Origin of the sequence: Streptomyces sp. NPDC028635 (assembly GCF_040637635.1) — a bacterium.
In the GTDB taxonomy this organism is placed as follows: Bacteria; Actinomycetota; Actinomycetes; order Streptomycetales; family Streptomycetaceae; genus Streptomyces.
The window spans coordinates 1-40,569 of the sequence record NZ_JBEZWX010000052.1 but is presented as its reverse complement, the minus strand read 5'-3'; the positions used below and the strand labels follow the sequence as shown (position 1 = coordinate 40,569).

Annotated in this window: 34 protein-coding genes and 1 pseudogene; 24 read left to right on the top strand and 11 right to left on the bottom strand. The window is 73.2% G+C overall.

The window, feature by feature from the left end:
- Positions 1–209: 209 nt before the first annotated feature.
- Positions 210–2,477 (top strand): catalase, encoded by a 2,268-nt coding sequence (locus AB0E88_RS32815; protein ID WP_361638207.1) that lies wholly within the window; start codon positions 210–212, stop codon positions 2,475–2,477.
- A gap of 326 nt (positions 2,478–2,803) precedes the next feature.
- Here AB0E88_RS32815 and AB0E88_RS32810 read toward each other — a convergent pair whose 3' ends face one another.
- The gene (locus AB0E88_RS32810) at positions 2,804–3,217 is read right to left on the bottom strand and encodes an SRPBCC family protein (RefSeq protein ID WP_361638205.1); all 414 of its coding nucleotides are present in this window, start codon (positions 3,215–3,217) and stop codon (positions 2,804–2,806) included.
- Positions 3,218–3,360: 143 nt separating this feature from the next.
- On the opposite strand from AB0E88_RS32810, the gene AB0E88_RS32805 reads away from it, so the two are divergent.
- A complete protein-coding gene (locus AB0E88_RS32805; RefSeq protein WP_361638204.1) occupies positions 3,361–4,737 on the top strand; it encodes a diacylglycerol kinase family protein in 1,377 nt (458 codons plus the stop codon).
- Positions 4,738–4,744: 7 nt separating this feature from the next.
- On the opposite strand, the gene AB0E88_RS32800 is transcribed toward AB0E88_RS32805, so the two are convergent.
- Together AB0E88_RS32800 and AB0E88_RS32795 are read right to left on the bottom strand one after the other, a co-directional pair.
- Positions 4,745–4,918 carry a hypothetical protein gene (locus AB0E88_RS32800; protein ID WP_361638202.1) on the bottom strand — a complete coding sequence of 58 codons (174 nt, stop codon included), beginning with the start codon at positions 4,916–4,918 and terminating at the stop codon, positions 4,745–4,747.
- Between the two features lie 191 nt (positions 4,919–5,109).
- Entirely contained in the window at positions 5,110–5,376 is a 267-nt protein-coding gene (locus AB0E88_RS32795) for a hypothetical protein (protein ID WP_361638201.1), read from the bottom strand.
- Between the two features lie 375 nt (positions 5,377–5,751).
- Here AB0E88_RS32795 and AB0E88_RS32790 point away from each other — a divergent pair, with 375 nt between their 5' ends.
- Genes AB0E88_RS32790 through AB0E88_RS32770 form a run of 5 tightly spaced genes read left to right on the top strand, consistent with a single transcriptional unit; the run spans position 5,752 to position 9,606 of the window.
- Positions 5,752–5,931, top strand: coding sequence for a hypothetical protein (locus AB0E88_RS32790; RefSeq protein ID WP_361638199.1), 180 nt, complete (start codon positions 5,752–5,754; stop codon positions 5,929–5,931).
- A gap of 21 nt (positions 5,932–5,952) precedes the next feature.
- Positions 5,953–6,645, top strand: coding sequence for a hypothetical protein (locus tag AB0E88_RS32785; RefSeq protein WP_361638197.1), 693 nt, complete (start codon positions 5,953–5,955; stop codon positions 6,643–6,645).
- Positions 6,642–7,592, top strand: coding sequence for a hypothetical protein (locus AB0E88_RS32780; RefSeq protein WP_361638196.1), 951 nt, complete (start codon positions 6,642–6,644; stop codon positions 7,590–7,592). Before AB0E88_RS32785 ends, AB0E88_RS32780 begins: the two co-directional genes overlap by 4 nt.
- A complete protein-coding gene (locus AB0E88_RS32775; protein WP_361638194.1) occupies positions 7,589–8,506 on the top strand; it encodes a hypothetical protein in 918 nt (305 codons plus the stop codon). The genes AB0E88_RS32780 and AB0E88_RS32775 overlap by 4 nt, the downstream gene beginning before the upstream one ends.
- A complete protein-coding gene (locus AB0E88_RS32770; protein WP_361638192.1) occupies positions 8,503–9,606 on the top strand; it encodes a serine hydrolase domain-containing protein in 1,104 nt (367 codons plus the stop codon). The genes AB0E88_RS32775 and AB0E88_RS32770 overlap by 4 nt, the downstream gene beginning before the upstream one ends.
- A gap of 55 nt (positions 9,607–9,661) precedes the next feature.
- On the opposite strand, the gene AB0E88_RS32765 is transcribed toward AB0E88_RS32770, so the two are convergent.
- Entirely contained in the window at positions 9,662–11,035 is a 1,374-nt protein-coding gene (locus tag AB0E88_RS32765) for an alpha-lytic protease prodomain-containing protein (protein ID WP_361638190.1), read from the bottom strand.
- Positions 11,036–11,188: 153 nt separating this feature from the next.
- Positions 11,189–11,437 (bottom strand): annotated as a pseudogene (locus AB0E88_RS32760) (radical SAM protein); the annotation flags it as partial.
- A 265-nt stretch (positions 11,438–11,702) separates the two neighbouring features.
- Here AB0E88_RS32760 and AB0E88_RS32755 point away from each other — a divergent pair.
- Entirely contained in the window at positions 11,703–12,344 is a 642-nt protein-coding gene (locus AB0E88_RS32755; protein WP_361638188.1) for a class I SAM-dependent methyltransferase, read from the top strand.
- On the opposite strand, the gene AB0E88_RS32750 is transcribed toward AB0E88_RS32755, so the two are convergent.
- On the bottom strand, positions 12,274–13,563 hold the full coding sequence (locus AB0E88_RS32750; protein WP_361638187.1) for an amidohydrolase: 1,290 nt from the start codon (positions 13,561–13,563) through the stop codon (positions 12,274–12,276). The two genes, AB0E88_RS32755 and AB0E88_RS32750, sit on opposite strands and share 71 nt — an antisense overlap.
- A 175-nt stretch (positions 13,564–13,738) precedes the next feature.
- Here AB0E88_RS32750 and AB0E88_RS32745 point away from each other — a divergent pair, with 175 nt between their 5' ends.
- The 5 genes from AB0E88_RS32745 to AB0E88_RS32725 all read left to right on the top strand — a co-directional run bounded on the left by AB0E88_RS32745 (position 13,739) and on the right by AB0E88_RS32725 (position 17,932).
- A complete protein-coding gene (locus AB0E88_RS32745; RefSeq protein ID WP_361638185.1) occupies positions 13,739–15,202 on the top strand; it encodes an ornithine decarboxylase in 1,464 nt (487 codons plus the stop codon).
- A gap of 102 nt (positions 15,203–15,304) precedes the next feature.
- Positions 15,305–15,979: a hypothetical protein gene (locus AB0E88_RS32740; protein ID WP_361638183.1), complete on the top strand. Its 675-nt coding sequence runs from the start codon at positions 15,305–15,307 to the stop codon at positions 15,977–15,979.
- Positions 15,976–16,221 carry a BON domain-containing protein gene (locus tag AB0E88_RS32735; RefSeq protein ID WP_361638182.1) on the top strand — a complete coding sequence of 82 codons (246 nt, stop codon included), beginning with the start codon at positions 15,976–15,978 and terminating at the stop codon, positions 16,219–16,221. Before AB0E88_RS32740 ends, AB0E88_RS32735 begins: the two co-directional genes overlap by 4 nt.
- Positions 16,218–16,982 carry a metallophosphoesterase gene (locus AB0E88_RS32730; RefSeq protein ID WP_361638180.1) on the top strand — a complete coding sequence of 255 codons (765 nt, stop codon included), beginning with the start codon at positions 16,218–16,220 and terminating at the stop codon, positions 16,980–16,982. Before AB0E88_RS32735 ends, AB0E88_RS32730 begins: the two co-directional genes overlap by 4 nt.
- A gap of 14 nt (positions 16,983–16,996) precedes the next feature.
- Complete coding sequence (locus AB0E88_RS32725; RefSeq protein ID WP_361638178.1) at positions 16,997–17,932, top strand: hypothetical protein; 936 nt, start codon at positions 16,997–16,999, stop codon at positions 17,930–17,932.
- 227 nt (positions 17,933–18,159) lie between these two features.
- On the opposite strand, the gene AB0E88_RS32720 is transcribed toward AB0E88_RS32725, so the two are convergent.
- Positions 18,160–18,936, bottom strand: coding sequence for a chitosanase (locus AB0E88_RS32720; RefSeq protein WP_361638176.1), 777 nt, complete (start codon positions 18,934–18,936; stop codon positions 18,160–18,162).
- A gap of 288 nt (positions 18,937–19,224) precedes the next feature.
- Entirely contained in the window at positions 19,225–19,950 is a 726-nt protein-coding gene (locus AB0E88_RS32715) for an anti-sigma factor antagonist (RefSeq protein WP_361638175.1), read from the bottom strand.
- Between the two features lie 130 nt (positions 19,951–20,080).
- Here AB0E88_RS32715 and AB0E88_RS32710 point away from each other — a divergent pair, with 130 nt between their 5' ends.
- The 4 genes from AB0E88_RS32710 (at position 20,081) to AB0E88_RS32695 (ending at position 23,118) form a co-directional block, all read left to right on the top strand.
- Entirely contained in the window at positions 20,081–20,395 is a 315-nt protein-coding gene (locus AB0E88_RS32710; protein WP_361638173.1) for a helix-turn-helix domain-containing protein, read from the top strand.
- Positions 20,396–20,576: 181 nt separating this feature from the next.
- On the top strand, positions 20,577–21,635 hold the full coding sequence (locus tag AB0E88_RS32705) for an ABC transporter permease (RefSeq protein ID WP_361638171.1): 1,059 nt from the start codon (positions 20,577–20,579) through the stop codon (positions 21,633–21,635).
- A 103-nt stretch (positions 21,636–21,738) separates the two neighbouring features.
- A complete protein-coding gene (locus AB0E88_RS32700) occupies positions 21,739–22,269 on the top strand; it encodes a DoxX family protein (RefSeq protein ID WP_361638169.1) in 531 nt (176 codons plus the stop codon).
- A 162-nt stretch (positions 22,270–22,431) separates the two neighbouring features.
- Positions 22,432–23,118, top strand: a complete 687-nt coding sequence (locus AB0E88_RS32695) for an alpha/beta fold hydrolase (protein ID WP_361638167.1) — start codon at positions 22,432–22,434, stop codon at positions 23,116–23,118.
- 217 nt (positions 23,119–23,335) lie between these two features.
- Here the strand turns inward: AB0E88_RS32695 and yicI are convergent, their stop codons facing one another.
- On the bottom strand, positions 23,336–25,606 hold the full coding sequence (yicI, locus tag AB0E88_RS32690; RefSeq protein ID WP_361638165.1) for an alpha-xylosidase: 2,271 nt from the start codon (positions 25,604–25,606) through the stop codon (positions 23,336–23,338).
- 236 nt (positions 25,607–25,842) lie between these two features.
- Here yicI and AB0E88_RS32685 point away from each other — a divergent pair, with 236 nt between their 5' ends.
- From AB0E88_RS32685 to AB0E88_RS32670, 4 genes are read left to right on the top strand one after another with little or no spacing between them, the layout of a single operon-like run.
- Positions 25,843–27,060, top strand: a complete 1,218-nt coding sequence (locus AB0E88_RS32685) for a sugar ABC transporter substrate-binding protein (protein WP_361638163.1) — start codon at positions 25,843–25,845, stop codon at positions 27,058–27,060.
- 12 nt (positions 27,061–27,072) lie between these two features.
- A complete protein-coding gene (locus AB0E88_RS32680) occupies positions 27,073–28,020 on the top strand; it encodes a sugar ABC transporter permease (RefSeq protein WP_361638161.1) in 948 nt (315 codons plus the stop codon).
- A 7-nt stretch (positions 28,021–28,027) separates the two neighbouring features.
- Positions 28,028–28,864: a carbohydrate ABC transporter permease gene (locus tag AB0E88_RS32675; protein WP_361638159.1), complete on the top strand. Its 837-nt coding sequence runs from the start codon at positions 28,028–28,030 to the stop codon at positions 28,862–28,864.
- Positions 28,865–28,881: 17 nt separating this feature from the next.
- Positions 28,882–30,264, top strand: coding sequence for a GH1 family beta-glucosidase (locus tag AB0E88_RS32670; RefSeq protein ID WP_361638157.1), 1,383 nt, complete (start codon positions 28,882–28,884; stop codon positions 30,262–30,264).
- A gap of 30 nt (positions 30,265–30,294) precedes the next feature.
- Here the strand turns inward: AB0E88_RS32670 and AB0E88_RS32665 are convergent, their stop codons facing one another.
- Together AB0E88_RS32665 and proP are read right to left on the bottom strand one after the other, a co-directional pair.
- Positions 30,295–31,140, bottom strand: a complete 846-nt coding sequence (locus tag AB0E88_RS32665) for a DUF72 domain-containing protein (protein ID WP_361638155.1) — start codon at positions 31,138–31,140, stop codon at positions 30,295–30,297.
- A 187-nt stretch (positions 31,141–31,327) separates the two neighbouring features.
- Positions 31,328–32,824: a glycine betaine/L-proline transporter ProP gene (gene proP / locus AB0E88_RS32660; RefSeq protein ID WP_361638153.1), complete on the bottom strand. Its 1,497-nt coding sequence runs from the start codon at positions 32,822–32,824 to the stop codon at positions 31,328–31,330.
- Between the two features lie 302 nt (positions 32,825–33,126).
- Here proP and AB0E88_RS32655 point away from each other — a divergent pair, with 302 nt between their 5' ends.
- The 3 genes from AB0E88_RS32655 to AB0E88_RS32645 all read left to right on the top strand — a co-directional run bounded on the left by AB0E88_RS32655 (position 33,127) and on the right by AB0E88_RS32645 (position 40,428).
- Positions 33,127–35,598 carry a SpoIIE family protein phosphatase gene (locus AB0E88_RS32655; protein ID WP_361638151.1) on the top strand — a complete coding sequence of 824 codons (2,472 nt, stop codon included), beginning with the start codon at positions 33,127–33,129 and terminating at the stop codon, positions 35,596–35,598.
- Positions 35,599–36,126: 528 nt separating this feature from the next.
- Entirely contained in the window at positions 36,127–38,928 is a 2,802-nt protein-coding gene (locus tag AB0E88_RS32650) for a SpoIIE family protein phosphatase (protein WP_361638149.1), read from the top strand.
- Between the two features lie 135 nt (positions 38,929–39,063).
- Complete coding sequence (locus AB0E88_RS32645; RefSeq protein ID WP_361638147.1) at positions 39,064–40,428, top strand: FAD-dependent oxidoreductase; 1,365 nt, start codon at positions 39,064–39,066, stop codon at positions 40,426–40,428.
- The last annotated feature ends 141 nt before the right edge of the window (positions 40,429–40,569 follow it).

Sequence of the window (40,569 nt, the reverse complement as noted above, 5' to 3'; positions counted from 1 at the left end):
ACCGGTCCGGCGGCGGAGCCCGGCTCCGCCGCCGGACCGTGCGCGCCGTGCGCCCGGGCGGCCGCGCACCGGCCCCGCGCCGGAGGCGCCATGCGCCCCGGCGCCGCAGGTTCGCCATCGCGCCCGCGGTGTGCGCGCGGCGGACGGTCATCCACCCGCAGGGCAGCCCGGCCACGCCGCGCGGCTCGGCCGGAGACAAGGGATCACACATGAGCGATAGCAACCCGTTGAAGAAGGCGGCCGAGAAGGTCCTCGGCGGTGACACGGGCCCCGCCGACGGCATCCCCGGCCGCCCCGGGCCCGAGCCGCCGTCCGTCGAGGAGCCCACCGAGGCGCGCGAGCCGCTGCCGCCGAAGCCGGACCAGACCGGCCCCGACACCTACTCGCCCACCGGCGTTCCCACCGGCACCGACCAGGCGGCGATGGCCCAGCAGGGCGCTTATCTGACCACGGCGCAGGGCGCCCGGCTGTACGACACGGACCACTCGCTGAAGGCCGGGCCGCGTGGTCCGGTGCTGCTGCAGGACCACCATCTGCGCGAGAAGGTGATGCACTTCGACCACGAGCGCATCCCGGAGCGGGTGGTGCACGCGCGGGGCGCGGCGGCGCACGGCATCTTCCGCGGCTACGGCACCGCCACGCCGGTGACCAAGGCGGCCTTCCTCGCCAAGGACGCCGAGACGCCGGTGTTCGTGCGCTTCTCCACCGTCCTGGGTTCGCGCGGCTCGTCGGACACGGTGCGCGACACCCGGGGCTTCGCGACGAAGTTCTACACCAGCGAGGGCGTCTTCGACCTCGTCGGCAACAACATCCCCGTCTTCTTCATCCAGGACGCGATCAAGTTCCCGGACGTCGTCCACGCCGCCAAGCCGCACCCGGACCGGGAGATCCCGCAGGCGCAGAGCGCGCACGACACCTTCTGGGACTTCGTCACCCTGCACACCGAGGCCACCCACCACACCCTGTGGAACATGTCCGACCGGGGCATCCCGCGGTCGTACCGGACGATGGAGGGCTTCGGCGTCCACACCTTCCGGCTGGTGAACGCCGACGGCGGGACGACCCTGGTGAAGTTCCACTGGAAGCCGAAGCTGGGCGTGCACTCCCTGGTCTGGGAGGAGGCGCAGATCGCCAACGGCGTCGACCCCGACTTCCACCGGCGCGACCTGGCCGACGCGATCGAGGCGGGCGCCTACCCGGAGTGGGAGCTGGGCATCCAGACCTTCCCGGACACCCCCGAGCAGACCTTCGAGGGCATCGACCTGCTCGACCCGACCAACCTCGTGCCGGAGGAGCTGGCCCCGGTGCAGCCGATCGGGCTGCTCACCCTCAACCGCAACCCGTCGAACTTCTTCGCCGAGACCGAGCAGGTCGCCTTCCACCCCGGCCATCTCGTGCCGGGCATCGACATCACCGACGACCCGCTGCTCTCCGGCCGCCTGTTCTCCTACCTCGACACCCAGATCACCCGGCTGGGCGGCCCCAACTTCCCGCAGGTGCCGATCAACCGTCCGCACGCGCCGGTCAACGACATGCTGCGGGACGGCATGCACCAGACCGCCGTGCACCGCGGCGCGGCACCGTACCGGCCCAACTCCGTGGACGGCGGCTGCCCGTTCACCGCCGGCGCGGACATGGGCGCCTACGTCGAGACACCGGTGCGGGTGCCGGAGGCGACGAAGGTGCGCGAGGCGCCGCAGTCGTTCGACGACCACTTCAGCCAGCCGCGGCGGTTCTGGCTGAGCATGAGCCCGGTGGAGCGCGAGCACATCATCGGCGCGTACACCTTCGAGCTGGGCAAGTGCTACGAGCAGTCCGTCAAGGAACGGGCGTTGCAGGTACTGGCCAACATCGACCCCGAGCTGTGCGCGGGCGTCGCCGCCGGTCTCGGGCTGCCCGAGCCCAAGCCGACCGTGCCGCTCGCCGACGTCGAGCCGAGCCCTGCGCTGTCCCAGGTCGGGCAGACCTGGCCGACGGACGGCCGCATCGTCGGGATCGTCACCGGCCGCGACGGCGACCTGGCCGGGGTGCGCGCCGTGCGTGAGGCGGTGCTCGAGGGCGGCATGGTCCCGCTGGTCGTCGCGCCGACGGGCGGTGTCCTCGGTGACGGCGAGGGCCCGGTGACGGTGCAGCGCAGCTACGCGACGGCCCGCTCGGTGGAGTTCGACGCCATCCTGGTGGCCGGGGCGCCGGGTGTGGGCGCCGACGCCTACGGCGCCCGGGACGCCAAGGGAGCCCCGGCGGCCGTACCGCAGGGCTCCTGCGACCCGCGGGTGGCGCTGCTGCTGTCGGAGGCGTTCCGGCACGGCAAGGCCATCGCCGTGTGGGACGGTGCGGAAGGGGTGCTGCAGTCGGCCGGTGTGCCCGCCGACGCCCCCGGCGTGGTCCGCGCCGACAGCGCCACGGCGGCGCTCGGCGAGGTCACCCGTCTGCTGGGCACCCACCGGGTCTGGGAACGGTTCACGGGCGAGGCCTGAGCCGGGCCGGGTGGCCGGCCGCACCGGTCGGGGCGGCTCAGGCCGTCCCGACCGGTGCGGCGCTCACCCATACATGACGGACCCGGACAGGGGCCGCGTGCGGCACACCCGCGCCGCACGCGGCCCCTGCGCGTCCGGGTCTTATCGCGGCCCGCGGCCCGGCAGTCCCCCGCCGGTCCGGGCGTTCCCCGCACGCCCGGGGGCTTCCCCGCTCGTCGGACCGTCCGAACGAAACGGCAGGACGCCGGACGGCAGGACGCCGGACGCCGAGCGGCGCGGGCCCCGTCTCACCGGTCCCGCGCCGCTCGGCGGTCAGGGCTGCGCCGTCAGCCGGCCGCGTTGTCCTCCCGCAGCCTGACCTGCTGTTCCAGCCGCTCCAGGCTGGCGTCGAGGGCCTCCCGCACCCGCTGCTCGCCGGGGTCGTGCTCCTCGTCGAAGAACGACAGGTGCACGGTCACCTCGCTGGCACCGCTGCCCATCCCGGCGACCTGGAGCCAGCCGGCGTAATCGCCCTGGTCGCGCGTGCCCCACTCGAGACGCATCTGCTCGGGCCGTGGCTTGAGCAGGGCGGCCGTGTCGTGGTCGCCGCGGTCTTCATGCACGGTGACGGCCGGCAGGTCATCGGCCCGCACATGCAGGGCCTGCGGCAGCCAGGCGTCCAGCTGGTCCACCTGAGCGGCCTGGTCGAAGACGTGCTCGGGCTGCGCCGGCATCGTGCGCGAACGCTCGTACTCGCTCATCGCTTGCACCGTTCCTGGGGTCGGGAGATACGCCTCGTACCGCGTGCCCCTCCTGGCGTGGTCCAAGCGGTCCGATGCGCGGGGCGCCCTGACGGTCCGACCCGCGTGGGCCCCGTGCTCCGCGCGGCCTACGATGAGCGCTGGTGAGGGAGGAGGCGGGCGGCGTGGACTTCGGCGGACATGTCCCCTGGGGACAGCGGTGGGCCGCGCGGGCGTCGCTGGCGGCGGCCGCGGCCGCCGTACTGCTGCCCGTCCTGGTCGGCGGTGTCACGGGGCTGCTGCTCATGCTCGCCGGCACGGCCGGGCTCGGTGTGACGGCCGCCGCCCTGTGGTGGGCGCTGTCCCGGCGGGGCCCGGTCCGGGTGGCGGCGACGGTGCTGGCCGTGGCCACGCCGGCGGCCGTGGTGGCGCTGTTCGCGGTGACGTTCCTGTGGGCGCTCCTCGTCTCCCCGGCGCTGTGGGGCGTGGCCGTGTGGTGCGGCCGGTACGCCCTGCGCAGCGCCGGTGAGCACACCCCGCGAATGCGCGAACGGACCGTTCCGTCGCCCCGGAAGCCGTTCCTGATCATGAACCCGCGTTCCGGTGACGGCAAGGTGGAGCGCTTCGGCCTGAAGGAGAAGGCGGAGGCGCTCGGCGCCGAGGTGGTCCTGCTGGACCCGGCGGAGGAGCAGGACGTCACGGCGCTGGCGCAGGCGGCCGTCCGGCGCGGCGCGGACCTGCTGGGCGCGGCGGGCGGCGACGGAACGCAGGCGCTGGTGGCGGCGGTGGCCGCCGAACACGGCCTGCCGTTCCTGGTGATCAGCGCGGGCACCCGCAACCACTTCGCCATGGATCTCGGGCTGGACCGGGAGGATCCGGCCGCCGGTCTGGACGCTCTCGTCGACGGGGTGGAGCTGCGGGTGGACCTGGGCTTCGCGAGCGGGCACCCGTTCGTGAACAACGCCTCGTTCGGCGCCTACGCCGCGGTCATCCAGAACCCGGCGTACCGGGGCGACAAGGTGGGCACCGCACTGGACATGCTGCCCGATCTGCTGACCCGGCAGGACGGTCCGCGGCTGACGGCCCGGCTGCGAGGGGCCCCGGCCGAGGCCGCGGCGCTGCACGATCCGCACGCGGTGCTGGTGAGCAACAACCCCTATCGCAGGGGGGATCCGCTGGGGCTCGGCCGACGGGACCGGCTGGACACGGGGACGCTGGGCGTGCTGGGCGTGCGGGTGGACAGCGCGGTGGAGGCGGCGGCTCTGCTGCTGGATCCGCAGCCCGCCGGGCTCACCATCGCGGCGGCGCGTGAGGTGGTCGTGGACGCGGACCAGTCGGTCATCGAGGTCGGTATCGACGGTGAGGCGCATGTGCTGACCACCCCGGTGCACTGCCGCATCGCCCGCCGTGTGCTGCGGGTGCGGGTGCCCCGGCAGCGCCCCGGGGTGCCCGAGCCGCCGCCCCGGATGAACTGGCGGCGGGTGCGCAAGCTCGCCGCGTCGGTGGGCCGCACGGCCGTGCCGCGACGGATGCGGGGCTGACGCCGCGTCAGTGCTCGGGCGCCGCCGGGCCGTTGTGCTGCCTGCGGGCGTTGTTGTAGATCCGCATCAGGTGTTTCGCGACGGCACAGGCGGCTCCGTCGGCGTGACACTGACGGCACGTGCGCATGTGCTGCTGGTAGGTCGCGCGGGCTTCTTCGAGGGCCGCATTCTCAGAGGGCATGACAAATCTCCGGATGAGGGCGCGTGCTTCAGACAGCGCCGGAATTGACTGTACGGTGCACCCGGAGACAAGGTGATCATGTTACTGGCGGTATTGAAAAGTCGGCTCCGCACCGCCCTCGCAGACACGGACAGTAGTCGCCGGCCGGTCGGCGGACAGGGTCGGAGGGTGACGTCCCGGCGGAGGCCGGATCAGGGCACGTCGCCCTGCCAGTCGTAACGGCTCGGGTCCGCCGCGCGGGGCGCGTACACCGCTCGGCCCCCGGGGCCGTGGCGGCCTATCTCGGTCGGCAGCGCCACACCGCCGCCCTCGGGGCGCCGCGCCGCCTCGGTGACGTCCAGCAGCAGTCCGTCCAGCGGGCCGCCCACCAGTTCGGCGTAGACGCGGCCAGGGCGGGGCGCGGCGTCCTCGTGGTCGGCGCCGTACACACGGCCTCGCATGAACTCCGTCTCGTCCATGGGCACAGCGTCGCATCCACCACTGACAACGGCGCGCACACGCCCCGCGTCGGGGCACGGCCTGCCCGGCGACCTGCTCCACGGCGTCCCGGTCCGCGCCCGCCATCAAGGCCGTACTGCCGGGCGGACAGGACGGTGGCGCCAGGACACGGCCCGCCAGGGGCAGTTGCCGCCCGGACCGGGGTCGACCGGTCACGAGGGCCCGAGAGAAGCACGGCGGCCGGGACGGGAAACGGCGAAGCGCCCCGCGACACCGCTGTGGCCACATGTTGAAGAAGTGACGAAAAGGTATTTATGGGATTTTCTGCATCATCGGCCCAAAACGGGTGAACCAGGAAGGTGGGTATCCGCTCAACCGCACAGGGAGATGGTCATATGCCTTCCACCGACCGCATGATCGACGAACTCGTCGACGTCGAGCTCGAGGAAGTCCTGGACCCCGCCGAGCCCGACGGTGTCTACCGCGACAGCAGGGAGTGCGCCGCGCTCGCGCTGCAGGCCGGCACCACCAGCCTCCTGCTGTCCCCGCCGACCCCCCGCCCGAAGAAGGGCTGACGGATCGAACGGGAGCATCGCATGGAGCAGTCAGGTACTTCGACCCTTCTCCAGGGCGTGGTGCAGGACCTCGCTTCCGGCGTGGCCTCCGCCCTCCGCGGCGGCGGCCACGCCCCCCTGCCCGGCGAGGCCCTGAACGACCGGGCCGACGGCGTCACGCTCGCCGCGGTGCGGGTGCTGGGAGCCGATCTGCTCCTGCCGTACGTCCTGTCGGGCACGGCGCCCCCCGCGCACGAACTGGCCACCGTGCACACGGCGGCCCAGGCGTTCGCCCCCCGCCCCGACGCCGCCCCGGCGGTGGCGTGGAGCCACTGGGGCATGATGCGTGCCCTGCGCCGCGTCGACCCCGCCTTCGGCGGCCCTGCCCCCGCCGAGCCCGGGACCGACTGGCTGAGCCGGGAGCCCTGGCAGGGGCTGACCCACCGGCTCGCCGTCCTGGCCCCACTCGCCGTGCCGGGTGAGGACAGCGCGGTGTCCCGCGGAGCACAGGAACGGGTCGTCGACCTCAGCCGGGGCTTCGTCCGCGCCGTACGCCGCCGCGACTGGCGGCAGGCCGCCGGAGCCGGACGCTGGCTGGCCCTGCTCGAGGGCGTCCCCGAGACCCTCGGACTGGACGCCGGGCTGGACTTCGTGGAACTGATGGCGGACGGCGACGCGTGTGTGGCCCTGCAGGTCGGCGCCGCACGCCTGATGCTCACCGGGGTGGCCGCGTGACCGCGGCCCGCGTACGGGAGGTCACCGAGGCGGCGTTCACCTGGGTGTCCGCCGAACGCCACCGGTTCGTGCTCGGCGACGGCACCCTCGACGACCCGCAGGTGGTGAACACCACCTGGAAGCCGCTCGGCGAACTCGCCCAGGTCTGCTCCACCACGCTGGCCCGCACCGCGCCCACGGACCCGCTGCACGCCCTCGCCACCGACCTGCTGGAGTACGCGTGGAAGCAGACCGGGCAGGGCGACCTGCTCGTCCGTCAGCAGCGCCGCGAGCCCTTCGCCACGTACCCCTTGGAGGTGTACGCCGCGTTCGCGTCGGCGGGCCTGCGCCACGACGGTTTCGCCGCGCTGGCCGCCCAGGTGGCCGGCACCCGCGGCCGCCGGCTCGTCGAGCAGTGGCCGGTACGCCGGTTGGGCGTGCTGCTCGCCGAACGGCACTGCGGTCGCCGGCCCGACGGCGAGGTGGCGGAGGTGCTGCGCCGCACGTGGCTCGGCGGTCTGCCAGAGCCGTGGACGTTCGAACGCCTCTCCGGCTACACGCTGACCCACGTCGTCTACCACCTCACCGACTGGGGCCGCGGCGGGCCCGGCCTCCCGCCGGACCTGGCCGGCTATCTGGAGCTGTGGCTGCCGGCCTGGCTCGACACCTGTCTCGACGCGGGCATGTGGGACCTGTCCTGCGAACTGCTGGCCGTGGCCGCGAGCCTGCCGTCCACGTCGGGCCCCGCCGGGCAGGAGGACGCCTGGACGGCGCTCGCCGCCGCGCGGCACCCGACGGGCGCCGTCCCCGAGGAGGCCGGCGGCGCGGCGGCCCCCGACGACGTCCCGGACTTCCTCGGCCACTACCACTCCACCCTCATGGCGGCCTTCGCGGGCGTGCTGGCCCTCGGCCGCCTCGACGGGGACACCACCCGGGTCCCCCAGGGCCGACAAGGAGCACCCGCATGACCGGCGCGCGCCTGATGCACACCGTCGGGGTCCGTGCCCTCGAATGGCTGTGGGCCCACCGTGACGGCTTCCGCCTGGAGACCGACGTGGATCCGGAGGTGGGCTTCCTCGAACGGTTCAAACCCCTCGGTGAACTCGCCCTCGTGTGCACCGTCCTCTTCCGCGAGGGGGTGGCCGGCTCACGCCAGAGGGAACTGGCCCGCAGCCTGCTCGACCACGTGTGGCGCGACACCCTCGATGGCGGCCGCATGCTGGACCGCGGACAGCGCACCGAGCCGTTCTCGCCGATCCCGTTCGAGGTGTACCTGCCCTTCCGGGAACTCGGCTACAGCCGGCCGGAGATCGAGCGGACCACCGCGCTCAACCACCGGCTGGAGAGCTGGTCCGCCTTCGAGACGACCCCCACCCGCAGGCTCGGTCTGTCCGCCTTCCAGCGCCGCTTCGGCCTGACCCCGCGCACGGCGGAGGCCGAGGCCTACCGCGCCACCTGGCTGGCCCGCCGCCCCGAGCCGTGGACGGTCGAGGGCCACACCGCCTACGACATCACACACGCGGTGTTCCACCTCACCGACTGGGGCGAGCACCCCGAGGGCCTGCCCGCCGACGCCGCCGACTACCTGGCCCTGTGGCTTCCGGTGTGGCTCGACGACTGGCTGGACCTGCAACGCTGGGACCTGCTCGGCGAGTTGCTCGTCGTCGACGCCTGCCTGCCCCGGCCCACCCTCGACGGCCGGGCCTGGGAGGGCTTCGCCGCCGCACAGCAACCGGACGGAGCCATGCCCGCCGTGCGCACCATGCCGGAGGGCGAGCGGGACGAGGTGTTCGACATGGTCTACCACCCCACCCTGGTCGCCGCGTTCGCCTCCACACTGGCCCTGTCCCGGGCCCTTTCCGAACTGGCCCCGGCGTCATGAACGGCGAACACCGCACGCGGTGGCCGGACGTGGCCGCCCTCGACGAGACCCGGACCGGCGCGGCTCCCCTGGTGTCCGGCGACGAGGAGCGCCTGCGCGAACGGCTCGCGGCCGCCGTCGACGCCGCCGACGCGCCCGACGCCGTGTTCGCTCTCTCCCGGCACGGGCACCGGATCGTGCACAGCGGCGGCCACCGCACCGCCGCCACCGGCCGTGAAGAGCTGCGCTACGAGATCGGCTCCGCCTCGAAGACGTTCACGGGACTGCTCCTGGCCGAGCTGATCCGGAGCGGCACGCTCACCGGCGGCGAGCCGGCCTCCGCCTTCCTGGCGCCCGGCCGGGCGACGCACACCGACGGCATCACCCTCACGCACCTGATCACACACACCTCGGGACTGCCCGCCCTGCCACGCGACTTCCTGCCGCGTGCACTGCCCGCATGGCGCACCCGGCCCTACGCGCGCTATCCGGCGGAGCGGGTCGTCGAGGCGTTCCTGCGCGCCCGCCCCCGGCACCGGGCCGGCAGCCGCTGGCACTACTCCAACTTCGGTGTCGCCGTGCTCGGCCACGCCCTCGCCGCGGCCACCGGGACGTCCTGGGAGGACCTGGTCACCGCACGGGTGCTGGACCCGCTCGCCCTGCACGCCACCGCCCTGCGGGCCGGCTCCCCGGACACCGACGCCGTGGGGTACACCAAGGACGGCCGGACGCTCGTCGCGGCCTTCGACCCCGGCGGGTTCCAGGCCGCCGGCGCCGTCCGGGCCGCCCCGCACGACCTGCTCACCTTCCTGGAGGCCCACCTCGAACCGGCCGGCTCCGCGCTGAGCGACGCGCTGGCGGCCGTCCGGGTGCCGGTGCTGCGCCGGGGTCTTGGCCACCGGCACACGCACACCCTCACCTGGTTCCGGCATCCGACGGACGGCGGGCCGATGTACTTCCACAGCGGCGCCACCCTGGGCCAACAGGCGTTCCTCGGGTTCCGGCCGGACACCGGCACCGCGCTGGCGGCGGTGTGCACCCGCCGGTTCCGCTCCGGCGACCCGTTCGTGGCGACGGCGTACGCCCTGCTCGCGGGCGACGAGGCCGAAGGCGAGCTGTGAGCGCGGAGAGCGGCACCCCGGGCGCACCCGGGGTGCCGGACCGGTCAGGTGTCGCTCACACGCGCTGCCACAGCGCCGGGGTGTTCTCCGGCGCCCAGGCACCCTGGGCCTGGTGGGACTGCAGGCACTGGTAGCGCACCGTCCCGAACGTGACGGTCGCGCCGGTCTCGTAGACCCGGCCCGTGGCCCACGCGTCGGCGGCGGTGTCCTGCGGGAGGGGGGCGTTGTTCTGGGCCGTGGCGGTGACCAGGGTCAGCCCGAAGTCGCTCAGCGTCGGGTTGATGGGCTGGAAGAACGTCGTGCCGCCGCTGGTGCAGTCGCCCGAGCCGCCGGAGGTCGTGCCCTGGGCCTGCGCGCCGGCCATGTACGGGCCGCCGGAGTCACCGGGCTCGGCGCAGACCGATGTCTGCGTCAGGCCGTTGACCGTGCCCTCCTCGTAGGTGACGGTGGCGTTCTGCTCCTGGATCGTGCCGCAGTGCCAGCCGGTGGTGGAACCGGAGCGGCACACGGACGCCCCCACCATCGCCTCGACGGAGCCCGCCACGTTCACCGTCGCCCCGCCTTCGCCGCGCACGGTCGGGGTGACGTTCCAGCCGCTGGTGACCCCGACCCAGGACATGTCCTTGCCGGGGAACGTGGACGCCTGGAAGGTGCCCTGAGCGGTGCCGTTGGGGTCGGTGGTCGTGTCGCCGGGCTTGCCGCAGTGGCCCGCCGAGGCGAAGCCGTTCTGCTCGCCCTTGGTCACGGAGAAGCCGATGGAACAACGGAACTCGTTGTTGATGTGGTAGGCGTCGCCGCCGACGAGGTCGGCCAGCAGGCGGGGCCGTTCCTTCGCGACCCGCACGGTCACCTGCTGGGCGGGCACACCGGCGGCCTTGACCAGGGCGTTGCCGGCCTGCCGGCTGGTCGCCCGGACGACGACGCGGTTGGTGCGCACATCGACGTACCGCACCGGCGTGGTCACGGCCTTCGCGCGCAGCGCCGCCTTGTCCAGCTTGTCCTTCACCGCCCGCAGGTCGCTCAGCGACACCTTGACGACGACGGCCTTCGCGCCCTGGGCGCGGATGGCGGTGGCGTCGGAGGCGCGCGTGGTGGCGACCGTCAGCTGGGACGCGGTGGCGCCCTTGACCCAGGCACCGGCGAAGCGCGCTCCGAGGGTGTTGCGCAGCCGGCCCGCGCGGGCGCCGGCCTCGGCCTCGTTCACCAGCCGGGCGGTGGCCTGAGCCGAGGTCAGTTTCAGGTCACGCTGGAGCGCCTGCAGCATCGCCGCCGAGGGCCGGTCCGCCCCGAGCGTCTGCGCCGCGGACGGGACGGGACCGGGGGCGGGCGGCGGGGTGGCGGACGCGGCGGGGTGGACCGCGGCCAGAGCGAGGGCGCCGGCCGCCACGAGGGCGGCGCGGCCGGTGCGCGCGGTGTGTCTGCCGACCATACGAAGGGCCTCCTTGGGCTGGGACGAGGGAAGAGACGTGGGACGTCGTGGAGCCATAGGCTTTGCCGCGTCGTCCGCGCCTCATGACGCCGGCGGAGGTGTTTCCCGCGATGGGGGACGCAAGAGCGGGCAAGTGCAGTAGGCGGGAGCGGCCTAGCGCGGCGTGGCGGTCCGCGCCGGCGGGTGCTGCGCCGGGACGCGTTCGAGCACCCCGCCCGCGAACACGTCGTACAGGGGCAGCGTCTCCAGGTGGACGTAACCGATGTGGCAGTCGCACACGGCGAGCGGGCAGGGGCGGGGGCGCAGGGCGGCACGATAGGAGCCGTCGTAGAGGTTGCCCAGCTCGTCACGGACGAAGTGGCAGCGGCGCACGGTGCCGTCCCCGTCGACCGACAGCACTGACAACGCGGACCGCCGGGCCGAGGGGACGGGGCGGAGGCAAAGGGTCACAGGCGTAGACGGCGCACGCCGAGCGGTGGAGGCGGAAGTGGGGAGGGCAAAGGTCTGCGTCCGCCGGGCGCCCACGCGTAGGGTCCGGCAGGGGTGGGCAGATCCGGTGCGCGCCCGGCAGATCCGGCAGACACAGGCAGGCATCGTCAGCTCGAGCAGGCACCGGCGGACACGGGCGGGCTCGGGCGGACACGAGCAGGCACAGACAGGAGGCACCGTGAGCGATTCCGAGGAACGGTCACCGGCGGCGGTGGTGTTCGACGCGCTGGGCGCGGACTACGAGAAGGCGTTCGCCGCCTCGCCGGCCCATCTGGCGTCCCTGGACTGGCTGCTCGGGCGCCTGGCGCCGGGCAGCCGCGTGCTGGACGTGGGCAGCGGCACCGGCCGGCCCACCGCGGCCACGCTGGCCGGTGCGGGCCATGACGTGCTGGGCGTCGACGTCTCCCCCGTCATGGTGTCCCTCGCCGCCCGGCAGGTCCCGGACGCGCGTTTCCGCCGCGCCGACATCCGGGAACTTCCGCTCGAGGACGCCTCGTTCGACGCGGTGTGCGTGTACTTCTCGCTGCTGCAGATGTCCCGGCAGGAGCAGACCGGGGTCGTCGGCAGGCTGGCGCGGGCACTGCGCACCGGCGGCAGCATGGTGCTCGCCACGGTCCCGGCGGACGTGGAGGACGTGCCGATCGACTTCATGGGGCAGCCGGTGCGCGCGACCAGTTTCGGCGCCGAGGACTTCGCCGCGCTCGCCCGTTCGGCGGGGCTGACCGTCCTGGCCCGCCATGCCCGGGAGTTCACCCCGGCGCACGCCTCGGCGGCGCCGGAGCCGCATCTGTTCCTGTACTGCTCGAAGGCGGAGGGCTGACCCCCGCCCCGTCGTACGCCCGGCGTGCGGGCGGCCCGCTTCCGTCTCCCTCCCGGTGCCGTGCCCACGCGCGGGCCCGCAGGTCGGCGTCGAAGAGGACGTCCGCCGCCGTGCACGCGAGGGCCTGTGCGGCGGCGGTCAGCACCGCCCGGGCCCGGGGCGAGGCGGCCGCCCGGGCGAACTCGGGCGTGTGGTCGGATCCGTCGGCGTCCATGATGGCGACAAAGGGGTGGATGGCGGGGACGCGCGCGCTGACGTTGCCGATGTCCGACGACCCCAGCTGAACGCCGGGCACGGGCGGCGTCAGCGTGATGCCGGCCCGTGAGACGTGGGCGGCGAACCGCTCCGAGAGCACCTCGCTGTCCTGGAAGTGGTCGTAGCGGACCGTGACCCGCTCCATCTCCGCCCGGGTTCCCGTGGCCCGCGCGACACCCTCGGCGCACGCGCGGACCTGGTCGGTCAGCGCGTCCAGTTCGGCCGTGGTGGCGGCGCGCAGACCGAAGCGGCCCTCGGCGTACTCGGGGACGATGTTGGTGGCGGTGCCGCCGTGCGTGACGATGCCCTGCACGTGGGAGGCGGGCGGCAGGCGCCGCCCGAGCGCGTGCACCACGTTGAACAGCTCGATCAGCGCGGCCAGCGCGTCGATCCCCTCGGTCGGGTTGCCCGTCGGATGCGCCGCGCGCCCGTGGAAGCCGATGCGGTACTGCACCTGCGCGGTCAGCGGCGCGCGCACCCAGTCGTACACCCCCGGATGGAACATCAGCGCGGCGTCCACCTCGTCGAACACCCCGGCCTCCACCTCCAGGACCTTGCCCCCGCCGCCCTCCTCGGCCGGGGTGCCGACGGCGAGCACGCCGCCGTGCGCCCCGCCGAGCACCGTGTGCAGGGCGAGCGCGGCGCCCAGGCCGGCGGCGGCGATCAGGTTGTGCCCGCAGGCGTGGCCGAGGCCGGGCAGCGCGTCGTACTCCAGGAGCAGGGCCACCGTCGGCCTGCCGTGGCCCGAGCGGGCGGTGAAGGCGGTGGGCATGGCCGCCACCTCGCGTCGCACGCTGAGCCCGGCGCGCTCCAGTTCGCCGGTGAGCAGGCCGGCGGCCCGGTGTTCGGCGAAGGCGTACTCGGGATCCGCGTGCAGGCGCAGGGCGACGTCCCACAGAGCGTCGGCCCGGGCGGCCACGTCGGCGCGCAGGGTGTCGTGGACGCCGTCCGGTGTCACAGTCACACGTCCTTTCGGGGGCCGGTGTCGTGGCGGGACGGGTTCCAGGGTGCGCGGCGCTGACACCCTCGGAGTTTCACTCGCCGTGGCGGTGCAACACGGTGGGTACGGCCGCTTCAGGCGGCCGCTCGGCGCGGCCGTCCCGGCCCGCGGCCGGTGACCCGTGCGACCGGGAGGAACCATGGACCACTCGCGTGCCCCTGTTCTGGAGGCGTTGCAGGAGTTCAGGCGCCGTGGCGACATCGCCTACGGCCCGCCGGGTCACAAACAGGGCCGGGGCGCGGATCCGCGGGTCGTGGACGTCGTCGGGATGGACGTCTTCCGCTCCGACGTGCTCAGCCTCAACGGCCTGGACGACCGCCGCCAGTCGCAGGGCGTGATCAGCCAGGCGCAGGAGCTCATGGCGGACGCGGTCGGCGCGACGGAGGCCTTCTTCTCCACCTGCGGCAGCTCGCTGTCGGTCAAGACCGCGATGCTCGCCGCGGCCGGCCCCGGGGAGAAGCTGCTGATCTCCCGCAACGCCCACAAGTCCGTGGTGGCGGCCGTCGTCGTCAACGGGGTCGAGCCGATCTGGGTGCACCCGAAGTTCGACGAGGAGCGGCACCTGGCGCATCCGCCGGAGCCGGACGACGTACGCAGGAAGCTGCGCGAGCATCCGGACGCCAAGGGGATGCTGCTGATCACGCCGACCGACTGGGGCTCCTGCGCGGACATCGCGGGTGTGGCCCGGGTGTGTCACGAGTTCGACGTGCCGCTCATCGTGGACGAGGCGTGGGGCGCGCATCTGCCCTTCCATCCCGGGCTGCCGGCCTGGGGCATGGACGCCGACGCCGACCTGGTCGTCACCAGCGTGCACAAGATGGGCGGGGCCATCGAGCAGAGTTCCGTCTTCCATCTGCAGTACGACCGTGTCTCCAGCGAGGCGCTCAAGCAGCGGGAGGACCTGCTGGGCACGACCAGTGCCTCGACGCTGGTGTTCGCGACCCTGGACGGCTGGCGGCGCCAGATGGTGGAGCAGGGGCACGGGCTGCTGGAGGCGGCCCTGCAGCGGGCGCGGCGGATCCGGGAGGCGGCCGGCGAGCTGCCGGGGCTGCGGGTCATGGGCCAGGAGATCGTCGAGGAGGGGCTGGCCGCCGAATTCGATCCGCTCAAGATCGTGATCGATGTGCGTGAGCTGGGCATCAGCGGCATGCAGGCCAACGAGTGGCTGCGCGCGAACCGGCACGTGGACGTGGGCGGCTCCGACACCTGCCGGATCAGCGCCTCGATCACCCACGCCGACGACGACACCACCGAGCGGGTCCTGCTGGACGCGTTGCGGGCGCTGGTCGAGAAGGCCGACACCATCGAGCGGCAGCCGGCGGTGCGGCTGCCGGAGCCGTCCGCCCTGGAGCTGGAGCAGGCCATGCTGCCCCGTGAGGCGTTCTTCGCGCCGGTCGAGCACGTGCCCGCGGAGCGGGCCGCGGGACGGATCAGCGCCGAGACGATCAGCCCGTACCCGCCGGGCGTCCCGGCGATCGCACCCGGTGAGGTCATCACCGACGCGGTGCTGGACTACCTGCGCAGCGGCGTCGAGCACGGCATGCTCATCCCGGACGCCGCCGACTCCACGGTGCGGACGCTGAGGGTGGTGGCCCGGCCGTGATCCGTGTCGGGGCCGGTGCCCCGGGTACTTGGACATCCGCTACGGGGTGCGACGAGCGGGGTGCGCGGCCGGCCCCGTCCCGTCGCGCCGGAGGGAGTGGTGATGACGCAGCACGGTGACGACCCGGCCCCGGCGCGGCGCGCGTCGAGCGCCGGCCTGCGGCTCGCGACGGTGCTGCCGCCGGAGGTCACGGGGACGCAGGACCTGCCACGCGACCGTACCCAGGCCATCCTGGAGGCGACCAAGCAGGTGGGCGCGCTGCTGAAGCAGCAGGGCCACCGGTTCGCGCTGGCCGGCAGCGTCGCCGCGTACGCGCACGGCGCCGGCACCAGTCTCCAGCACGACGCGGACTTCTGCGTCCGTGCCGAGGACGCCGACACGGTCGCGGACACGCTGCGTGAGGGCGGCCTCGAGGTGCTCGTCCCACCGGAGGACTGGCTGCTGAAGACCGAGTGCTTCGGCCAGTCGATCGACATCATCTTCGAACTGGCGCACCGCCCCGTGACGACCGAGATGCTCGACCGGGCCGAGGAGATCCCGGTGGAGTCGGTCGTCATGCCGGTGCTGTCGGCGACCGACCTCGTCGCGAGCCTGGTCTCGGCGTTCTCCGAGCACTACTGCGACTTCGGCGCGGTCCTGCCCGTCGCCCGTGCCCTGCGCGAGAAGGTCGACTGGGAGCAGGTGCGGCGCGAGTGCGGTGAGGAGCCGATGCCCGCGGCGTTCCTCTTCCTCCTCGAACGCCTGAACGTGATCGCCCCGCAAAAGGAGCTTCCATGAGCACCATGGACTACCGCGTCGCCCATCTGCGCGAGCGCCTCGCCGAAGGCACGCTGGCCGAGCTGGGCGTGCAGGTCGTCGTCCACGGCGAGTCGGTCCTGGTGACGGGCACCGTGCCGTCCGCGCACTGCCGTGACGAGGTCGCGCGACTCGTGTCCGAGGCGCTGGACGGCCTGACGGTCCACTGTGACCTCGTCGTCGCCGAGGCGTCGTCCCCCGACCAGGCGGAGGAGCTGGCATGATCCGCATCGCAGCCGTCGGAGACATCCACATGGGCCCCGACAGCCAGGGCGTGCTGCGGCCCGCGTTCGAGACCCTGCCCGACTGCGCTGACGTACTGTTGCTGGCCGGTGACCTGACCCGGCACGGCACGCCGGAGGAGGCCCGCGTGGTGGCGCGGGAGATCGCCGGCCTGGGCGTCCCGGTGGTCGCCGTGCTCGGCAACCACGACCACCACGACGAACGGCCCGAGGAGGTCACGGCGATCCTCAAGGACGGCGGCGCGCACGTCCTGGAGGGCGAGGAGACCGTGGTGGACTGCCCCGCGGGCCGCATCGGAGTCGCCGGCACGAAGGGGTTCGGCGGCGGGTTCGCCGGGCGCAACGCCGGGGAGTTCGGGGAACCGCTGATGAAGGAGTTCGTGCGCTACTCGCGTCGCTGCGCCGACGGTCTTCGGGCGGCGCTGGAGCGGCTCGCCGGACAGGACTGCGCGGCGCGGATCGCGCTCACCCACTTCTCCCCGGTGCCGGACACGCTCGCCGGCGAACCGCTGGAGATCTACCCCTTCCTCGGCAGCTACCTGCTGGCCGAGGCCATCGACGAGGCGGGGGCCGACCTGGCGGTGCACGGGCACGCGCACGCGGGCACCGAGCACGGGATGACGAGCGGCGGGGTGCGGGTGCGCAACGTCGCCCAGCCCGTGATCGGGCGGGCGTTCCACGTCTACCACCTGTCGGCCCAGGACCGGGTACCGGCCGCCGCGGGGGCGGAGCCCGCGCGCTGAGCCGGGGTGAACCGGTGGACCTGGACACCGTCGCCGACGAGCTGTACGGGCTGCGGCCGGAGGAGTTCACCGCCGCCCGCAACACCCGCGCGGCGGCGGCCCGTACGGCCGGAGACAGGACGCTGGCCGGGGAGATCGCCCGGCTGCGCCGCCCGAGCCTGTCGGCGTGGGCCGCCAATCTGCTGGTGCGCGAGCGGCCCGACGCCGTCGCACCTCTGCTGGAGCTCGGTGAGGGGCTGCGGCAGGCGCACCGCGAGCTGGACGGCGGGCAGTTGCGTGAGCTGACCCGCCGACAGCGCTCGCTGGTCGGTGCGCTGGCCCGGCAGGCCCGGCAGCTCACCGCCGATGCCGGGCACCCGATCGGGGACGACGCCCAGCGCGAGGTGGAGGCCACCCTGCACGCGGTGCTCGCCGACCCGGAAGCGGCGCGCGAGTGGGCCGCCGGACACCTGGTCAAGCCGCTGGAGCAGCCGGTCGGGTTCCCCACCGCGGGACCGGATGCGGTGCGCCGGGCGGCCACGGCCCGGCCCCCGGCGGGGGCCGCGTCCGGCGCCACGGCTGAGCCCACGGCGGGGACGAAGGGCAAACGGACGTCCGCGACCGCCCGCCAGGACAGGGCGCGGGAGACTGAACGGCGTCGTCGGCTGGAGCGGGCACGCAAGGAGGCCGACGCCGCGCAGCGGGAACTGGGCACGGCGGAAAAGGAGGCGGCGGCCGTCGCCGCGGAGGCCGACGCCGCCGCGCGCCGCGCGGAGGAACTGCGCGAGCATGTCAGCGAGTTGCGTGAGCGCCTGCGGCAGGCCGAGGAGGAGCAGCGCGAGGCGCACACCGAGGAACGCGAGACCCGTGAGCGGGCTCGGTCCGCGGACCGCCGCCTCAGGGACCTGCGCCGCGAGGCGATGACGGCGGCGACGAAGCTGGCGGAGCTGGAAGGCGGGGCCGAGGCCTGACCCCGAGGATGACGGGGCCTGCCTCCCTGAGGGCGGGTCCGCACAGGTCGTGCTCGTGTCCCGCCGGGTGGTGCCCGTGTCCTGCCGGGTCGTATCCGTGTCCTGGCGGGTCGTGCCGTGTCCTGCCGGGTCGTATCCGTGTCCTGCCGGGTCGTGCCCATGGCCGGGCGCCGTGGGGCGCCCGGCCGCAGGTCACGTCCGTGTCCGCGTCATGAGCTGCCCGCCCGTCAGCCGGTGTGGTAGCTGTCGCCGTAGACCTTCCAGTCCAGCGGCGGGTCGAGGTCGAGGTTGCCCTGGCGCAGGAAGACCCGTTGCGCGGTGTCGACGCGGCTGGTGTCGCTGTGGGCCTCCTCCTGCTTCATGGCCCACACGCGCGCGTCGAGGAACGCGTTCAGGTAACGCACCTCGTCACCGCCCTGCGCGGGCGGCTTGGCATTGCGCAGGGCCCGCTTGCGGATGCCGGAGAAGCTGGTGGGATCGTCGCCGTCGCCGTGCATCACGATGGCGTCGTAGTAGCAGAACTGGCCGAGGACGCGGAGCCCGTCGCTCTTGCCCTGCCGGACGGCCGGGTCGAAGTAGACACGGTCGCGTTCGTCGTTCTGCGCCTGCTGGAAGGCGCTGTCGCGGGCGGCCTTGCGCCAGTCGCGGGGGAAGTCGGGGTCCAGGCCCGCGTGCGAGTCGCTGCCGTTCACGCGGCGCAGTGCCGGCAGGTAGCGCGCGAGCACGTTGCCGGGCTTGCGGTCGGTGTACAGCTGGACCAGGTCGAGCATGTCGCCGGTGCCGGAGCAGAAGCCGATGATGCCGGCGGTGTAACCCCGGCCGTCGCCGATGTCCTCGATGTACTGGTACTGCGCCTTCCAGTCGAGCGAGGAGTTCTCCGCGCTCGAGACGAGCTTCATGGCGATCTCCTTCTTCGCCGGGTCGTCGAGCCCGGCGGCGGAGATCGGGGCCGCCGCGGCCCGGGAGATACCGAGGAAGGATGCTGCGGTCAGGGCGCCGGTCATGCCGAGAAGGGTACGCCGACGCAGGCCGGACTCCGGGTGGGGATGCGTCACGGGGACTCCAAGTGAAGGTGGGGGGTGGGGAGTTGAACCGTGGTGCCACTGACAGGAAGGTTTACTATCAGACGGCTCCGACCGTAACCCGGCAACGAGGAAGTTCGTACGATCGAACAAGGGCGCTCAGAGAGACGCGAGAGCGACACCTCGGGCGTCACCCATAGGGGGCGACGCGCCCCCGCACGCGTGAGTCGACGAGGCGTCAGGGCCGCAGCCCGTCAGGCCGCAAGGCCGTCAGGACTCAGAGGTCTCGGCCGGGGTGGGGGTGGTGACCTTGGTGACCGCTGCGGCCAGTTGGTGTTGCACGGCGTCGGGCAGGGCCTCGCCGTGCACGGTGTCCACCAAGTCCCTGGCCAGATGGTGGAGCTTGGTGTTGGTGTTCTGGGAGGCCGTGACGAGTACCGTCCAGGCGTCCTCGGCGCTGAGGCCGAAGGAGGCCATCAGGATGCCTCGGGCCAGGTCGATCAGCGGGCGGGTCTGCATCGCCCGGCGCAGTTGGCCGACCTCGACGCGGAGGTCGTTCAGGGCGTCGTCGCCCGTCGGTGCTGACTCCTCCGCGCCGTCGTCCGCGGCGAACAGGTCGAGCGTGCCGGTCAGTTCCATCAGCCGCAGGACCGCGGGCGCGGCGCCGCCGAGGATGAGCATCTTGCCCTCGTCGAGGGCGCGGCGCCGGTGGTTCAGCAGCACGTTGAGCGCCGAGCAGTCGCAGAAGTCGACACCGGACAGGTCGACTTCGATGTGGCCGGCGGACAAGGCCAGCGCCGCGCGCAGCGCGCGGTCCAGCGTGTCGTCGGCGTCGAGGTCGAGTTCACCCCGGACCGTGACGCGTGCGCCGTCACCCTCCGGGCGCACGTCGATGAGCGGCAGGCGCCGGGGGCGTGCGGGAGGCGCACCCGTCCTCACCGTGTACCCGAAGCCGTCCCCCAGGGAGGACCGCTCCTCGTCCACAGGCTCCGGCATGACCGCCTCCCCCGGTCAGTGACGACCGTCTCTCGCTCCAGGCTCCCCCGAGCACACCAACACGTCAACCTATACATGAAATCATCTTCAGGTTTTTGGATGCACGAAGAGAGGAACGTACAATCGCCCCATGGAGGGAGTGCCTGAGCCGCATACCGGGTGGACGTTCCTGACCAACCACGCCCGGGTCCTGGCGGCCATCGCAGACAATCACAGCGCGCGCATCCGCGACATAGCCGCGCACTGCCGGCTGACGGAACGGGCCGTTCAGAAGATCATTGCCGACCTGGAGCAGGACGGCTACCTCTCGCACACCCGCGAGGGACGCGGCAACATCTACAGCATCGACCCCTCCAAGGTCCTGCGGCACCCTGCCGAGGCCGGACTCACGGTGGCCTCGCTGCTCTCCCTGCTGGTGCAGGCCGAGGCGGACCGCTCCCGATAGGCCGGGGCGGAGCCCGCGCGGAAGGCGCGGAGCGGCCGGCCATCGACGTACCTCCGGGGCGGCCATCGACGTACCCCCGACCGCCGCACGCGCGTGCGGCCCCCTCCAATGCACGGCCATCTCGTGCCGGTACGTCCCGGATGTGTCAGGGTCGTGCCTGGTTGGAGGGAGGGTGCGCGGGATGGCCGACACGCCCCACGGCGACCACGGCAGGACGCCGACACGTGCGGAGCGCTGGGCCGCGTTCCGGCACTCGCCCTTGCTGCCCGCGACCGTGCTGGCTCTGATCCTCGCGGCAGCCGCCGGCCTGTTCGCGGGCTCCTACACGTACTCGATGGCCAACCCCACCCCCCACTCGATCCCCTCGGCCGTCGTCGGTTCCTACCAGCAGGCCCGGGGCCGGGCCTTCCTGGACGGCATGGAGAAGGCCCTGAACGCCTCGGTGAAGGTGCACACCTACGGCACCGTGGCCCAGGCCCGGCAGGCACTCGACGAGCAGAAGGTGTTCGCGATCTTCGACGTGCGCGGGGACGGGCGCAGCGTGACCCTGGACGTCTCCGGCGCCTCGGGCGCCTCCGTGGCGCAGGTGCTGTCGGAAACCGCGCCGGTGGTGGGGCGCGCGACGGGGGTCGCCGTCACCGTGCGGGACGTCAAGCCGCTGCAGGAGGGTGATCCGCGGGGGCTGGCCATCTTCTACATCTCGCTGGCTGCCGTGATCATCGGTTTCGTCGGAGCGATCCAGCTGAGCGTGCACGCCCGGGCGCTCACCCCGGTGGAACGGATCGCGTTCACCATCGGGTACGCGCTGCTCGGCGGCTTCGCCATCGCCGCCGTCGTGGACTGGCTGCTCGACGCCGTCCATCTGCCGTTCCTGGAGTCCTGGCTGATCCTCGCGCTGACGATGTTCGCGTCCGGCATGGTCTTCACGATGTTCAACACCCTGATCGGGCGCTGGGCCATGCTGCCGACGTGGGGGCTGATGGTGCTGCTCGGCAATCCCTCGTCCGGTGGCGCGGTCTCCTGGCCGCTGCTGCCCTCGCCGCTCGGTGTGATCGGCCGCTGGCTGCCGCCCGGCGCCTCGGTGAGCGCGCAGCACACGGCCGTGTACTTCGCCGGCCACCAGCACGCGTTCCCGTTCCTGGTGCTCGCCGGATGGGCGCTGCTGTCGTGCGCGGTGTTCTGGACGTGGCGGCACCGGCATCCCGGCAGCCGCGAACGCCGACCCGCGCACGCGGCGTGACGAGGCGCGCGCATGGCCCTGTCCGCCGCCGGGAACCCGGCGATCACTGCCCTTCGAACCAGTCGAACCACGTCGAACCACGTCGAACCATTGGAGAGTTGCCATGAGTGTGCTGCGTCTTGTGGGCCGTCCCCTGCTCGCGTCCATGTTCGTCTCCGGCGGCCTGAACTCCCTGCGCTCCCCGGAGAAGGTCGCCCCGGCCGCGGAACCCGTCGTCGGCCCGATCAAGGAACGGGTACCGCTGCTGCCCGAGCGCACCGAGCAGGCCGTACGGCTGAGCGGCGCGGTGCAGGTGGTGGGCGGCCTCATGCTGGCCACCGGGCGCATGCCCCGGCTGGCGGCGCTGGCGATCGCCGGGACGCTGGTGCCGACCACGCTCGCCGGGCACCGGTTCTGGGAGGCGGACGACCCCGGGCAGCGGGCGCAGCAGCGCATCCACTTCCTGAAGAACCTGTCGATGCTGGGCGGGCTGCTCATCGCGGCCGACGACACCGGCAGCGCCCCGTCGCTGCTGTGGCGCGGCCGGCACGGCGCCCGGGACCTGAGCCGTGAGGCCCATCTGGTGCGCCGCACCGCCCGGGCGACGGCCCGTCCGGCGGCGGCCGCGGGTGCTCTGCGCGCCAAGGTGCGCTGACGCCCCTGCGAGGTCGGCGAGGCGACCCGGCAGACCGCACACCGGGCCGTGCACGGCCTGGTCATGCTCGGGCTGCCGGAGCAGTGCGGGCGCCGTGACCGCCGCTTCTGCGGACAGCGAATTCCGGGCGGGATGCGCCATCCCCGGGGCTAACCTCCGGGCATGGTGGATCACCGCACGATCGTCGCGAACGGCCTCCGGCTCGCCTACGAGGTCTCCGGGCCGCCGCAGGCGCGGCCCGCCGTCCTGCTGCACGCGCTCGGCGAGGACTCCCGCAGCTGGCGCGCGGTGGCGCGGGTGCTCGCCGCCGACCGGCGGGTGTACGCCCTGGACCTGCGCGGGCACGGCCGCAGCGAGTGGCCCGGGACGTACACGCTGGAGCTGATGGCGTCCGACGTGCTGGGCTTCCTCGACGCCCTCGGGCTGGGCGCGGTGGACCTGGTCGGGCACTCGCTGGGAGGGGTCGTCGCCCATCTGATGGCGCGTGAGCATCCGCATCGGGTGGCGCGGCTGGTGCTGGAGGACGTGCCCGCGCCACGGCCCCGGAAGCCGACCGCACCGGTACGCCCGGACGGCGAGCTGAGCTTCGACTGGGACATGGTGACGGCCGTCCGGCCGCAGCTGGACACGCCTGATCCGGCCTGGCTGGAGCGGCTGGCCGCGATCACCGCCCCGACGCTCGTCGTGGCGGGCGGGCCGGCCAGCCACGTCCCGCAGGACGGTGTGGCGGAGCTGGCCCGGCGCATCCCGGACGCCCGGCTGATCATGATCCCCGTCGGCCACATGGTCCACGACGAGGCACCCGAGGACTTCACCCGGGCCGTCGTGGAGTTCCTGTCGCGGCCCTGACCACCCGACCGAGCGCCACCCCGGCCGACTGAACCACTCCACCAGACCGAGCGCCACCGCGACCGACTGAACCCCTCCACCCGACCGAGCGCCACAGCGACCCCGCCCGAGCCGCGATCGGCCGAGCGTGCACAAGCACCCCCGGCCAGCCGCTCCGCCCGGCCGAGCGCCACAGCGACCCCCGCCTGACCCACGCCCCTCGGCCGCAACCGCTCGCTCAGTCCAGCGGTACGGTCACCTCGCCCGCGCCGGTCGCGCTCGCGCCGCCCGCCACCCGTACCGTGAAGGGCCGGTCCGTGCCGTGCGCCGTGACGCGCAGTCCGTCGCCGTCGCGCCAAAGCGTGAACGTGGCCGCCGGAGTGCCGGCCGGGTCGGGCACGGTGGCCTCGGCCCGGTAGGCGGGGTCGGCGGTGGGATGGACGAGCAGGGTCGGCGCGTCCAGCCAGTCGCCGTCAGGACGGCTGTCGTCGGACGCCAGCGGCAGGACGGCGCCCTCGCGGACGTACAGCGGCAGGCTGTCGTAGCCGTGGCGCTCGGTGCGCCAGGCCGGGCCGGTGACCCGCTCGCCGGTCAGCAGGTGGGTCCAGGTGCCCGAGGGCAGGTAGACCTCGACGTCGCCGTCCGCGGTGAAGACCGGGGCGACCAGCAGGTCGGGGCCCAGCATGTACTGGCGGTCCAGCGGGCGGCACGCCGGGTCGTGCGGGAACTCCAGGACCATCGGGCGCATCACCGGCACCCCGGTGCGGTGGGCCTCTGCGGCGGCGCCGTACAGGTAGGGCATGAGGCGGTGCTTGAGGAGGGTGAAGCGGCGGGTCACCGCGACCGCCTCCTCACCGAAGCGCCACGGCACCCGGTAGGAGTCGGAGCCGTGCAGGCGGCTGTGCGAGGAGAGCAGGCCGAAGGCGAGCCAGCGCTTGAAGACGGCCGGGTCGGGAGTGCCCTCGAAGCCGCCGATGTCGTGGCTCCAGAAGCCGAAGCCGCTCAGTGACAGGGACAGTCCGCCGCGCAGCGATTCCGCCATGGCCTCGAAGGAGGACCAGCAGTCGCCGCCCCAGTGCACGGGGTACTGCTGTCCGCCCGCCGTCGCCGAGCGGGCGAACAGCACGGCCTCGCCCTGACCGCGCTCCTTCTCCAGCAGTTCGAAGACGGTCCGGTTGTACAGGTGCGTGTAGTAGTTGTGCATGCGCTGCGGGTCGGAGCCGTCGTGCCAGACGACGTCGGTGGGGATGCGCTCGCCGAAGTCGGTCTTGAAGCAGTCCACGCCCTGGTCGAGCAGTGCCTTGAGCTTGCCCTGGAACCAGGTGCGGGCGTCGGGGCTGGTGAAGTCGACCAGACCCATGCCGGCCTGCCACAGGTCCCACTGCCACACGTCGCCGTTCGGGCGGCGCACCAGGTGGCCCAGCCCGGCCGCCTCCTCGAAGAGGGGGGACTTCTGCGCGATGTAGGGGTTGATCCAGGCGCTGACCTTCAGCCCCTTGGCCTTCAGCCGAGCCAGCATGCCCTCCGGGTCCGGGAAGACCTCGGGGTCCCACTCGAAGTCGCACCACTGGTACGCGCGCATCCAGAAGCAGTCGAAGTGGAAGACCGACAGCGGGATGCCGCGCTCGGCCATGCCGTCGACGAAGGACATCACCGTCGCCTCGTCGTAGTCGGTGGTGAAGGACGTGGTCAGCCACAGTCCGAAGGACCACGCGGGCGGCAGGGCGGGACGGCCGGTGAGGGCCGTGTACCGGGTGAGGACGTTCTTGGGCGTGGGGCCGGCGACGACGTAGTACTCGATCGCCTGGTCCTCGACGCTGAACTGCACCTGGCCCACCGACTCGGAGCCGACCTCGAAGGAGACCGCGCCGGGATGGTTGACGAAGACGCCGTAGCCGCGTGAGGACAGGTAGAACGGGATGTTCTTGTACGCCTGCTCGCTGCTGGTGCCGCCGTCGGCCTGCCAGATGTCGACGACCTGGCCGTTCCTGACGTACGGCGTGAAGCGCTCGCCGAGGCCGTAGATCTGCTCGCCGACGCCGAGCGCGAGCTGGGCGAGGACGTGGTGCGCGCCGTCGCCGGTGGTGGCGAAGGCGGTGCCCTTGCGGCCGGCTCGGGTCAGCTCACGTCCGTCGGCGTCGTGGAAGCTCAGCGTCCAGGGGGCCGCCCGGTCCAGACGCAGGGTGAGCGGCCCACTGGTCAGCTCGGTGAGCGTGCCGTCGTCACGCACCCTTCCGGCGCCGCCGGGGTCGGCGGTGAGGGCGAAGCCGGGGCCCGGGTCGCGCTTGCCCGCGTGGTGGGTGACGCGTACGCCGATGACGCCCTCGGCGGGCGAGAAGCAGTCGACCGTGAGGAGCGGCGCGTTGAGCGTGTCCCCTCGGCGGGTCACCTTCTGCACGGCGGCGGAGGCAGTGAAGCGCTTCGATTCGAGGCGTATGTCGCGCACCTCGGTGGCGTACGCGATGTGGACGCCGTCACGGATGCGCCAGAAGCCGTCGGTGAACTTCATGGTCTTCCTCGCAGGACTCGCAGGGAGGGGCGGAGGTCGGAGAGGGCCCGCGCTGAGCGTCGCCCGAGGGTTCGGATCGTACATAAAACGAGGAGGTAGCGGGGATCTCGGTGCGGACGGTGAGCGATTCGGCACGCAGGAGGTCTGGCGCCGGAGCCAGGATTGCCGTATTAGTCATCGCAGCATACAAACTGGTCCGGCACGGTGGCCGGGCAGACGACAGCAAGGTCCACCCTATGTCGAAGCGCTTCAACAAATCGCTCGCCGCGGCGTTGGTGCTGCTCGCCGGTACGGCCCTGACCGGATGCGGCCAGCAGCGCGACAGCGGTGTCTACACCGTCCTGAACTCCTCGACCGACGAGTCGTACCACCGCTGGGACGCCCAGGCGATGGCCCGCTGCGGCGAGCAGCTGGGGGTGACGATCAAGCAGCAGAGCGTCCCGGCAGCGCAGGTGATGACCAAGGCCCTGCGCATGGCGTCCTCGAAGTCGCTGCCGGACATCGTGCAGTTCGACGCCTCCGAGATGCCGACCTTCGCGGAGGCCGGCGGGCTGACCGACCTGCGCACGCTCGGGCTGAGCACCGACGGCGTCCCGCCGGGCATCGTGAACTTCGGGTCGTACCGGGGCACCTACTACGGCGCGGCCCGCTCGGTGAACACGCTCGCGCTGTTCTACAACAAGGACCTCCTCGCCGAGGCCGGTCTGAAGGTGCCCGCCACCTGGGACGAGCTGCGCGCCACGGCGAAGAAGCTCACCGCCGGCAAGCGCTACGGCATCGCCCTGAGCGCGGGCGGCGCGGAGGACGGCGTCTTCCAGTTCACGCCGTTCATGTGGTCCAACGGCGGCGACGAGACCCGGCTGGACGGGCCGCGGGTCGTTCAGGCCCTGGACTACTGGAAGGCACTGCTGAAGGACGGCTCGCTGTCGAAGTCGACGGTCGGCTGGACCCAGGCGGACGTCAACGACCAGTTCATGGCCGGCAACGCCGCGATGATGATCAACGGCCCCTGGCAGGTCGAGACGCTCAACACCAAGAAGTCGCTGCACTGGGGCATCGCGCGGATCCCCGTGCCGAAGGCCGGGGAGAAGTCCGTGGGCCCGCTCGGAGGCGCGGTGCTGACCGTGCCGAACACCGGTGACACGGCCCGGGAGAAGACGGCCGGGCGCGTGGTCGCCTGCCTGTCGAGCGAGAAGGAGCAGCTCACCTACGCGCTCAACAGCTGGATGGTCCCCGCCGACGCCAGGGCCGCCGCCGTGTGGCGCACACGGGTGCCGGAGCTGGACGCGCTCGCCGACCAGGTCGCCCAGGCCCGCTCGCGGACCGCCAAGCTCGGCGCCGGCTGGTCGGGCGTGTCACTGGCCCTGCAGAGCGCCTTCCAGTCCGCCCTGACCGGGCAGTCCAGCGAGTCCGCCCTGAAGCGCGCCCAGCAGCGGGCCACGAGCGGGAACTGAGGTACGCGACCCATGACCACGTCCACCGTCACGGCCCCGGCGCCCTCCGCGGCCCGTCCCGAGACCCCCGCGCCGATTTCACGCCGGCTGCGGCACCGGCTCGCCCAGTGGGGGTTCGTCGCCCCCGCCGTCGTCTTCATGCTGCTGTTCTTCGGCTACCCGCTCGTGCGCAACGTCGTGATGAGCTTCCAGCACTACACACCGAAGACGTTCTTCACCGGTGAGGCTCCCTTCAGCGGTGCCGACAACTGGTCGCACGTCTTCCAGGACGCATTGTTCGGGAAGGCGCTGTGGCACACGCTGGTTTTCACGGCCGGCTCGCTGCTCGGGCAGTTCGGCATCGGTCTCGCCCTGGCCGTCTTCTTCAACCGGCGCTTCCCGCTCAACGGTGTACTGCGGTCGTTGATCCTGTTGCCGTGGCTGGTGCCCATGGTGGTCTCCGGCATCGTGTGGCGGCGCATTCTCGACCAGGACACAGGGGTGTTGAACACCTTCCTGGACACGATCGGTCTCGACGGCCACACTCCATGGTTGACCAGTCCGCACATGGCCCTGCTATCGGTCATCGTCGTCAACATCTGGATCGGCATCCCGTTCAACATGGTCATCCTGTACGGCGGTCTGCAGGAGATCCCCGGGGAGCTGTACGAGGCCGCTTCTCTTGACGGAGCGTCGGCATGGCGGACGTTCCGGTCCCTCACATGGCCGATGCTCAAGCCGGTCATCACCGTCGTCCTGGTGCTGGGTTTCATGTCGACGGTCAAGATCCTCGACCTGATCCTCGCCCTGACCGACGGTGGCCCCGCCGACGCAACGCAGACCCTGGGCACGCTCACCTACCAGAACTCCTTCGTACAGCTGGACTTCGGTGCGGGCGCGGTGGTCGGCAACGTGCTGATCCTGATCTCCGCGGTGTTCGCGGTGTTCTACCTGCGGGCCAACCGCACCGAGGGGAAGTGACGAGACGATGGCCACCGCAACCGCCGCGCAGCCGCGCACCGCGAAGCGCAACTGGGGCTCCACCGCCGTGGGCGTGCTGGTGCTGTGCGTGATGCTGTTCCCCCTGTACTGGATGCTCAACACCGCGCTCCAGCCGAAGGCCGGCCTGCTGGAGGTGGATCCGGTGCCGCACGGCCCCGACCTGTCCGGCTTCTCCAAGGCGCTCGGCGACCAGGGCGGGCACCTGCTGACCTCCCTGGTGGTGTCCCTGGGCGCCGTCGTGATCTGCCTGGCCGTCGCCGCGCCGGCCGCCTACGGGCTCGCCCGGTTCCGGCTGCGCGGCAGCCGCGGGATCGTGTTCGGCACGCTGATCACCCAGATGGTGCCGGGGATCGTCATCGCCAACGCCCTATACAACACCTATGTCGACCTGGGCCTGGTCAACTCCTACGCCGGCCTGATGCTGGCGGACGCCTCGCTCGGCATCCCGTTCTCCATCGTGCTGATGCGCTCGTTCATGGTGTCCCTGCCGGGCGAGGTCGTCGAGGCCGCGCAGCTGGACGGGGCCGGCCGGCTGCGGACGTTCGTGCAGGTGGTGCTGCCGATGAGCCGCAACGCGCTGATCACCTCGGGGCTGTTCGCGTTCCTGTTCTCCTGGAGCGACTTCATGTTCGCGCTCACGCTGAATACCACCGACGAGGTCAAGCCCGTCACGCTCGGCATCTACCAGTACATCGGCGCGCACGTCGGCGACTGGGGCTCGGTGATGGCCGCCTCCGTGCTGTCCGCGGTCCCCGCCGCGATCCTGCTCGTCCTCGCCCAGAAGTACATCGCCGCCGGGATCACCGGCGGTTCCGTCAAGTGACCGCGAAGGCCGCCCCCATGACCGACTTCCCCCGTTTCCCGCCCGGCTTCGTCCTCGGTGCCGCGACCGCCTCGTACCAGATCGAGGGCGCCGCCCACGAGGACGGCCGTGGCCCTTCCATCTGGGACACCTACAGCCACACCCCCGGCCGGGTCACGAACGGCGACACCGGCGACGTCGCCTGCGACCACTACCACCGCTACGCCGAGGACGTGGCGCTGCTGCGCGGCCTGGGCGTGGACTCCTACCGGTTCTCGATCGCCTGGCCGCGGATCGTGCCGGACGGCTCGGGCCCGGTGAACCCCAAGGGACTGGACTTCTACGACCGCCTGGTCGACGAGTTGCTCGCGGCGGGGATCGAGCCGGCGGCCACCCTCTACCACTGGGATCTGCCGCAGGCGCTGGAGGACCGGGGAGGCTGGCGGGTGCGCGCGACCGCGGAGCACTTCGCCGCGTACACGGCGGCCGTCGCCGAACGCCTCGGCGACCGGGTGCCGCGCTGGATCACCCTCAACGAACCGTGGTGCAGCGCGTTCCTCGGCTACGCGGTCGGCCGTCACGCGCCCGGCGCCCGGGAGGGCCGCGGCGCGCTGGCCGCCGCCCACCATCTGCTGGTCGGCCACGGGCTGGCCGTACAGGCGCTGCGGGCGGCCGGGGTGCGCGAGGCGGGCATCACGCTCAACCTGGACCGCAACCTGCCGGCCTCCCCCGGCTCCCCCGCCGACCGGGCCGCGGTGCTGCGCGCGGACACCCAGCACAACCTGGTGTGGACCGAGCCGCTGTTCGCGGGCCGCTACCCGCTGAGCGAGGAGGAGACGTGGGGTGAGCTGATCACCGGTCAGGACTTCCGCCGCGACGGTGACCTGGAGCTGATCGGGCAGCCGCTGGACTTCCTCGGCATCAACTACTACCGGCCGATCGTGGTCGCCGACGCCCCCTACAGGGAGGCGGATCCCGCCCGGCGGGTGGCGACGGACAACCGGTACGCGGAGGTGCGGTTGGACGGCGCGCGGCACACGGCGATGGACTGGCCGGTCGCCCCGGACACCTTCACCGACCTGCTGGTGGACCTCCGGGAGCGTTACGGCGCGGCGCTGCCGCCGGTGCACATCACGGAGAACGGCTCCGCCGAGCACGACGAGCCGGGCGCCGACGGCGCGGTGCACGACACCGACCGGGTGGCCTATCTGCGTGACCATCTCGGCGCGCTGCGGGCCGCGATCGACGCGGGCGTGGACGTGCGTGGCTACTACGTGTGGTCCCTGCTGGACAACTTCGAGTGGGCGCACGGCTACGGCAAGCGGTTCGGCATCGTGCGGGTCGACTACGACACGCAGCGGCGCACGCCCAAGGACAGCTACCGGTGGTACCGGGAGTTCATCGCCGCGCAGCGGGACTGAACCACCGGCGGGCACGGCCGTCCCGGGCGTTCACACGTCCAGCAGGTCCCGCATGCGGGCGGCGGCGTCGACGGCGGCCGTACCGCAGCAGTTGTTGAACAGCACATGGAGCCGGTCGGTGTCGCCGGCCAGGGCCCGCAGCCGCGGCACCCACTCCTTCAGTTCGGCGTCGGTGTAGGCGTGGCGGAAGCGGTCCTCCTTGCTGCCGGTCCCCCATGCGGGGCTGCGGCCGTGGAAGCGGACGACGGACAGCTCCGGTGAGGTCACCGGGGTGACGGGCGGGACGGAGGCCGGCAGCCCCTGCGCCATGTCGACGCCGACCGCGGCGAACCCGTGACGTCGCAGCAAGGCCCCTGTCCGGTCGTACCGTTCGCCGCTCCACCACTGCGGGTGGCGGAACTCGACCGCGACGGGCCAGCCGGCGGTCCGTGCGGCGCAGTCGGCGAGGACCTCCTCGGCGCGGGCGCCCGGCTTCAGCCAGGGCGGGAACTGGAAGAGCAGCGTGCCGAGGCGGCCGGCCTCGCGCAGCGGCGCGAGCGCGTCGGTGAAGCGGTCCCACACCGCGTCCAGTACGGCCGCGTCCCTGCTGTCCGCCGGCAGGCCGTCCGGCAGGGCAGCGGGCCGGGTGGGGTGCCCGGTGAGCAGGGAGAAGGCCTTGACGTCGAAGACGAACCCGTCGGGTGTGCGCTCCGCCCACAGGCGGCTGTTGCGCGCGGAGGGCAGGGCGTAGTAGGTCGCGTCGACCTCGACGACGGGGAACTGCTCGGCGTAGTACTGCAGCCGCCCCTCGGGGTCCCGCCGCCCGGCCGGGTACCAGCCGCTGCCGACCAGTGCCCGATCGGTCCACGAGCACGTTCCCACGAGAATCTCACCCATGGCGGCCGGTTACCCCGACGCGGCGGACGCATGGGGCCGTCGGGGACACCGGTGGGGACGGGAACGGGGTGGCCCCGGTTCGGGGCCACCCCGTTGTCGCTCGACACCGGCCGACGGGCCGGCAGACCATCAGGTCACCCCGACAGGCTGTCAGGCCACCCCCGACAGACCATCAGGCATCAGGCCGTCAGAAGCGCGGTGCCGGTGCCTGTTCCTCCACCAAGCGGGCCGCCTCCTCGTGCGTCTCCACCGACGGCGGGGAGCCGTCGAGGGGGCGGCGGGCCGTCTCCTTCATGCACGCCACGGCGATGACACCGACGAGCGCGGCGGCCATGGCGTAGTACGCGGGCATCAGCTCGCTGCCGGTGGCCGAGATCAGGGCCGTGATGACGAGGGGAGTCGTCCCGCCGAAGAGGGAGGCGGAGAGGTTGTAGCCGATGGACAGCGAGCCGTAGCGCACCTGGGTCGGGAACAGCGCGGGCAGCGCCGCGGACATCGTGCCGAGCAGGCACACCAGGGACAGCCCGAGCATCAGCATGCCCGCCGAGACCGCCACCAGGCTGCCCTGACCGACCAGCAGGAACGCGGGCACCGACAGCACCAGGAAGCCCAGCATGCCCGCCATCAGCAGCGGCTTGCGGCCCACCCGGTCGGACAGCCGGCCGACCTGGTTGATCAGCAGCATCAGCACCACCATGGCGCCGATGAGGATCAGCAGACCGTGCGCCTCGGAATAACCCATCTCGTCCGACAGATAGGTCGGCATGTACGACAGCAGCATGTAGTCGGCGATGTTGTAGGCGCCGACCAGGCAGACGCACAGGATCAGCGTCCGCCAGTGCTCCCGGAAGATCTTCGCCAGGTCGCCGCGCGCGCTCGTCTCCACGCCGGACGCCGCCTCGGACGCCCGGTGCACGGAGTCGTCCTCCAGCTTGCGGAAGGCCGGCGTCTCGTCCAGCCGCAGCCGCAGATAGAGGCCGACGAGCCCGATCGGGCCGGCCACCAGGAACGGCACCCGCCAGCCCCAGTCCTGCATGCCGGTGTCGCCGAGCCACGCCGTCAGCACCGTCACCAGGCCGGCCGCGCCGACGTATCCGGCGAGAGTGCCGAGCTCCAGGAAGCTGCCGAAGAAGCCGCGCCGCCGGTCGGGCGCGTACTCGGCGATGAAGGTGGACGCGCCGCCGTACTCGCCGCCCGTGGAGAAGCCCTGCACGAGGCGGAAGAGGATCAGCAGCGCCGGCGCCCAGAAGCCGATCACGGCGTAGGAGGGGATCAGTCCGATCGCGAAGGTGCCGACCGCCATCATGATCATGGTGAGGGCGAGCACCTTCTTGCGGCCGATCCGGTCGCCGAGCGGTCCGAACACCATGCCGCCGAGCGGTCGTACCAGGAAGGACACCGCGAAGGTGGCGAACGACGACAGCAGCTGGACCGTGTCGTTCCCGGACGGGAAGAACACATGCCCGAGGGTGACCGCGAGATAGCTGTAGATGCCGAAGTCGAACCATTCCATGGCGTTGCCGAGCGAGGCCGCCTTCACCGCGCGCTGCACGGCCTGCTCGTCGGTCACCGTGATGTCGGTGCGGCGCAACGGCGGGTTGCGGCGCCGTCTCGCCGCGCGGAACAGTGCGCGGTGCCGGCGTTCGGCCTCCGGATCGGCGGCTTCCTCGAAGGTGTCGGACACGCCGGGCACCATGGGGACTCCCTTCCTGCGGACTCCTGCAGACCCGCGGACTCCCGCGGACTCCTGGGGACGGTCACGATCGCAAGATCGCCTGCTCGCTCGTGGCAGACGCAAACCCGGCAGGGCGGCAGAGGGATGTTCGTCACTCCACCGGTGCCCGGTGGCGGGCCGCGCGCCCCCTCCGTAGCGGGTGAGCCGCGCGTGCGCCGTCGCGCGGATGCGGCCCACCCTCCGGAAGGCGCATTCTTGCTGTGTCTTCTTGCTGTGTCGCCCGCACGGCGGCGCACCGACGAGGTAGGGCCATGACTGGGAGCGCCGGGGACGGACAGCGGCCGCCGGGATGGTCGGCCGCGCTGCTGACCGACGCCGTGTCGCAGGCGGCGCGTGCGGCCGACGGCCGGGTCGCGGCCGTGTATCTGCGCTCGTCCGAGCCCGGGCTGCTGCGGCTGGCCGTGCTGTGCGGGCTGCCCGGGGCGTTGTTCAGGCCGTGGTGGCGGTTGCAGGTCGAGTGGCCGTTCCCGGTGACCGACGCCTACCGGCTGGGTGTGCCGGTGACGCTGGCGAATCCGGCCGAGACGATGCGCCGCTATCCGCAGTTCGCGGCGGGGCTGCCGTTCCCCTTCGGTTCGCTGTGCGTGCCGATCGTCCAGGGCGGGCGGGCGTTCGGTGTGCTGGCCGTGCTGGGCCCGTCCGTGGCGGACAGCGCCGAGCTGGTGCCGCAGCGGCAGGCCCTGGAGGAGCTGGCCGGCCGCTTGGCCACGGCGCTGGACGGCCGGGCGGCCACCGGCCCGGACGTCACCTGGGACGCGGCTCCGCTGAACGTGCGACCGCCGGGGCCGGGTCCGGCCGGCGGGCGCGTCGGGTGCCTGTCCTGGGATCCGGTGGCCGACCGCCTCACCGCCGACGGCCCGGCGCAGGCCCTGCTCGGGACGCCGGCCGGCCCGGTCCCGGGCACCCTCGACGCGCTGCGATCGGTCGCTCCGGAGCTGCCCGCCCTGCTGCGGGAGGCGGCCGAGGGCCGGCCTCCGCCGCTGCCGGTGCCGGTGCGCGGCGCGGACGGGGCGCAGCGGCTGGTGCTGCTGTGGGCGCCGCGGACGGCGGACGGCGGACGGGCACCGACGGTGGACGGCGTCGTCCTCGACCCGGGGTCCGGTGCGCCGGCCGATCTGCTGCCGCAGGGAGTGTTCTGCCTGGACCGGCTGGGGGTGATCGGCTACGCCAATCCGCGCGCCGCCCAGCTGCTGGGGGCGCAGGGCGACGGGCTCCTCGGCCGCCCGCTGTGGGAGGCCGTGCCATGGCTGGACCAGCCCGGCTGCGAGGACCAGCTGCGTCATGCCCTGCTGTCCCTCGAACCGGTGCACTTCCAGGTCCGGCGGCCGCCCGCACACGCGCGGCAGTCCTACGAGGGCGACTGGCTCGCGGTGTCCGTGCACCCCGGTACGCACATCCTGACGTGCACGGTCGCCCCCGCCAACCGGGTGCCGGAGTTCCCGCCGCCGACCGCCGACGGCACATCCCGTGCCGCCACGGCCGCCGCACCTCCCCAGTACCGTCCGATCGCGCTGGCCATCGCCCTGTCGGAGGCGGTCACGGCGCGCCAGGTGTCGGCGGTGGTCGTGCAGGAGCTGCTGCCCGCGTTCGGCGGTCGCCGGCTGGCGATCTACCTGCTCCAGGAACGGCACCTGTACCTGGCCTGGGAGACCGGTTTCCCCGAGGGCTTCCTCACGCCGTTCGAGGGGGTGGCGCTCGACGCGCGGCTGCCGGGGGTCGAGACGCTGGTGACGGGCCGTCCGCTGTTCTTCGAGTCCATGCGGCAGCTCGAGGACGCATACCCGGGCATCCCGCTGGACGCCACCGAGGGCTCCCGCGCGTTCCTGCCGCTGATCGCCTCCGGCCGTCCGGTCGGCTCGTGCATCCTCGGCTTCGACCGCTCGCGCAGCTTCAGCACCGAGGAGCGCACGGTCCTGACCGCGCTCGCCGGCCTGATCGCCCATGTGATGGAGAAGGCCCAGCGCTACGACACCGAGGCCGCCCTGGCGCACGGGCTGCAGCAGGCCCTGCTCCCCCGCCGCCTGCCGGCGCACCCCCGGGTGGCGACCGCGGGGCGGTACCTGCCGGGCACCGAGGGGATGGACGTGGGCGGCGACTGGTACGACGTGGTGCCGTCCGGGGACGGGCTGGCGCTGGTGATCGGGGACGTGCAGGGGCACGGGGTGCAGGCGGCGGCCACGATGGGGCAGCTGCGCAGCGCGGTACGGGCGTTCGCGCTGAGTGACCGGCCGCCGGAGGAGGTGCTCGGCGGCACCAACCGGCTGCTCATCGACCTCGATCCCGGCCAGTTCGCCAGCTGCTGCTACGTCCGGCTCGACCCGGTCAGCGGGGTGGCGCGGGTGGTGCGCGCCGGGCATCCGCCGCCCCTGCTGCGGGAGCCGGACGGCCGCACCCAGGCCGTGGACCTGCCCGGCGGTGTGGTCCTCGGCGTGGACCCGGCCGCCCGCTACCCGGTGTCCGAGCTGCGGATGACGCCGGGCGCGGTGCTCGCGCTGTACACGGACGGGCTGGTCGAGCGCCCGGGCTCCGACATCGACGACGGCATCACGGCGCTGCGGCTCGCCCTGTCCCGGGCGGGCGCGCCGGGCCGGGACCCGGGCTGCCGGTCCCTCGCGGACGTGGCCGACCGCCTCACCGCGACGGCCCGCCACGCCGCGGACCGCCCCGACGACATCGCCCTCCTGCTGGCGGCACTCACACCGGGGGCAGCGGCTGACGCCTGACGACGGACGGCTGACGGCAGACGGCAGACGGCAGACGGCAGACCGGACGGCTGACCGCTGACCGCTGACGGCCGACGGCCGACGGCTGACGGCACCCCGGACCGCACCTTGGACGGCGACCGCACCCCGGACGGCGCCGGCCCCCACCCGCCGCGGCGTCACGGGGCCGACGCTGCCGCGACGGCCGCGGCAGGCGCCCGTCGTCGTCGAGCCGGCGCGGGCGGCTCCGGTGGCCCGACGGGGCACCGCCTCCGACGGCCCTGGCCCCGGGCTCATGCGCATCCGCCGACGCCCTGCACCGCGCTGCTCGGGCCGCCCCCTCTACGCGGCCCGAGGCCCTACCGCCGCCCCGCTGTCCCACGCCCCCCGGCCGGGGATCGGCACCGCGACCCGACCGAGCCGCGCGGCGCGCGCACGTCGCCGACCGGTCCGCCGTACCGCGACGGTGCGGTCCCGGCCACCCCACGGGCCGCTGCCACGGTGTGACGCCCCTCGCCTCACGCGGCGCGGCAGTGTAGACATGGGCACATGGTCCGACTTCTGGGTCGATCCGGGACCCGCTCGCCCCGGCGTCCCGGCAGCCGGCGTGAACCGCACGGCCATGACGGCGTGCCCCGTACGGACGGTGCGCGCCCGCGGCGGACGGCAGCGGCGCCCGCCGCGCGGCGCCAGGGGCCGGGCCGCACGCGCCGCGAGCCGGCGGCGGGCCTGCGCGCCCGGCTCGGCGGCCGCAGCCTGGCCGGGCAGGTGTTCGTCCTCAACGTCGTCATCGTGCTGCTGCTCGTCGTCGCCGCCGTGGTCGCGCTGCTGCTGCAGGTCCGCAACGACACCACGCAGGAGGCACGCAACCGCTCCCTCGCGGTCGCCGAGACCTTCGCAAACGCGCCCGGCACGCGGGCGGCCCTCAGCACTCCCGACCCCACGGCGCTGCTGCAGCCGAGCGCCGAGGCGGCCCGCGTCGCCGCCGGCGTGGACTTCATCGTCGTCACCGACACCAAGGGCATCCGCTACACCCATCCCAAGCCGGACCGGATCGGCAAGAAGTTCGTCGGGACCATCGGCCCCGCCCTCGCCGGGGGCACCGTGGTCGAGGAGGTCAACGGCACGATAGGCCGGCTGGTGCAGGCCGTGGTGCCGGTGAAGGCGCCCGACGGGAAGGTGGTCGGGCTGGTGTCGGCGGGCATCACGACCGCGCACGTGGGCGGCGCGGCGGACCGCCAGCTGCCGCTGGTGCTGGCCGCCGCGGCCACCGGCCTGGCCCTGGCCACCGGCGGCACGGCCCTGGTGAGCCGGCGGCTGCTGCGCCAGACGCACGGCCTCGGCCCGCGCGAGATGACGCGCATGTACGAGCACCACGACGCGGTGCTGCACTCGGTGCGCGAGGGCGTGCTCATCGTGGGCGGCGAGGGCGACCTGCTGCTCGCCAACGACGAGGCGCACCGCCTGCTGGACCTGCCGGCCGACGCGGAGCGGCGGCACGTGCTGGACCTGGGCCTGGACGCGGACACCGCCGAACTGCTGTCCTCGGGCCGCGTCGCGACCGACGAGGTGCACCTGGTCGGCGACCGGCTGCTGGCGATCAACCAGCGGCCCACCGACCTGGAGGGCGGCCCGCCCGGCAGCGTGGCCACCCTGCGCGACTCGACCGAGCTGCGGGCCCTGCTGGGCCGGGCGGAGGCGGCCCGCGAGCGCCTCGACCTGCTGTACGCCGCCGGCGTGGGCATCGGCACCAGCCTGGACGTGACCGGCACGGCGAAGGAGCTGGCCGAGCTGGCCGTGCCGCGGTTCGCCGACTTCGTCACCGTGGACCTCTTCGACGCCGTCCTGTCCGGGGAGGACCCGGAGCCGGGCGGCGCGCTGCGCCGGACGGCGGTCAGCGGGGTCCGCGCGGACACGCCGCTGTTTCCGCAGGGCCACCAGCTGCGGTTCGTGGACTCCTCGCCGCACGGGGTGAGCCTGCGGACGGGCCGGGCGGTCAGCGAGCCGAGCCTGGCCGGGGCGGCGGGCTGGCAGGCGCAGGACCTGGAGCGTTCGGCGCTGGTCGTGGAGTACGGCATCCACTCGCTGATCACCGTGCCGGTGCGGGCGGGCGGCCGGGTGCTGGGCGTGGTGACCTTCTGGCGCGCCGAGCGGCCCGAGCCGTTCGACGAGGAGGAGCTGGCGCTGGCGGAGGAGCTGGTCACGCGGGCGGCGGTGGCCATCGACAACGCGCGCCGCTACACCCGCGAGCACGGCCTCGCGGTGACGCTGCAGCGCAGCCTGCTGCCGCGCACTCTGCCGGCGCAGAACGCGCTGGACATCGCGTACCGGTATCTGCCGGCCCAGGCCGGGGTGGGCGGGGACTGGTTCGACGTCCTGCCGCTGTCGGGGGCCCGGGTGGCCCTGGTCGTGGGGGACGTGGTCGGGCACGGGCTGCACGCCGCGGCGACCATGGGCCGGCTGCGGACCGCGGTGCACAACTTCTCCTCGCTGGACCTGGCGCCGGACGAGCTGCTGACGCTGCTGGACGAGCTGGTGGGGCGGATCGACCAGGACGAGGCGGGGGACGGCGGCGCGGCTCCCGTGACGGGCGCGACCTGTCTGTACGCGGTGTACGACCCGGTGGCGCGGCGCTGCACCGTGGCGCGGGCCGGGCATCCGCCGCCTGCGGTGATCCGCCCGGACGGCAGCGTGGTGTTCGCCGAGGTCCCGGCCGGTCCCCCGCTGGGGCTCGGCGGCCTGCCGTTCGAGGCGGTGGAACTGGACATGGCGGAGGGCAGCCGGCTCGTGCTGTACACCGACGGGCTGGTGGAGGACCGGGAGCGGGACATCGACAGCGGTCTGGAACTGCTGCGCGGGGCGCTGGCCGGGGCCGGTACGTCGCCGGAGGACACCTGCCGGGCGGTCCTGGACGCGCTGCTGCCGGCCCGGCAGGCTGACGACATCGCGCTGCTCGTGGCGCGTACCCGGGCGCTCGGCCCCGGCCGGGTCGCCGAGCGGGAGGTGCCGATGGAGCCGTCCGCGGTCAAGGAGGTGCGCGCGTTCGTCACCCGGCAGCTGGCGGAGTGGGGTCTGGAGGAGCTGGAGTTCACCACGGAGCTGATCCTCAGCGAGCTGGTCACCAACGCGATCCGGTACGGCAGCGCCCCGGTGCGGGTGCGGCTGCTGCGCGACCGCAGTCTGATCTGCGAGGTCTTCGACGGCAGCAACACCTCGCCGCACCTGCGCTACGCGGCCCTGTCCGACGAGGGCGGACGCGGTCTGTTCCTGGTGGCGCAGCTGACGGAGCGCTGGGGCACGCGCTACACCCAGCACGGCAAGATCATCTGGGCGGAGCAGCCGCTGCCCTGACCCATCAAGCGGGCCTTTGACTTCTCATAAGGTCCGCTTATGAGGTCATAGGGCGGACCCGTGTACCGACTTAGGCATGCCTTAGTTTAGGCTTCCCGTCGAGTCGATCATTCGCCGCTCGAAGGGAAACCCGTCATGCCTCGCCCCCTGCGGGTCGCCATCGTCGGTTCCGGCCCCGCCGGGATCTACGCCGCCGACGCGCTCCTCAAGTCCGAGGTGGCCGCCGAGCCCGGCGTGTCCATCGACATCTTCGAGCGCATGCCCGCGCCGTTCGGTCTGATCCGCTACGGCGTCGCCCCCGACCACCCGCGGATCAAGGGCATCATCACGGCCCTGCACCAGGTGCTGGACAAGCCGCAGATCCGCCTCTTCGGCAACGTCGACTACCCGACCGACATCTCCCTGGACGACCTGCGCGCCTTCTACGACGGGGTGATCTTCGCGACCGGCGCCACGGCCGACCGCGCGCTGCCGATCCCGGGCATCGAGCTCGACGGCTCCTACGGCGCCGCCGACTTCGTCTCCTGGTACGACGGCCACCCGGACGTGCCGCGCACCTGGCCGCTGGAGGCCGAGAAGGTCGCGGTGCTCGGCGTGGGCAACGTGGCCCTCGACGTGGCGCGCATCCTCGCCAAGACGGCGGACGAACTGCTGCCCACGGAGATACCGGCGAACGTCCACGACGGTCTGAAGGCCAACAAGGCCGTCGAGATCCACGTGTTCGGCCGCCGTGGCCCGGCACAGGCGAAGTTCAGCCCGATGGAGCTGCGGGAGCTGGACCACTCGCCGAACATCGAAGTCATCGTCGACCCCGAGGACATCGACTACGACGAGGGCTCGATCGCCACCCGGCGCGGCAACAAGCAGGCCGACATGGTCGCCAAGACCCTGGAGAACTGGGCGATCCGCGACACCGGCGACCGCCCGCACAAGTTGTTCCTGCACTTCTTCGAGTCGCCCACCGAGATCCTCGGCGAGGACGGCAAGGTGGCCGGCCTGCGCACCGAGCGCACCGAGCTGGACGGCACCGGCAACGTGCGCGGCACGGGCAAGTTCACCGACTGGGACGTGACGGCGGTCTACCGCGCGGTGGGCTACCTCTCCGACAAACTCCCCAAGCTGCCCTGGGACCTGGACAGCGGCACGGTGCCCGACGAGGGCGGCCGGGTCATCGAGGAGGGCGGCACCCACCTGCAGTCGGTGTACGTCACCGGCTGGATCCGGCGCGGCCCGATCGGCCTCATCGGCCACACCAAGGGCGACGCCAACGAGACGGTGGCCAACCTGCTGGACGACCACGCGAACGGCCGTCTGCAGACGCCGGCCTCGCCCACCCCGGAAGCGGTCGACGCCTTCCTCGCCGAGCGGAACGTCCGCTTCACCACCTGGGACGGCTGGTACGCCCTGGACGCGGCCGAGAAGGCACTGGGCGCACCTCAGGGCCGTGAGCGCGTGAAGATCGTGGAGCGCGAAGAGATGCTCAAGGCGAGCGGCGCGTAAGCACAGGGCGCGGGCCGGTGGGGGGGCCGCGGCCGCCCCCCCCAACCCAACCCCCTGCCACCCGCCGCGGCGCGGGGCCCGCCGCCCGGGAACCCGGCCCCCGGGGGCCCCCCCCCCCGACGGGGTACGTCAGTGCCGGGC

Coding starts and splice junctions, on each gene's coding strand:
- AB0E88_RS32815 (WP_361638207.1), top strand. CDS start 210: ATGAGCGATAGCAACCCGTTGAAGAAGGCGGCCGAGAAGGTCCTCGGC.
- AB0E88_RS32810 (WP_361638205.1), bottom strand. CDS start 3,217: ATGAGCGAGTACGAGCGTTCGCGCACGATGCCGGCGCAGCCCGAGCAC.
- AB0E88_RS32800 (WP_361638202.1), bottom strand. CDS start 4,918: ATGCCCTCTGAGAATGCGGCCCTCGAAGAAGCCCGCGCGACCTACCAG.
- AB0E88_RS32795 (WP_361638201.1), bottom strand. CDS start 5,376: ATGGACGAGACGGAGTTCATGCGAGGCCGTGTGTACGGCGCCGACCAC.
- AB0E88_RS32790 (WP_361638199.1), top strand. CDS start 5,752: ATGCCTTCCACCGACCGCATGATCGACGAACTCGTCGACGTCGAGCTC.
- AB0E88_RS32785 (WP_361638197.1), top strand. CDS start 5,953: ATGGAGCAGTCAGGTACTTCGACCCTTCTCCAGGGCGTGGTGCAGGAC.
- AB0E88_RS32775 (WP_361638194.1), top strand. CDS start 7,589: ATGACCGGCGCGCGCCTGATGCACACCGTCGGGGTCCGTGCCCTCGAA.
- AB0E88_RS32770 (WP_361638192.1), top strand. CDS start 8,503: ATGAACGGCGAACACCGCACGCGGTGGCCGGACGTGGCCGCCCTCGAC.
- AB0E88_RS32765 (WP_361638190.1), bottom strand. CDS start 11,035: ATGGTCGGCAGACACACCGCGCGCACCGGCCGCGCCGCCCTCGTGGCG.
- AB0E88_RS32745 (WP_361638185.1), top strand. CDS start 13,739: ATGGACCACTCGCGTGCCCCTGTTCTGGAGGCGTTGCAGGAGTTCAGG.
- AB0E88_RS32740 (WP_361638183.1), top strand. CDS start 15,305: ATGACGCAGCACGGTGACGACCCGGCCCCGGCGCGGCGCGCGTCGAGC.
- AB0E88_RS32735 (WP_361638182.1), top strand. CDS start 15,976: ATGAGCACCATGGACTACCGCGTCGCCCATCTGCGCGAGCGCCTCGCC.
- AB0E88_RS32730 (WP_361638180.1), top strand. CDS start 16,218: ATGATCCGCATCGCAGCCGTCGGAGACATCCACATGGGCCCCGACAGC.
- AB0E88_RS32720 (WP_361638176.1), bottom strand. CDS start 18,936: ATGACCGGCGCCCTGACCGCAGCATCCTTCCTCGGTATCTCCCGGGCC.
- AB0E88_RS32715 (WP_361638175.1), bottom strand. CDS start 19,950: ATGCCGGAGCCTGTGGACGAGGAGCGGTCCTCCCTGGGGGACGGCTTC.
- AB0E88_RS32710 (WP_361638173.1), top strand. CDS start 20,081: ATGGAGGGAGTGCCTGAGCCGCATACCGGGTGGACGTTCCTGACCAAC.
- AB0E88_RS32705 (WP_361638171.1), top strand. CDS start 20,577: ATGGCCGACACGCCCCACGGCGACCACGGCAGGACGCCGACACGTGCG.
- AB0E88_RS32700 (WP_361638169.1), top strand. CDS start 21,739: ATGAGTGTGCTGCGTCTTGTGGGCCGTCCCCTGCTCGCGTCCATGTTC.
- AB0E88_RS32695 (WP_361638167.1), top strand. CDS start 22,432: ATGGTGGATCACCGCACGATCGTCGCGAACGGCCTCCGGCTCGCCTAC.
- yicI (WP_361638165.1), bottom strand. CDS start 25,606: ATGAAGTTCACCGACGGCTTCTGGCGCATCCGTGACGGCGTCCACATC.
- AB0E88_RS32685 (WP_361638163.1), top strand. CDS start 25,843: ATGTCGAAGCGCTTCAACAAATCGCTCGCCGCGGCGTTGGTGCTGCTC.
- AB0E88_RS32680 (WP_361638161.1), top strand. CDS start 27,073: ATGACCACGTCCACCGTCACGGCCCCGGCGCCCTCCGCGGCCCGTCCC.
- AB0E88_RS32675 (WP_361638159.1), top strand. CDS start 28,028: ATGGCCACCGCAACCGCCGCGCAGCCGCGCACCGCGAAGCGCAACTGG.
- AB0E88_RS32670 (WP_361638157.1), top strand. CDS start 28,882: ATGACCGACTTCCCCCGTTTCCCGCCCGGCTTCGTCCTCGGTGCCGCG.
- AB0E88_RS32665 (WP_361638155.1), bottom strand. CDS start 31,140: ATGGGTGAGATTCTCGTGGGAACGTGCTCGTGGACCGATCGGGCACTG.
- AB0E88_RS32655 (WP_361638151.1), top strand. CDS start 33,127: ATGACTGGGAGCGCCGGGGACGGACAGCGGCCGCCGGGATGGTCGGCC.
- AB0E88_RS32650 (WP_361638149.1), top strand. CDS start 36,127: ATGGTCCGACTTCTGGGTCGATCCGGGACCCGCTCGCCCCGGCGTCCC.
- AB0E88_RS32645 (WP_361638147.1), top strand. CDS start 39,064: ATGCCTCGCCCCCTGCGGGTCGCCATCGTCGGTTCCGGCCCCGCCGGG.